Genomic DNA, 56,285 nt, shown 5'->3' with positions numbered 1-56,285 from the left:
GCCCGGCTGACCCCGCACGAAGCCCACGCGACAGCCGGGACATCGGCGCGCGCCGACAATCGCCGGCATGACTTCACCGGCCGACCGCAAGACCCACCTCGACTCCCTCGCCATCACCCTGCTCGTGGTGTGCTGCGCCTTCTGGGGTTTCCAGCAGATCCTGATCAAGGACACCGTGGCCGAGGTGCCGCCGCTGTGGCAGGCCTCGCTGCGCTTCTGGGGCGCGGCCGTGCTCATCTGGGCCTGGTGCCGGGTGCGCGGTGTGCCGCTGTTCACGCGCGACGGCACGCTCAAGGCCGGCCTGCTCGCGGGTTCGCTGTTCGCCGGCGAGTTCGCCTTCATCTACCTCGGGCTGCTGCACACCAGCGCATCGCGCCTCACGGTGTTCCTCTACACCAGCCCCTTCGTGGTGGCGCTGCTGCTGCCGCGCGTGGTGCCAGGCGAGCGGCTGCGGCGCATCCAGTGGGTGGGCCTGGTGATCGCCTTCGCCGCCGTGGCGCTGGCTTTCAGCGAAGGTTTCATGCACGGCTCACCGGTGGCCGGTGCGTGGCTGGGCGACGCGATGGCGCTGGCCGCCGGCACGCTCTGGGGCCTGACCACGCTCACCATCCGAGCCACGAAGCTCTCGGGCGCGAGCGCGGAGAAAACCCTGTTCTACCAGGTGGCGGTGACGGCGGTCGTCGCGCCTTTCATCTCGCTCGCGCTGGGCGAGGTGTGGTCACTCGACTACTCGGCGCGCGCCTGGGGTTCGCTGGGCATCCAGACCGTGGTCGGCGCCTTCGCGAGCTACCTCACCTGGATGTGGCTGCTGCGGCACTACCCTGCCACGCAGATGTCGACCTTCACCTTTCTCACCCCGGTGTTCGCGCTGGTGTTCGGCGTGGTGCTGCTCAACGAGCCGCTCACGCCGCAGCTGGTGGTGGCGCTGGTGGGCGTGGCGCTGGGCATCGTGCTGGTGAGCCGGCGCGGCTGAACGAGGCCTTTCGGCGGCCCGGGGCGCCTCCCCTGGGAAATCCCTGGGGTCGCCAGACCGAACCCCGCAGGAGATTCGGATCACTTCCCTGTTTCAGTTCTTTCACCCACGAAACTGAAACAGGGAGGACATTTTGAGCACCATCAGCGCCTGCTTGCCGGTCTATTCATTCCCTCTGCCCTTCGGCGACCAGACGGTGGACTCCGATGAGAGGACGCTCATCGAAGACGCCCACTCCCCGGCCAACGGATCGTCGCCCTCCGACTCCGCCTGGGAGGCCAGCCAGATTCCCCTCGAGCTCTTGCGGCCGTCCTTTTTGCAGGCCGAGGGGCCCTCCCTCGACGTCCAGCAGCGGGTGGCCGACATCCTCCAGAGCGTGGCCTTCACCCCCCTGAAGGACGACCTCGACCCCCTCGTTTCCGCCCAACACTATTACCCAGTGTGGTGCGTCCTGCTGTACGCCACCGTCGGCGCGGGCTTCGGGACGGGCATCGATTTCCAGACGGGCGCCGAGCACCCGAATTCGGGGCTGCACAACCTGCCGGCGCTGGTCGTCGGCCTGGGACAGGCGGGCGACACCAAGATCACCTGGGACGGCATCCGCGGCGCGCTGGCGGGCCGCGAGCAGGAACTGGAAGCCTGCCGCGTCTACCTGAGCGCGGCGTCCGGCCTCCAGGCCCTGGCAGGCCTGGAGGCGGAGTTCCTGCGACGGCCTCCAGGCGCGCAGAACCCGCGCGACCTGTCATTGCTCAAGGAAGCTCAGGCCAGACTGCGGGCGCTGGCGGACACCCACGCGGCGACGTTCAAGCAGTGCCTGGAGCCGGGCCATCTCATCCCCCGCTGCCTGCTGGCCGGGGTGCGCGACGTCGGTTTCGGCTCGCTCTCCCTGCTCAAGACCGTCCCGTCGGCCGTGGTCAGCGGCCTGTCGACCAGCGGGCCGCTGACCGGCGCGGCCAAGAACATCGCCGTCGCCCTGCCCTACCTCTCCGGCTCCATGAACATGGTGACGGGCGTCCTCCACATCCTGCAGGCCGTCTGCGAGGGCATGGATGCCCGCCGGGAGCGCAAGACGCTGCTGTTGGCCGAGCGGTTCGACAAGAACGTCTTCGAAGCCCACGGCGCGGATTGCCCCGAGTTGCTGGAGCTGATGGAGCACCGCCACCAATGGCGGGAGTTGAAACGGCTGGACGCCAACCTGCTGGACCTGCACGGCTGGATCCGCGGCATCTACGGCGGCACCAGCCTGGGGGGCGCCGTGGCAGCCACAGCGCTGACCGCGCTGGGCGGCGGCGCCTTGTTCGGCGCCGCCACCATGGGCATCCCCGGCCTGGTGGGCATCCTCCTCGCGGGCGGCTACATGCTGTGGTACGGCATTCGCGCCAAGGTCAGGGCCGCTGAGCAGAAGCGCCACGACAAGGCCTGCCGCGCGGTGGCGGCCCACCACGACCGCAAGACCGGCGCGATGCCGGGCCTGGCCGACCCTGACCAGGGTCGCCCGATCCAGGCCATCGCGCGCAGCCTGGTCGATCGGCTTCTGGCGCCAACCACACAACACCGCACCCGGCAGATGCTGATCGCCCTCGGCCTCTCGCCCTCGGTGATCGACGCGGCCATCCATGGCGACCGCGAGCCGCTCACCCGGCTCATCGTGCAGCTGGGCTCGCAGGCCAGCTCCCCGTCGGAGGCCGAGGCGCTGCGGCGCTTCCATGCGCGTTCGGACGTTTCCGCCTGGGACCAGCTGATGGCCCTGGACCGGTGGCAAGCCCTCGGCCACGCGCCGACGGACATCGCCCGCCCGGCCGAGCCGGTCCAACCGCGCTGGACCCGGCACCTCGCGCCGGGCACCGGCATGGGGGACCTTCGCCAATCGTCCCTGACCCCGCGGCTCATCCACCGGCACTGGAACGATGAGGGCTTCCAGCCCTTCCTGCGCCGCCTGTGTGTGCACACCCACGAGGTGATGAACACGCCGCAAGACGCCTGGGACCTGCTGCAGACCCGCCGCCACGAGGCGAAACAGGAGGCGCAGGCGCGCGCCACCGTCGCCGGCTGGATCGCCGGCGGCCAGTGGCGCAACATCGAAATATGCCTGCGCGACGACCACGATTTCGCCAACGTCAAGTACCAGCAGGTCCTTCAGAACGGCTACGGCATCTCGCCGCGGGACGCGGGCGGCTTTCTGACCGTCCTGCAAGGGCACGCTCGGACCGCGCCCTTGCAGACCGACACGCTGGCGTCGTTCATGTCCATCTGCCAGGCCAGCGATGCGGCCGGCAAACGGCAGCTCGTGCCGCACGTGCAGGCGCTCGTGGAAGCCACCGTCAAGGGCATGCCTTCAGAAGGCGAGGCGTTCTATGCCGCGCTGGGCATCACCTCCCTCCACGACATGGATGCACGCAACGTGGATGCCGTGCTGCGGTTGCTGCAGCAATTCCTGTCCGTGTCCGAAAAACTGCGGGGCCAGACCCTGTCCAAGGTGGTGGCCTCACTGCATGCCTACCCCACGGGTGGCGGCTTTCCCGAGGCCCTCTGCCGCCTCGCGGCCTTGCGCGAGCTCCGCCTGCGCTGCGAAACGGCGGGCCGCTCCGTGGAGGACCCGGACGTCCAGCACGCGCTGGCGATGGCCCGACAACTGTCGGGGCAGAAACTGGACACCTGGACGATCGGTGCCGGCGAAGGCGGTGGTGTGTTCGGTTTTAAGGGCTACCGCCTGAACGATGAAGGCGCGTTCATCCGGTACCTGTTCGAGCGTTGCCTGGGCAGCCCCCTCTCCCCTTTGAACCTGTCCTCCACCTCGCTTGGGAAGTTGTCGCTGGCGTCGGCGGACCCCACGCACCAGGCCGCGCTGTACAGCGCCCCTGGGGCCTTGGAGAAGGCGCTCCAGAGCCGCGACCCTCGCCAGCGCAAGACCGCCCTGGCCTGCCTCGAGGCGCAGCTGCACACCGCCAGGGAGCGCGCGGAAGCCGCGCCCGACGCATCCGGCTGCGTCACCCATCTGCAGGCGTTCTTTCGCCTGGAGAAGCTCGCCCAACAACACGGCGTGGCGACGTCGACACCGAGGCTGGGCCACCCGCTGGACCCGAACCGGCTCAATTTTTACCGCGCCGCGCTGGCGTGGCCCAACAAGACCGCCCGCGCCAAGAACATCCAGGCGATCCAGACCGAGCTCGACCAGCTGAAAAGGGGCCACGCCACGGGCAATCCCTTCTGGTCGGCCAAGTTCCTGCGGTCGCAAAAGATCGCGGGCGCCGCCGAACTGCAGAAAATGCGGGCGCTCCATCCAGAGATCGCGGCAGGCTCGTACAAGGGCCTTGTGAAGTCGCTTCAGGCCTTGAGCCGCATGGGTGTGGCCGCCCTGCGCCAGGCCATCCACCGAGACACGGAGAAAGCCCGCCAGTGGATTCAAGTCCACTTCAGGTCCCGTGGCGTGCCGCTGCCGAGCGACTGGCAGGAGGGGCTGAAGGAGGCCGCCCAAAAAGGGCCCCTCGACCTGTTGATGGCGCTGTCGGCCCTGAAGGACCGGGCGGCCCAACAGCACTCGAAAGAACTGGCGAAGCGGCTGTGGTCCCATGCCGGCAGCGGGATCCACATGGGCCTCACCCACAGCACGAAGACCCCTTCCAGCGACGCACCGCTCTGAGGCCCGTGGCGGCAAGCACCGCAGCGGACGGGTGGCCGTGCGATGTAAGTCATCCGTCAGTTTGGCGGATGAGCATCAGCCGGCCCCCATGGCCCGCGGCGCCCCAGCCGAGACCACCGCGGCAAGGAGAACCCCATGCTGTCCAAGGCTGTCGTGCTGCTGTCGCTGGTCGCGCTGATCTTTCCCATGGTGTTCTTCACCTTTGCGTCGCCGCCACTGCTCATCCTGAAACACGACACGCCGCAGGACGCGCGTTTCGTCCGGGGCTTGTTCAACTACTACTACTCGGTGGTGGTGGTCGCCGCCAGCCTCGGGGGCCTGGGCCAGCTGGCGGTGGGCCGCGTCGCGGTGGGGCTGGCCATGGGCGGTGTGGCGGCCTTTGTCTTCGCGGTGCGCCGCTGGGTCGTCCCGCGCATGGACGCGCTGCGGGAACGGATCGCGGGCGGAGACGCCTCCGCCATCCCGAGTTTCCGGCGCCTGCACATGGCGGGCATCCTGCTCAACCTGGTGCAGGTGGGCGTGGTCGCCTGGGGCATGGCGAAGCTCGCCGCGCTGTAAGAGGCGCTCAGCCCGGCCGGGCCGCGAAGTGCTGCTGCAGGGCCTGCAGCGCATGGCGCACCTTGGCCGGTTGTTCGCCGCGCCGGGGCGTGACCGCAAACACCGCCGCCGGCTCCAGCCGCCAGTCCGGCAGCACGGGCGCAAGCCGACCTTTCGGCCTGGGCCTGGCGCACGTCGTCGGCCATGCCCACGTACAGACCCCATCCCGCCAGCGCCATGGCCTGCAGCGCGGTCACCTGCGAGGCCAGCAGGCGCGCTTCGACGCGCACCTCTTCGCGCTCGCCTTGCGGGCCCTGGAAGCTCAGCGTGTCCACCGCCGTGCCGCGCGGCGGCAGGCCCAGCCAGTCGTGCCCGGCGAGTTCGCCTGGGTGGCGCGGCCAGCCGCGTTCGGCCAGGTAACGCGGCGCGGCGCAGAGCTGGCGCTGGAGTTCCCCCAGGCGGCGCGCGACCAGGGAAGAATCGGTGAAGCGGCCTACGCGCAGCGCAAGGTCCACCCGCTCGCCGATGAGGTCGATGGGCGTGTCGTCCAGCAACAGGTGCAGCCGCAGCCGGGGGTGGCGGCGCAGCGGTTCGAGCGCGCTGGCCAGCAGCTCGCCGAAGCCGATCGGCGCGGCCAGGCGCAGCTCGCCCTCGGGTTCGTCGCGCAGGCGCTCCAGCGCCTGGTCGGCACTGCGGGCCTGGGCGACCATGGCGGCGCAGGCGGGGTAATAACGCTCACCGGCCTCGGTGAGCGTGAGGCGGCGGGTGGAGCGGTGCAGCAGCACCAGTCCCAGGGCCTCTTCGAGCAGGCGCAGCTGCTGGCTCACGGCCGAGGGTGTGCTGCCCAGGCGGCGAGCGGCGGCGCTCAGCGAGCCGCTGTCCACGATCTCCGCGAACAGCGCCATGCGTTTGAGCTTGTCGGTCCAGGCGGTGGTTTCGCTGCTCATTGATTAGATTTTCTACAAGAAGAAAGCGGATTTTGCCGCCTACCGCGCTTTTCGTGTAGCCAGGACACTAGATCCATCCCAACCTTTTCAGGAGTCCCGTCATGAAGATCGCCCTCATCGGTGCCACCGGTTTCGTCGGCAGCGCCGTGCTCACCGAACTGCTTTCGCGCGGCCACAGCGTGACCGCCCTCGCCCGCCACCCCGACAAGCTGGCCGCCCAGCCCCGGCTGCAGGTGGTGAAGACCGACGTGACCGACGCCGCGCAGGTGGCCCGGGCCGTGGCCGGCCACGACGCCATCGTGAGCGCCTACAACCCGGGCTGGAGCGAGGCCGAGATCCACCGCCTGTTCGGCCTGGGCTACGACGGCATCCTGGCCGGCGCGAAGCAGGCCGGTGTGCAGCGCGTGCTGGCGGTCGGCGGCGCGGGCAGCCTGGAGGTGGCGCCCGGTCTGCAGCTGGTGGACACGCCCGAGTTTCCGGCCGAGTGGAAACAGGGTGCGCTGGCCGCGCGCGACCTGCTCACGCGCCTGCGGGGTGAGAAGGAACTGGAATGGAGCTTCATCTCTCCCCCCATCGCACTGGCGCCGGGTGAGCGCACGGGCCAGTACCGCACGGGTGGTGACCAGTTGTTGCCCGGCCAGGGCGAAGCGCCTGCCGGCATCTCGGTGGCTGATCTGGCGGTGGCGATCGTGGACGAAATCGAGACGCCCAAGCACACCCGCCAGCGCTTCACGGTGGCGAACTGAGGGTTCACGCCGACACGAACGGGGGAGGCCGCCGGGTGCCCGGCTCCGCGGCTGTCCCCCGGGGCGGCTTCGCCGCCCCTCCTCCTTTACGCCGCTGCGCCGGACACCCGGTGACCTCCCCCTCTGTGGCACGCGGACGGTCGAACACCCCCGCCCACCCTCAGCACGCTGCGGCTCGCGAGTGCCGGGCGCTCTGCGCAGCGGGGTCAAGGAGGAGGCGGCACCAGCCGCCGGGGGACACCCGCGGAGCAGAGCGCCCGGCACTCGCGGGCACCACGAGGTGCAGGCGCGAAAACCTGGCAGAGCAGCTACGCCCGCGCCCGCGAAGCCGCGAATTTCACGTACCAATCCAGGCAGCCCGGGTTGCGCGATGGCCTCGCGGTTGATGACCTTCTCCAGCGGCTGGCCGAGCAGCAGTTTCTTGATCGGCAGTTCCTGCTTCTTGCCCGAGAGCGTGCGCGGAATCTCGGCCACCTGAAACACGCCGTTGGGCACGAAGCGCGGCGACAGCGCGGTCTTGATGCTGTCGTTGATGCGCGCCTTGAGCGCATCGTCGAGCACGGTGCCTTCGCGCAACACCACGAACAGCGGCATGTAACTCTCGCGCCCGAGGTACTCGAGGTCCACCACCATGGAGTCCATCACCTCGGGCAGGGCCTCGACCGCGCTGTAGAGCTCGCTCGTGCCCATGCGCAGACCATGGCGGTTGATGGTGGCGTCCGAGCGGCCGTAGATCACGCAGGAGCCGTCCGCGCCGATGCGCAGCCAGTCGCCGTGCCGCCAGACCGCGCCGGCCTCAGGGCCGAGGTCGCCACCCCCGGGCTTGCGGCCCTGGCCCGGCGGGTAGGTGTCGAAATAACTGCCGATCAGGCGCTGGTGGTCCACGTCGCCCACGAAGTAGAGCGGCATCGACGGGATCGGTTGCGCGCACACCAGCTCGCCCACTTCGTCGATCACCGGCTGGCCCTGCTCGTTCCACGCTTCGACCGCGCAGCCCAGCAGCCGGCACTGCATGCGCCCGGGCGTCTGCGGCAGCTCGCGGTTGCCGCCGATGAAAGCGCCCGCGAAGTCGGTGCCGCCCGAAATGTTGCACCACCAGATGTCCTGCTGCGCCTCGCTCTTCGCGATGCGGCGGAACTGATCGGTGCCCCAGCGCTGCGCGTCTTCCGACAACGGTGATCCGGTGGTGCCGAGCGCGCGCACGGCGGACAGGTCGCCACACGCGGCCAGGTCGACGCCGGCCTTGATGCAGTTGGCGAAGAAGGCCGCGCCCGCGCCGAAGAAGGTCACGCCCAACTCGGCGGCGAAGCGCCAGAGCGTGGTCCAGTCGGGCTTGTCCTTGCTGCCGCCGGGGTTGCCGTCGTAGATCACGCAGGTGGTGCCGTTGAGCAGGCCGCTGGTCTGCGCGTTCCACATCACCCAGCCGGTGGAGCTGTACCAGTGGAAGCGCTCGCCCCAGCTGTTGGGGTGGTAGCTGCAGCCCACGTCGTTGTGCAGGATCTTGAGCGCCATGCCCACGATCACCGTGCCGCCATGGCCGTGCACGATGGGCTTGGGCAGGCCGGTGGTGCCGCTGGAATAGACGATCCACAGCGGGTGGTCGAACGGCAGCCACAAGGGTTCGAAGGCGGCGGTGGCGGCATCGTCGCGCGCGGTGGCGGCCGCGAAGCTGGCACAGGGCGATGCGGCCTGCAGCGCCTCGGCCTGCGCCGCCTCGCCTTCGGCCAGGTTGGTGTGCAGCACCACGTGGCGCACCGTGGGCAGGGCCGCGCGCAGCTCGGCCACCACCGCCAGGCGGTCGTGGTCGCGGCCGGCGTAGCTCACGCCGTCGCAGGCGATCAGCACCACCGGCTCGATCTGGCGGAAGCGGTCGAGCACGGCGTTGGTGCCCATGTCGGGCGCGCAGATGCTCCACACGCCGCCGATGGACACCGTGGCGAGAAAAGCCACCATGGCCTCGGGAATGTTGGGCAGGTAGGCCGCCACGCGGTCGCCCGGCTGCACGCCCTGGGCCTGCAGGTGCTGCGCGAGCGAGGCGACCTGGCGCCGCAGCTCGGGCCAGCTCAGCTCCACGTGCCGGCCCTTTTCATTGCGGCTCACCACGGCGGAAAAACCCGCCTCGTGCGCCGGCCGCACGTGGCGGAACACCTGCTGCGCGTAGTTCATGCGCGCGCCGGGAAACCAGGGTGCGCCGGGCATCACGTTCTTCGCCAGCACGGCCGTGTGCGGCGTGGGCGACTGCAGCTCGAAGTAGTCCCAGATGCTTTGCCAGAAGCCGTCGAGGTCGGTGATGGACCAGCGCCAGAGCGCGCCGTAGTCGTCGAAACGCAGGCCGCGGTGCTCGGCGAGCCATTGCTGGTAGAGGCGGATCTGGGGCACGTGGGGCGCGGTCATGCGCCGAGCTTAGACCGGGCCCGCGCCCGGTACGACTAGGGTTTGTACGGTTGTACAAGAATCGGCGCCAACCGTTCAATGCCCCCTTCGCCGGCCGCAGCCCGCGGCCCGCCTCATCGGGGAACCCACCATGCCTTCGACAAACAACCCGCTGGACGGCTTCCAGGTCGACCGCGCCGCCATCCGCACCATCGGCCAGGACCTGCAACGGCCCGAGTGCATCCTGGCCGAGCGCGACGGCACGCTGTGGGCGGCCGACGCGCGCGGCGGCGTCACGCGCATCGGCGCCGACGGGCAGCAGCGCTTCATCGGCCAGCGCGCCGACCAGCGCTTCGCCAGCGCCGCGCAGGCTTCGCTGCACGACGTGGAGGCCAAGTACACGCAGGGCACCTTGCCCAACGGCCTGGCCTTCGCGGCCAATGGCGACGTGCTGATCGCCAACTTCGGCACCGACCGGCTGGAGGTGATGGCGCGCGACGGCCAGACGCGCACGCTGCACGACACCATCGACGGCCAGGCGATCGGCAAGGTCAACTTCGTGCTGCGCGATTCGAAGAACCGCATCTGGCTCACCGTCTCCACGCGCGTGAACCCCTGGACCGTGGCGGCCAGCAGCCGCGTGCGCGACGGCTACATCGCGGTGGTGGACGAACGCGGCCTGCGCGTGGTGGCCGACGGCTTTCACTTCACCAACGAGATCCGTTTCGACGCGAACGAGGAATGGCTCTACATCGTCGAGACCACCGGGCCGCACATCAGCCGCATGCGCGTGGTGGAGTCGGCCCAGGGCGTCGCCCTGGCCGACCGCGAGGTGTTCGGGCCCTCCCACCTGGGCGGCTTCCCCGACGGCATCGCGTTCGACGCCTTCGGCAACCTCTGGTGCACGCTGGTGATGACCGACCAGCTGATCGCGCTCACGCCGCAGGGCGAGCGGCGCCTGCTGCTCGACGACGGCAACCCCGAGGCCTCGAAGGTGCTGCTGGACCACATGAACGACGGCACGCTCACCGCCGAGGACATGCTGCGCGCGCGCGGCACGCTGGCGCCCTGGATGGCCAGCGTCACCTTCGGCGGGCCCGACCTGCGCACGGTCTACATCGGTAGCCTCATGGGCACCACCATCCCCTTCTTCACCTCGCCCGTGCCCGGCCTGCCCATGGTGCACTGGTAACACACCAGCGCCCGCCTTCCGCACGACCCGGCCCAGGGTTTGTACGGGTGTACAACATTTTTGAACACATGTTCAATACCGCCATGCCGTCCCGCAAGCCTGAGCCTGCCCGTCGCCAGAAGAGTGCCGCGCCCCGCCCCGACCGCCAGCAGGCCATCCTGCTCGCGGCCGAGAAGCTGTTCGCGCAGCGCGGCTACCACGCGGTGACGATCCGCCAGATCGCCGAAGAGGCCGGCGTGCCGCTGGCGCTGGTGGCCTACTACCACGGCCCCAAGCAGGACCTGTTCCACGCGGTGTTCGCGCACTGGAGCCACACCATCGAGGAGCGGCTGGCCGCGCTGGACGCCGCCTCGCAGGACCCCGACGACCCGCAGACCCTGCCGCGCATCGTCGAGGCCTTCGTGGCGCCGGTGATCCGCATGCGCTCCAGCCCCGAGGGGCAGTTCTACGCCCAGCTGGTCGGCCGCGAACTGGCCTACCACGGCGAGGAGTCCGACCGCGTGCTGCGCGAGTTCTTCGACCCGCTGGCGCACCGCTTCATCGATGCGCTGCACCACGCCCTGCCGCGCGCCAGCCGCGCCGAGGCCGCCTGGGGCTACCAGTTCGCGCTCGGCGCCCTGCTGCACCACCTGGTGGATGTGCGCGTGGAGCGCCTCTCGCTCAACATCAACCGCGCCAACGACCCGGCCGCCGCCGAGCGGCTGGTGCGCTTCATCGTGGGGGGACTGCGCGCCGCGCTGTGCCCCCCGCCCCCGCTTTCGCCCCGCCCCCCGAGCAAAACCAACCACAGGAGACCCCAATGAAACGTCGCACCGCCCTGGCCGCCCTGGCCTCTGTTCCCGCCGCCGCCGTGAGCCTGCCGGCTTTCGCGCAGAGCCCCACCAAGATCGTGTTCGGCTACACCGCCGTGACCGACTTCGCCTCGGTGTTCGTCGCGGCCGAGAACGGCTACTTCAAGAAGCGCCTGCTCGACGTGGAGCTCAAGTTCATCCCGATCAACTCCACCATCCCGGCCGCGGTGCAGGCCGACTCGCTGCAGATCGGCGGCCCCACGCCCAGCGTGTACCTGCAGTCGGTGGACGGCGGCCTGGACCACGTGGTGGTCGCCGGTGCCGGCGTGACCTCCAAGACCATCACCGGTTTCGGCCTGGTGGCCAAGGCCGGCAGCGGCATCCGCAAGGCCCAGGACTGCGTGGGCAAGAAGATTGGCGTGCCCGGCCTGGGCGCCTTCCTGCACGTGACCTTCCGCGCCTGGCTCAAGAGCCAGGGCGTGGACTACACCAAGGTGAACTTCGTCGAAGCCTCGTTCCCGCAGCACGGCGACCTGCTGCGCGGCGGTTCGGTGGACGCCGTGGTGAGCGCCGACCCCTTCATGAGCCGCATCACCGACTCCGGCGTGGGTTACGTGGCCTCGTACTACTCGACCTTCCTGCCCGAGAACCAGCCCACCATCATCCACGTCGCGCGCCGCGACTGGGTGCGCAAGAACCCGTCGGCCGCGCGCGGCTTCCGCGAGGCCGTGCAGGAGGCCGCGGCCTTCATGAACCAGCCGAAGAACGACGCTGCCGTGCGCGCGGCCATCGGCAAGTACATCAAGCTGCCGCCCGAGGTGATCGCCAAGGTGCAGATCTCGCCCCCCATGGCGGTGGTGACCGAGAAGCAGCTCAGCTACTGGGTCGACCTCATGAAGGACCAGGGCATGCTCAAGACGGTGCCCGACGTGGCGCGCCTGATCGCCAAGTGAGGCACGCCACGCCCCACGCCAGCGCCGCTTCGACCATGACCGATACCGTTCTGCACTTCGACCGCGTCGCCATCGAACTCGGTGGCCGGCAAATCCTCTCACCCACCGAACTGACGGTGAAGCGCGGCGAGTTCGTGTGCGTGATCGGCCCCTCGGGCTGCGGCAAGACCACGCTGCTGCGCGCCGCCGCCGGCTTCGTGACGCCCAGCCAGGGCAGCGTGCGCCGCCAGGGCGCGCCCATCACCGGCCCGAGCCGCGAGGTGGCGTTCGTGTTCCAGGACTACGGGCGCGCCCTGCTGCCCTGGCGCACGGTGCAGGCCAACGTGAGCCTGGCGCTGGAGGCGGCGAACGTGCCGGCGGCCGAACGGCCCGCGCGCATCGAGCACGTGCTGAAAACCGTGGGCCTGGCCGCGCACGGGCACAAGTTCCCGGCGCAGCTCTCGGGCGGCATGCAGCAGCGCGTGCAGATCGCGCGCTGCCTGGCCCAGCGGCCCGACGTGATGCTGATGGACGAGCCCTTCGGCGCGCTCGACGCGATGACGCGCGAGACCCTGCAGGACGAGCTGGCGCGCCTGGTGCGCGAGGAAGGCCTGACGGTGATGTTCGTCACCCACGACCTGGAGGAAGCGCTGTACCTGGGCGACCGCGTGATCGCGCTGCGCAGCAACCCCACGCCCGAGCTGCCCAGCCTGGCCGCGCTGATCGACGTGCCGCTGCCACAGCCGCGCGACCAGCTCAGCACCAAGGAACACCCCGAGTTCCTGCGCCTGCGCCGCGAGCTCTACCACTACCTCGGGCACTGAACGATGAAGCTGAAGTCCCTTGCGTTCCCGGCCCTGCTGCTGGGCGCGCTGGAAATCTGGGCCCGCACCACGGGCCAGGGCAGCGATGCCATCGCCCCGCCCAGCGCCGCGCTGCGCGCCTTCGGCGGCGCGGTCACCGACGGCTCGCTGCTGGAGGCCACGGCCTTCACGCTCGGCACGGCCGCGCTCGGCCTGCTGATCGGCGCGCTCGGCGGCCTGCTGCTGGGCACCTTGTTGGGCCTGTCGCGGCGCGCCGCGCAGCTCGGTTTCCTGAGCGTGGAAGTCGCGCGCCCCATTCCGTCGGTGGCGCTGATCCCGCTGGCCATGCTGGTGTTCGGTTTCGGCCTGCGCATGGAGCTCAGCGTGGTCGCCTTCGCCTGCCTGTGGCCCATGCTGGTGCTCACGCAGGCCGCGGTGCAACAGGTCGAGCCCCGCCTGCTGGAGGTGGCGCGCGCGCTGGAACTCACGCCGCGGCAGCGCTTCGCCTGGATCATCGGCCCGGCCATCGTGCCGCGCCTGTTCGTCGCGCTGCGCCTGGGCGTGGCGATCGCCCTGGTGGTCGCCGTCACGGTGGAGATCGCGGCCAACCCGCACGGCATGGGCTACGCGATGATGATCGCGCAACAAAGCCTGGACCCGGCGCTGATGCTGGCCTGGCTGGCCTGGATCGGTGTCGTGGGCTACGTCATCAACGTCGGCGCGCTCGCGCTGCAGCGCCGCGTGGCGCGCGCCATGGGGGAGCAGGCCGCATGAGCGCCGCGCAGGGCCGCCCCAAGCAAGCTCGCACCGCGGTGCGGAGCACGAAGGATTTCGAATGAGCGCCGCACACAAAACCAACCGCACCTTGAACGCGCTCGGCAGCGCCTCGGGCTCCGTGCTCGTGCTGGCCGCCTTCATCGCCCTGTGGTGGGCCGCCAGCACCAGCGGCTGGGTCAACCGCGCCTTCCTGCCCACGCCACAGGCCACGCTGCAAAGCCTGGTGCAAGGCCTGGCCGGCGGCGACCTGGCGGCCTACACCTGGGCCACGCTCAGCCGCATGTTCAGCGGCTGGGTGCTGGCCAGCGCGCTGGGCATCGCCCTGGGCGCGCTGATCGGCAGCTCGCAGCGCGCCAGCGAATGGATCGGCCCGACCCTGGAGTTCATCCGCCCGCTGCCGGCTTCGGCCGTGATGCCGCTGGCCATCGCGCTCTTCGGCCTCTCCGGCGGCATGGTGCTGGCCGTGGTCGCCTTCGGTGCCATGTGGCCGGTGCTGCTGGCCACGCTGCACGGCCTGGCAACGTGCACAAGCAGTTGCGCGAGGTCTCGCGCTCGCTGGAACTCAGCCACCTGGCCTTCGTGCTCAAGATCGGCCTGCCCAACGCCATGCCCGACATCCTGGCCGGCATGCGGCTGTCGATGACGGTCTCGCTCATCGTCTCGGTGGTGGGCGAGATGATCGCCTCGCAACCCGGCCTGGGCCAGGCCATCCTGCTGGCCGCGCGCTCGTTCCAGGCCAGCGAACTCTTCGCCGGCATCGTGCTGCTCGGCGCCATGGGCTTTGCCAGCAACGTGGTGCTGGCCCTGGCCGAACGCTCGCTGTTGCGCTGGCAACGCCCCTGATTCCCAACATCACCGCCCCACTGGAGAACACCGCCATGCCCCGCAAATTCATCGACCTGTCCATCTACCTGGAGAACGACGTGGTGAGCGACCCGCCCGCGTTCGCCCCCAAGATCCAGTACTTCACGCACGACAACACCTTCGAGCAGATCGAGCCCTTCTTCCCAGGGCTGAAGAAGGAAGACCTGCCCGACGGCGAAGGCTGGGCGGTGGAGCTGGTGCAGCTCTCCACGCACAACGGCACGCACCTCGATGCGCCCTACCACTTCCACTCCACCATGGACAAGGCGCTGGGCGAGAAGAAGCCCGCGATCGCCATCCACGACGTGCCGCTGGAGTGGTGCTTCCAGCCCGGCGTGAAGCTGGACTTCCGCCACTTCGCCGACGGCTACGTGGTCACGGCCGCCGACGTGGAAGCCGAGTTGAAGCGCATCAACCACACCCTCAAGCCGCTGGAGATCGTGGTGGTGAACACGCGCGCCGGTTCGCGCTACGGCCACAACGACTTCGTCTCGGCCGGCTGCGGCATGGGCTATGAAGCCACCATGTATTTGCTGGAACGCGGCGTGCGCCTGACCGGCACCGACGCCTGGAGCTGGGACGCGCCCTTCGTGCACACCGCGCAGAAGTATGGCGAGACGAAAGACGCCTCGCTGATCTGGGAAGGCCACAAGGCCGGGCGCGACATCGGCTACTGCCACATCGAGAAGATGCACAACCTCGAGGCCTTGCCGGCCGACGGGTTCTTCATCTCCTGCTTCCCCCACAAGATCCGAGGCGCCTCGGCGGGTTGGACCCGTGCCGTGGCCATCTTCGACGACGCCCTCCAAGCCACCGCCGCATGACCATGGAACTCAACCACACCCACGACGCGAACACCCGCAGCTGGCTCGAATCGGCCAACGCCCCGGGCACCGATTTCCCGATCCAGAACCTGCCCTTCGGCGTCTTCCGCCGCAAGGGTTCCAGCGAGGCCTTCCGCGGTGGCGTGGCGATCGGCGACCAGGTGATCGACCTGGCCGCGATCGCGCGCGACAACGCGGTCTCGGGCCCGGCTTCGCAGGCCGTCAACGCCTGCACCGGTGACGCGCTCAACGACTTCCTGGCCCTGGGCCCGACCGCCTGGCGCGCGCTGCGCCACGCGCTGTTCGACCTGCTCAAGACCGGCGCCAACGGCCCCGGCGTGAACGCGCTGCGCGCCAGCCTGGTGCCGCAGGCCGAGGTGGAGATGCGCGTGCCCACGCGCATCGGCGACTACACCGACTTCTACACCTCCATCCACCACGCGCGCAACGTGGGCCGCGTCATGCGCCCGGACGACCCGCTCACGCCCAACTTCCAGTGGCTGCCGATCGCGTACCACGGCCGCGCCTCCAGCGTGGTGGTCAGCGGCACGGCGTTTCGCCGCCCCATGGGCCAGGCCATGGCACCGGGCGCCGCCGCGCCGGTCTACGGCCCCTGCCGCCGGCTCGACTACGAGCTGGAGATGGGCTTCTACATCGGCCCGGGCAACGCCATGGGCCAGCCGATTCCGCTGGCCGAGGCCGAGCAGCACATCTTCGGCATGTGCCTGCTCAACGACTGGTCGGCGCGCGACCACCAGTTCTGGGAAATGGCGCCGCTGGGCCCCTTCCTGGGCAAGAACTTCTGCACCACGGTCTCGCCCTGGATCGTGACCCTGGAAGCGCTCGCGCCCTACCGCGTGCCCTTCGCGCACCCGGCCGACGAGCCGCAGCCGCTGGCCTACCTGGACAGCGCGGCCAACAGCGAGCGCGGCGGCGTGGACGTGCAGCTCGAAGTGCGGCTGGAGTCGCGCGAGCATCGCGAGCGCGGCATCGCGCCCGACCGCCTCTCGGCCACGAGCTTTCGCCACCAGTACTGGACCATCGCGCAGATGGTCGCGCAGCACAGCGTGGGCGGCTGCAACCTGCAGCCCGGCGACCTGCTGGGCACCGGCACCATCTCGGGCCCCACGCACGCCGAGGCCGGCGCCATCGTGGAACTCAGCGTGGGCGGCACAAAGGACGTGCCGCTGCCGGGCATCGGCGCGCAGCGCCGCTTCCTGGAAGACGGCGACACGGTGATCCTGCGCGGCTGGTGCGAGAAGCCGGGCGCGGCGCGCATCGGCTTCGGCGAGAGCCGGGGCGAGGTGCTGCCCGCGATCGGTTGAGAGACGGGCGGGGCCAGGGCGCTGGCGCCCCCCTCAGGCCTCGGCCTTGCTCGTGGCGCGGGCCTGCATGAACTTGCCCAGCCCCACCACCAGCAGCGCCCCCGTGGCCGCCGCGACGTAGTGCAGCCAGGGGTGGGCCATGGTGTAGCCCTGCATCAGGTGGTCGTTGACGACGGTTTCGCCGCCAACCCAGCCGATCAGGGCGGCGCCCAGGGTCACGATGACCGGGAAGCGCCCCATGAGCTTGATCATCAGCGTGGAGCCGAAAACCACCAGCGGAATGCTGATCGCCAGGCCCAGGATCAGCAGCACCATGTTGCCCTGCGCCGTCGCGGCCACGGCGATCACGTTGTCCAGGCTCATCACCAGGTCGGCGATCAGGATGGTGCGGATGGCGGCCATCATCGTGCCCGTGCCCTTGTGGTGCCCGTCCTCGCCGTCTTCGTCGCCGCTGAGCAGCTGGTAGCCGATCCACAGCAGCAGCACGCCGCCGATGACCTGCAGGAACGACAGCTCCAGCAGCTTGGCCGCCACCACCGTGAGCACGATGCGCAGCACCACGGCCGCGCCCGAGCCGAACAGGATGGCCTTGCGTTGCTGCTCGGCCGGCAGCGAGCGCGCCGCCAGGGCGATGACGACGGCGTTGTCGCCCGACAGGATGATGTTGATCCAGATGATCTTCACCAGACCGACCCAGAAGTCGGCGGTGCTGAGGAATTCCATGGTGTCTCCAGCGTTTCGGGTTTGAAGGGTGAAGGCGCACTTTAGGAGCGAAAAACGGCCTCCCTCATGCGGGGTTCTGCGTAAACTTTGCGCGCCTTGGAGTCGAAACTTAAGCGTGTTAAGTCTGCTGCGGCTCAGAGGCTTTGCGGGCACAATGCCTGCGGCGCGAGGGGCGCCTTTTTTCACAACACGACAACGAGGAGACCGTGCCATGGGCATGTTCAACTGGACGGAGAAATCGGCTTCCACGCTCAACCAAGGCGGCGTGATCGCGCCCGATGAGCGCCTGCCCTGCGCACAGACGGCGGTGATGGGCGTGCAGCACTTGATCGCCATGTTCGGCGCCACGGTGCTCGCCCCCATCCTGATGGGCTTCGACCCCAACGTCGCCATCCTCATGAGCGGCATCGGCACGCTGATCTTTTTCCTCATCACCGGCGGCAAGGTGCCCAGCTACCTGGGTTCGAGCTTCGCCTTCATCGGCGTGGTGATCGCCGCCAGCGGCTACGCGGGCCCGGGCCCCAACGCCAACATCGGCGTGGCGCTGGGCGGCATCATCGCCTGCGGCCTGGTCTACACCCTCATCGGCGCCATCGTGCAGGCCGTGGGCACGGGCTGGATCGAGCGCTTCATGCCGCCGGTGGTCACCGGCGCGGTGGTCGCGGTGATCGGCCTGAACCTGGCCGGCATCCCCATCAAGAACATGGCGCCCACCGGCTTCGATGCCTGGATGCAGGGCATCACCTTCGTCTGCGTGGCGCTGGTGGCCGTGTTCACCAGCGGGATGGTCCAGCGCCTGCTGATCCTCATGGGCCTGATCATCGCCAGCATCCTCTACGCCGTGCTCACCAACGGGCTGGGCATGGGCAAGCCGCTGGATCTTTCCGGCATCGCCAACGCCTCCTGGTTCGGCATGCCCAGCTTCAGCGCGCCGGTGTTCCAGATGAACGCCATGCTGCTGATCGCGCCGGTGGCGATCATCCTGGTGGCGGAGAACCTGGGCCACATCAAGGCCGTGACCGCCATGACCGGCCGCAACCTGGACCAGTACATGGGCCGCGCCTTCATCGGCGACGGCGTTGCGCACCATGGTGGCCGGCAGCGCGGGCGGCACCGGCGTGACGACCTACGCCGAGAACATCGGCGTGATGGCCGCGACCAAGATCTACTCCACCGCGATCTTCCTGGTGGCGGGCCTGATGGCCGTGCTGCTGGGTTTCAGCCCCAAGTTCGGCGCGCTGATCCAGGCCATTCCGCTGGCCGTCATGGGCGGCGTGTCCATCGTGGTGTTCGGCCTGATCGCCATCGCCGGCGCCAAGATCTGGGTCGACAACAAGGTCGATTTCTCCGACAACAAGAACCTGCTGGTGGCCGCGATCACGCTGATCCTGGGCACGGGCGACTACACGCTGAAGTTCGGCGGCTTCGCGCTGGGGGGCATCGGAACGGCCACCTTCGGCGCGATCATCCTGTACGCCCTGCTCAACCGCGGCCGGGCCACGCCCAAGGCCTGAGCCTCCTCACCGGCGCGTGCGCTCGGGGGCGGCCTTGTCCGCCCCCACCTTCGGCGGCCCGCTGACCGCGCCGCCGATCCGGGACCCGATGGCGGTGCCGATGCCCGGCAGGATCGCCGTGCCGACCGCCGCCCCGGCCAGGGCGCCCCAGGAAATCTCCACCGCCGGCTCGCGCGTGGGCCCCTTCGCGGCGAAGGGCACGCTCACGATGCCGCCACCGATCGCCAGCTCCCCTTGCGCGTCGATCTGCTGGCGGTGCAACGTGGCCTTGCCCGTGGCGCTGTAGCTGCCCGCCACCGCCTTCACCTCGGTGAACTCCGTCCGCATGCCCTGTTCGGTGTTGCGCGTGGCCATGACGCCGCTGAGGCTGTCCAGCGGCGTCTGGCCGGCGCGGTCCTCGCCCAGGGACTTGATGGCCTTGTCCAGGTCGATGCGCAGCAGGCGGGCGCGCTCCACGTCGAGCACGCTGCGCGTGCGCAGCGAGCGGAACAGCTCGACCGCCGTGTCGCCTTCGGCGCTCAGTGCCGTTTGGCCCGAGGCAAGGCCACCGACGAACGAGCGCCGGTGAAAGGCGCCCATCAGCGCAGCCACGTCCACGCGCCGTGGCGCGAGCTCCCCTTGGAGCACCATGCGGCCGTCGGCCGAGGTGCGCCAGCCGTGCCTGGCCGTTCGCCGATCCGCCACCCGCCTGCACACGCAGCTGGTAGAGGTCCGCGCCGCCTTCGGCTCGGCCGTCGCGCGTGGCGTCCAGCGAGACCGGTGGATTCGCGTCCGGCCGGCGGATCTGCAGGCGGCCCGGCCGACGGTCCTCGTCCAGCTCGATCTCGCCCTCGTACACCAGGGGCACCTCGCTGTAGGAGATGTAGGTCACGTCGGTGAACACGATCGAGCGCAAGACCAGCGTGCCCGCCTGGCTGTCCGTGGTCTTGCCCCGGTAGGCGGCCAGCGCCTTGCGCGGCACCACGGCGCCATCCACCTCCAGGCGGTCGATGACCAGTCGCTTGCGCCACAAGGGCATGAGCTGGGGGCGGATCGCGATGCGCCGCACCTCGATGGCTTCGGCTTGTTCGGTGCGGGCGTCCAGCACCTCGACTTCCGGCACGCCGAGCACGCGCCAGCGCACCGCGCCCACCACGAGCTTCTGGCCCAGGCGGGCCTCGAATTCGGCCTCCACCCGCCGCGCCAGCTCGTCATCGCTGGGCAGCCACGCCCACACGGCCAGGCAGGCGAACACCAACAGCGCCACCAGGGCGGCTGCGGCCAGGGCCCAGCGGCGTGCGAGTGTCATGAAGGGGGTTGCTCCAACCTGGATGGTGCGGGCGCGCGCCGCCGCCGTCTGTAGGCATTCGCCGCCTTCTGCGTGGGAAACCGGCCGTCTCCTATAGTGACCCCACCATCACAGGAGCCCGACCTTGCCCATCTGGAAAAAACCCATCTCCGTCGCCGAACTCACCGCCATCCACAAGGACACCGCCGTGCAACACCTCGGCGTGGAGTTCCTGGAGGTCGGCGACGACTTCATCCGCGCCCGCGTGCCGGTGGACACCCGCACCAAACAACCGTATGGCCTGCTGCACGGCGGCGTGAGCGTGGTGCTGGCGGAGACGCTGGGCTCGTGCGGTGCGGCCTACAGCTGCCCCGAAGGCCACCGCGCGGTGGGCCTGGACATCAATGCCAACCACCTCAAGGGCGCCACCAGCGGCTGGGTGACCGGCGTCACGCGGCCGGTGCACATCGGCCGCACCACGCAGGTCTGGCAGATCGACCTGACGAACGAGGCGGGTGAACTCACCTGCGTCTCGCGCATCACGATGGCGGTGCTGGGGCCGCGCTGACCGGTCGGCGGCTCAGCCGCGTTCGCAGCGCCCCTGCGCCGTGGCCTGGCTCCGGAAGTCGCTGGTCCAGGTCTGGGCGGCGGTGTCGATCTGGATGCGCTCGTTGTCGACCGCAGTGAGGATCACGGTCTCCCGCACCGTGAAGGTGTAGACCGGCACGCCGTCGATGTGCACCGAGCGCACGCGCTTCTTGTCGTAGCCGATGCGCACGGTGCGCGTCCACGTGGTGCGCGCGGGCTGGTAGGCCGCCTCGCACACCAGCGTCACCTCACTCGCCGTGTCGGCCTTCTTGCCCTTGCCTTGCGCGGCGGCAGGCCCCACCACCCCGGTGGCCAGGCCCAGCACCAGCCAGGCGGCGACGGCGACCCTCATGGTGCGTCGGCCTTGGCCAGACGCTCGCTCTTCCAGTAGACGTCGTCACCGCCGTTCATGCGGTTGAGCACACGCGCGAGCACGAACATCAGGTCGCTCAGGCGGTTGAGGTACTGGCGCGGCGTTTCCTTCAGCTCTTCGGCTTGACCCAACGCAACCACGGCGCGTTCGGCGCGGCGCGCCACCGTGCGGCACACATGGGCCTGGCTGGCCGCGCGGTTGCCGGCAGGCAGGATGAACTCCTGCAGGCGCGGCAGGGCCTCGTTGTGCGTGGCCAGCGCCTCGTCGAGCGCGAGCACGGCCTCGGGCTTGAGCAGTTCAAACCCCGGGATGGACAGTTCACCGCCCAGGTTGAACAACTGGTGCTGGATCTCCACCAGCAGCTGGCGCACGCCCTCGGGCATCTCCTCGCACAGCAACACGCCGATGTGCGAGTTGAGCTCGTCCACGTCGCCCATGGCGTGCACGCGCAGACTGTCCTTGGAAACGCGGGTGTTGTCGCCCAGCCCGGTGGTGCCGGCGTCGCCGGTGCGGGTGGCGATCTGGGTGAGTCGGTTGCCCATGAAATGCCTCTTGTTGGCCGATGGTGAGACAGCGATTGTCCCCGAGGTCGGGCATCCGGCCGGAACCCGTAACCGGATGAGGGGAAATGTGTCTGAGGCAAAGGTGTTTGGCAGAGCGCAACGGCAGGCAAAAGCGCTTGGCCCGGGCCGATGATGCGGGCGTAATGCGGCTTCGTTCCCCGTTTCAAAGGAGTCACACCGATGTCCCGCTTTCGTCTCCAGTCCCCGCTCTCCATCTCGGATTTCGAGAAACGCAGCGTGCAGCTGATGGCCGCCTGCGCCCTGGGGCTGGCCGGTCTCTCCAGCGTGCAGGTCGCACCGCCCACGCGCCACGCCCTCTCCGCCTTCACCCCGTCCTCGCGCCAGGCCGACACACCGCGTCCCGTGCGCCTGAACCCCCACACCGCCCTCCTGCCCGCCCGCCGCTGAGGGCGGGGCGCCCGGGCCGCACACGGCGGCCCCCAAGGCTTAAACTGACCGACTGCACACCCCACTGCTGCCGGAGACAAGCCCCATGAACGCCCCCACCGCCCTGAGCCACCTCACCCCCGAAGTCCACCAGCGCGCCGTCCCGGCCGAGTTCCTCACGGCCCTGCAGGCGCGATTCGGCGCGCAATGCTCCACCGCCCTGGTGGTGCGCGAGCAGCACGGCCGCGACGAGTCGGTGTACGAGGTGCCGCCGCCGGTGGCCGTGGTGTTCGCCGAGAGCACGCAGGACGTGGCCGATGCCGTGAAGCTGGCCGCCCAGCACCGCGTGCCGGTGATCCCCTTCGGTGTGGGCTCCTCGCTCGAAGGCCACCTGCTGGCCGTGCAGGGTGGCATCAGCATCGACGTGAGCCGCATGAACAGCGTGCTGTCCATCAACGCTGAAGACCTGACCGTGACCGTGCAGCCCGGCGTGACGCGCAAGGCGCTCAACGAAGCGGTCAAAAGCGAAGGCCTGTTCTTCCCGATCGACCCGGGCGCCGACGCCTCCATCGGTGGCATGTCGGCCACGCGCGCCTCGGGCACGAACGCGGTGCGCTACGGCACCATGCGCGAGAACGTGCTGGCGCTCGAAGTCGTCACCGCGCGCGGCGAGGTCATCCGCACCGGCACACGCGCCAGAAAGAGCAGCGCCGGCTACGACCTCACGCGCCTGATGGTGGGCAGCGAAGGCACGCTGGGCGTGATGACCGAGATCACGCTCAAGCTCTACCCGCTGCCCGAAGCCATCTCGGCCGCGACCTGCTCCTTCCCCACCATCGAAGCCGCGGTGCACACCGTGATCCAGGTGATCCAGCTCGGCGTGCCGATCGCGCGCTGCGAACTCATCGACCACAACACCGTGCGCATGGTCAACACGCACAGCAAGCTCGGCCTGCGCGAAGAGAACATGCTGCTGATGGAATTCCACGGCTCGCCCGCGAGCGTGAAGGAACAGGCCGAGACGGTGCAGGAGATCGCCAGCGAGTTCGGTGGCAACGCCTTCGAATGGGCCGACACGCCCGAGGAGCGCACGCGCCTGTGGACGGCGCGGCACAACGCCTACTTCGCCGCGATCCAGAGCAAGCCGGGCTGCCGCGCGATCTCCACCGACACCTGCGTGCCCATCAGCCGCCTGGCCGACTGCCTGCTGGACTCGGTGAGCGAAGCCGACGCTGCCGGCCTGCCCTACTTCCTCGTCGGCCACGTGGGCGACGGCAACTTCCACTTCGGCTACCTGATCGACCCCAACAAGCCCGAAGAGCACACGCTGGCCGAGGAACTCAACCACAAGCTGGTGGCGCGCGCGCTGAGCCTGGAAGGCACCTGCACCGGCGAACACGGCGTGGGCCTGCACAAGATGGACTTCCTGGTGACCGAGGCCGGCACCGGCGCGGTCGACATGATGCGCACCATCAAGCGCGCGCTCGACCCGGACAACATCATGAACCCGGGGAAGATCTTCGCGCTTTGAGGTCCTCCAGCTGCATGCCTCTCACATGGAGGCGCATTCCGTCACGGACACGCCCACCGAAGTTCCTTTGCCGCGCACGCTAGCGAGCTTGGTCGACTGCCCCAGCAAGGTCGCCATGCGCTTGACGCTGTACAAGCCAATTCCCATGCCCTCGGGCACGCGCTCCAGCTCGCCGCCGCGCTGGAATGCCTCGAAGCACCGGGCCGCATCGGCCTCGCTCATGCCGATGCCGGTGTCGATCACCATAAGCCACAGACGCCCCTGCCGGCGGCGGCAGCCGATGAGGATGCGGCCGCCTTCGTCCGTGTAGCGCAAGGCGTTGGACAACAGGTTGCGGGCGATGCGCTGCAGCATCAAAACGTCGGTGCGGACAAGCCGGTGCACCGGCAGGTAGCGCAGGGTGATGTGGTGCGCCCGCGTCCACTGGCGAAACTCCTGCACCACGGGTTCGAGCACGGCGTGCAGGCTGACCACCTTGAGGTCCAGCACGGGTTGCTCGTTCGTGCTCATCTGGCGCATGCTGACCATGAAGTCGTTGACGGTTCTCATGGCTTCGTCAATGCCTTGCAGAAGCCCCTCCTGTTTGCGCAGGGGTGCATCCCGCAAAGCTTGCACGTACAGGTTCACGCTCTGCAGTGGCTGCAGAAGGTCGTGCTGCGCGGCGGCGTAAAGCAGGCTGCGGTCTTGCGCCCGCGAGACGCTGGCGCGCAGCAGGTTGCGCCTGCGCAGAATCTGCGCACTGACCGCACAACCCAGCAAGGCCGCCACCAGGGCGCCCTGCACGAAGTTGGAGATCAGGGTGACATGGATGGGCAGTTCCATCAGCCGATAGAGCACATACAGCAGGCCCGAGAACGCATAGACCCCCCACACGGCCAGAAACAGCAAGCGGTGCATCTCCGCGCGCCGGATAGCGTGGCGCAAGGCCAGGACCATCATGGCGAAGGCGTAGACAGTTCCGCCCATCACCAGCATCCGGCGGGAGGTGTAGGGCCAGAGGCCTGCCACCAGCGGCACGACCATCAGCCAGAGCCATGCGCCCAGGCTCAGCAAACGGTCCGCCATGGGGTCCTCGGCGCGCGTGTCCAGAAACACCCGGGCGTGCAAGGCGCTCAGTCCGAGCAGGCCGACGTAGCCGGCCCAGCCCAGCCACCCGGTCTGCCAGCGATCCAGCCACGGCAGCAAATGGTGCATCGCGCCGGAGACCCACATGGCTCCCAGCATCTCGCAGGCTGCCATGGCCAGGAACAGAGGCAGTGAGCGGTCCGCCGCCACCGGGATCAGCGTCAGCACGTACAGCACCACCACCAGGGGCACGGCCAGCATCATGCCGATGCCCAGATGCAGCTTCCCCTGCGTCAGCACGAAGGCGTCGTCCTGCATCGCAAACAGAGGAAAGCGCATGAGGTTGTAGCCATCGAGCCGCAGCATCAGGCGCACCTCCTGCCGGCCCTGCAAGTGAAGCCGCCAGGCTGGGTAGAGCAGACCGGAGGAGATGGCGAGTGGACGAAGACGCTCCAGTTGCGCATGCTCCACCCACTGCCCGCGGTCGTCCTGCAGCCACAGTCGCACCTCATCCTGGGTTGGCAACTCGTAGGTGAGCACCCAGGATCGGGGCTTGGCATCGGGGTTGTTCAGGGTGAGCTGCGCCCAGTAGGGGTAAGGCAGGCCCTGGCGAAAGGCGTGGTTGGCGTGCGGCAGGCGGGCCGCCTGACCCGATGCGACCCGTGCAGCGATCTGTTCGGGACCGTATTCGCCCTGGGGGTCGGCCACGGCCTGCAGCGCCGACCACAGCGGCACTCGGTCCGTGACGGGGTCCAGCGCCATCGCGGCCGCACCGGCCCAAGTCCCGAACAGCAGGGCCGCCGTGAGCAGCGGTCTAACCCAGCAAGCCATGCGCTTTGACCCATGCCATGTATTGCATGGAGGCCTGAGTCCGGTTCTGCACGCCCAGACGTTGAAAGATGGTGTTCAGATGGGTGCTGACAGTCTGCTCACCAATCTTGAGGCGCAACGCGATCTCCCGGTTGCGATAGCCACTGGCCACCTCGGCCAGCACCGCACGTTGGCGCTCCGTGAGCAGGTCGACGGGGTGATGTGGTGCCTCCCCCTCGCTGGCCGGCACCGACAGACCCAAAGCGCACGGCGTTGCCGATCCTGGCAGGAAAGGCTGGAGCTTCTGGACGAAGTTCTGAGGCAGCGCCGACTTGGAGATGAAGGCCTGCGCACCCAGGTCGAGCGCGGCCTGCTCGGTGGATTTGTCGTCGCTGGCGCTGAAGACGACGATGGCGATGCCCGGCGCCACCTCCCGCAGGGCGCGCAAGGTCGCCAACCCCCGGGAATCCGGCAGATTGAGATCGGCAATGACCAAGCTGGGCGGCTCGCGCCGCCGCAGCAGGCGCTTCTTCGCCTGCATCAGCGAGCCCACGATCACGACGCCACAGTCCGCGTGGGCCTGAGGGTGCAGCACCGCCAGGCTGGCCGTGATCGAACGGATCATCATCGGGTGATCTTCGACGATGAGGATGTCGAAATGGCTCATCGCGCGGGAGATGAACTCAGGAATAACGAACCCATGTTGGATGTCCTCCCTCGGTTCTTGAATTGTTCGTATGGGCCCTTCTGAAAGAGGGCCTGGGCTCAAGAACGCTCAGCCGCGCAATCTATTTCGGCGCGCGCACCACAACGCACATGACGCACGAGTTCGCGTCATGAGTCATTGAAGGACTCTGTTCAGGGAACGAATCGACGCACCGGCACCCCGATGCGTGTACCCCGGGAGGTTCGATCGGTGGGCGTCAGGGCGCCGGGCGCGCCTCCAGCACCGCCACCTGTGCGCCCAGCCGGTCCAGCAGGCGCAGGCGCGGGCCCTGCATGGCCCACTGTTCGGTGGTGCGCAGCGCGAACATGAAGGCGCGTTCGCGCTCCATGTCGGCCGCACAGGTCTGCAGTTCGCGGCGTGGGCCGCGCAGCATCTGCAGGGCCTGGCCGTTCAGGGTGTAGGTGCCGATGAGTTCGTTGCAGCCACCCGAGCCGGTCACGCGGCGGCCGTCGCTGTTCAAGACGAAGTGCGGCGCCTTGGCCGGGTCCTGCGTGGGCAGGGGCTGGCCGTCGAGCGACACCAGCACCCAGCGCACGTTCTCGATCCTGGGCGCGGCGGGCTGCGCGCGGGTGTCGACGGGGCGCAGCAGCACGTCGGCATGGGTCGTGCCCGAGTGGCCGAGCACGAGGTAGGCGCTGTCGGTGACGTACAAGGCCTTGCCGTCCACCAGGATCTCGGCGCGCACCGAGTAGCTGCCTTTCTCCTGCACCCGCCGCTGCTCCACCGGCAGGCTGAAGCGCAGCGGCTGCGGGCCGCTGGCGGGGCCGGCGAAGTGGGCCAGCGTGACGGAGCCGCCATCGGCGCGGGACACGTCGGCCACCGACACGTCAAGCACCGCGTTGGGCGGCAGGGCGATCGTCCCTTCGAAGCGGGCCGTGCCGGTCACGGTGTAGGACGGCGGGTTGGTGATGGGCGTGCCGCAGGCCGTGAGCAGCAGGCCGGTGGCCAGGGCGCCCAGCAGGGGACGGCGGGACACGCGTGGGCTGGAGAGGTTCGACATCGTCATCGGGAGGCTCCTGAAAAATGGGATGGTGTGCGGGACAGCCACCCCATTGTGCTCAGAAGTGCCCGCTCCGCCTGTGAAAGCCTGCAACCGGGCTCAGGCCGCCGCGCCCAGGCGGAACACCGCCACCGCCCGGACCAGGTCTTCGGCCTGCTGCCGCAGGCTGGTGGCCGAGGCGGACATCTGCTCGACCAGCGCGGCGTTCTGCTGGGTGGTCTGGTCCATCTGCAGAACAGCCTCGCCCACCTGGGACACCCCGGCGCTCTGCTCGGCGCTGGCGCTGGTGATCTCGCCCACCAGGTCGGAGACGCGGCGGATGCTGCCCACCACCTCCTGCATGGTGGTGCCGGCCTTGTCGGCCAGGGTGACGCCGCGTTCCACGCGCTCCACACTCTCACCGATCAGGTCCTTGATTTCCTTCGCGGCCTGCCCCGAGCGCTGCGCGAGGTTGCGCACCTCGCCGGCCACCACCGCGAAGCCCCGGCCCTGCTCCCCGGCGCGCGCGGCTTCCACCGCCGCGTTGAGCGCCAGGATGTTGGTCTGGAAGGCAATGCCGTCGATCACCGCGATGATGTCGGCGATCTTGCGCGAGCTGTTCTCGATGCCCTTCATGGTGTCGACCACCTGGTTCACCACCTCGCCACCCTGCTGGGCCACGCTGGAGGCGCCCTGCGCGAGCTGGTTGGCGGTGCGCGCGTGTTCCGCGTTCTGGGTCACGGTGCTGCCCAGCTGCTCCATCGATGCCGAGGTCTGCTCGAGCGCGCTGGCCTGGCTTTCGGTGCGGCGCGAGAGGTCGCTGTTGCCCGAGGCGATTTCCGCGCTGCCGTTGGAGACGGCCTCGGCCCCCTGCCGCACGGCGTGCACGGACGTGCGCCAGCCGTTCGGTCATGGTGCGCAGCTTGGCCAGGGCGCTGTGCGTGTCGCCCTCGCGCACCCGCATGGACACACCGAGGTCGCCAGACGCCACCGCGTCGGCGATGCGCTTGAGTTCATCGGGGTCGGCACCGAGGGAGCGCACCACCTTGCGCAGGTAGATCGCCAGCCCGGCCAACCCCAGGGCAACGACCACCACGGAGACCACCACGATGTTGCGGTCGAGCTTCGAGAGGCTCTCGATCTCGTCGATGCGGTAGGCCAGGCGCTCGCCCTGGCGCTTCTTCTCCTGGGCCAAGGGCTTCAACAGGGCATTGCGCGCGGGGATGGTGTGGTCCACCAGGTAGGCGAAGGCTTCGTCCTTCTTGCCTTCCTGGATGAGCTTCACGTTGGCCTCGCCGATGCGCCAGAACTCGGTCATGAGGGCCGGCAGGGGCGCGAAGGCCTGTCGCCCGGCGTCGTCGATCATGCCCTCGCCGAACACCTTGAGCGCGTCGAGCAGCAGGCGTTTCTTCTCGCCGATGTCCGCCAGCGTGGCGTCGAGTTCCTGGGGGTTGCGCGAGAGGATCGCGTGGCGCACCTGCAGCGAGGTGCGGGTGACGTTGAGCTCCAGCTCGGCAATGATCTGCAGCTGGGGCACGTTGGTTTCGTTGATGCGTTCGGCGGCATCCACCACCCGGCCCATCATGATCCAGACCGTGGCCGCGACGGCCAGCAGCAGCACGACGAGCGTGGCATTGATGAGCAGCAGCCGCTGCCCCAGATTCAAGCGTTGCGACATGGGTACCTCCTCAGGTGGCCCAAGTCGAGTGGCAACTTTCAGAGCAAGGCACAACGCCGCAAGACCGGGCCAGCTCAGGTTATGCGGCTGTCAAGTGGTGCAATGCGGGGAAAAAGCCGGGAGAAACAGGCCTGTTTCTCCCGGCGCAGGCGGGGCCGTCAGTGGGCAGCGGTGCCGCGCAGCCGGTCGATGATGCCGTTGAGGGCCTCCAGCGAGCCGAACTGGATCACCACCTCGCCCATGTCCTCGAAGCGGCCGTGGCGCTTCACGCGCTTCTTGACCCGGACCTCGACGTCCGCCGTCAGCAGGTCGGCCAGCTCTTCTTCCACCCGGCGGATGTCGCGCGATTTCTCCTTCTTGAGCTTCTGCGGCGCCAGCGCGAATTCGGCGCCCAGCTTCTTCACCAGGCCCTCGGCCTCGCGCACCGACATCTTCCTGGCCGCGATCTGGTTGCCGGCGGTGATCTGGTGGGCCTTGTCCAGGGCCAGCAGCGCGCGCGCATGGCCCATGTCGAGGTCGCCCGCCATCAACATGGTCTGCACCGGCTCGGCCAGCTGCAGCAGGCGCAGCAGGTTGCTCGCGGCGCTGCGCGAGCGCCCCACGGCCTGGGCCGCTTGCTCGTGAGTGAGTCCAAACTCTTTCACCAGGCGTTGCAGGCCATGGGCCTCTTCCAGCGGGTTGAGGTCTTCGCGCTGGATGTTCTCGATCAGCGCCATGGCGGCGGCGGACTCGTTGGGCACGTCGCGCACCAGCACCGGCACGCTGTCCAGGCCGGCCAGCTTGGAGGCGCGGAAGCGCCGTTCGCCCGCGATGATCTCGTACTTGCCGGCGTTCGGGCCATCGGCCAGCTGCCGCACCAGGATGGGCTGCATCACGCCCTGCACCTTGATCGACTCGGCCAGCTCGTACAGCGCGCCCTCGTCCATGCGGGTGCGCGGCTGGTACATGCCCGCCACCAGCTCGGTCACGGGCAGGCTGCTGGGCGCGCCCTCGGCGGCGGCCGGCGCGGCGGCGCCCTCTTCCACCTTGGGGCCCAACAGGGCTTCGAGTCCGCGGCCGAGGCCCTTGGGTTTCTTGGTGACCATGGGTCTTCTTCTTTCGATTGTCAGAGGTTCATGAGTTCGGCCAGCACGGCATGGCCGGTCGGCCAGTCGCCCAGGCCGGACTCGGCGTTGATGTGGCCGGCTTCGCCCAGGTCGACGAAGCGCGAGCCCCAGGCCATGGCGAACGCCTGGGCCCGCTCGAAGCTGCAGTACGGGTCGTTGCGGCTGCCCACCAGCACGCTGGGGAACGGCAGGCGCTGCAGGGAGATGGGCGACCAGCTCGGCAACACCGGGCGCATCTCTTCCCGCTCGGCATCCCCTGGCGCCACCAGCAGCGCGGCTTTCACACGATCGGTGTTCTTCGAGTGCGAGGCCCAGGCCGCCGTGTGCAGGCAGCCCAGGCTGTGCGCCACCAGCACGGCGGGTTCGTCGCAGCCCAGCAGCACCTCTTCCAGGCGGGCGATCCAGTCGCCGCGCTTGGGGCGCATCCAGTCGTGCTGGTCCACCCGGCGGTAGCCGTGGCTGGCCTCCCAGCGGCTCTGCCAATGGTCGGGGCCACTGTTCTGCCAGCCGGGGAGGATGAGGATGTTCTGAGGTTTCACGTGAAACACCCTCCGCTCAGAGCTTGCCGATGCGCGCGACCATCTCCTGCGCGAAGGCCACAAAGGCCTGGCTGCCGCGGGCCGCCGGGTCGAACACCACGCCGGGCAGGCCGTAGCTCGGGGCTTCGGCCAAGCGGACGTTGCGCGGGATCACGGTGTCGAACACCTTGTCGCCGAAGTGGGCCTTGAGCTGGTCGCTCACCTGCTGCTGCAAGGTGATGCGGGGATCGAACATCACGCGCAGCAGGCCGATGATGGCCAGGTCCTTGTTCAGGTTGGCGTGCACCTGCTTGATGGTGTTCACCAGATCGGTCAGGCCTTCGAGCGCGAAGTACTCGCACTGCATGGGCACGATCACGCCGTGCGCCGCGCACAGGCCGTTGAGGGTGAGCATGGACAGGCTGGGCGGGCAGTCGATCAGCACGAAGTCGTAGGCATCGCCCACCTCGGCCAAGGCGGTCTTCAGGCGCTTCTCGCGCCGCTCCACCTCCACCAGCTCGACCTCGGCCCCGGCCAGCTCCCGGTTGGCGCCGAGCACGTGGTAACCGCACTTCTCCGAATACACCGCCGCCTCGGCCACCGAGGCCGACTCCAGCAGCACGTCGTACACCGACAGCGCCATCTGCCGCTTGTCCACGCCCGAGCCCATGGTGGCGTTGCCCTGGGGGTCCAGGTCCACCATCAGCACCCGCTGGCCCACCTTGGCCAGGCCGGCAGCCAGGTTGACGGTGGTGGTGGTCTTGCCCACCCCGCCCTTCTGGTTCGCCACACAAAATATTTTCGCCATGGTGCTGCTTCTTATTTGGAGAGGGCCAGCTTGATGCCGAAGCCGATGAGGAAGACCCCCGCCAGCTTCTCCAGCGTGCGGCCGATGACCGGGTTGGCGCGCAGGCGCGCGGCCAGGAAGTGGGTGAGCAGCACGGCCACCAGGCCATAGAGGAAGGTGAGAACGGCCACGGTGACGGCCATGGCGCCGAAGGTGATCAGGCCCTGGTGGCGGGCCGGGTCCACGAACAGCGGGAAGAAGGCCATGTAGAACACGATGGCCTTGGGGTTGAGCAGGGTGATGACCGCCGCCTGCTGGAAATACTGGCGCGGGCGGATGTTGAGCACCGGGGCGTCGCCGGGTTTGGCGGTCAGCATCTTCCAGCCCAGCCAGGCCAGGTAGGCCGCGCCCAGCCACTGCACCGCGCTGAAGGCCGCCGGGTAGGCCGCGAGCAAGGCCGCCACACCGGCCACGGCCAGCCACATCAGCACCTGGTCCGCCGCGATCACGCCGAAGGTGGCGGCCAGGCCGCCGCTCACCCCACCCTTGCTGGTGGAAGTGATCAGCGCCAGGTTCCCGGGTCCGGGAATGAGCAAAAAGAGGACGATGGCGGCCACGAAAGCGCCGTAATCTGCGATGCCGAACATGGAGGAACCCCGAGAAGTGGAGGGTCGAGTTTAAGCGCCCGCCACGCGCCGGCTGTGATGTTCAGGCAACAGCGGCGGGGCCCGGGCGCATCCAGACGATGCAGCGCTCGGCCTCCAGGGCGGGCACCTGCAGCTGTTCCACGTGAAACACATCCACCCCGGGGGTGGCGGCGTTCAGGGCATCGAGTTCATCCGCCGGGTGTTTGCCTTTCATGGCCATCCAGATGCCGCCCTCGACCAGGGCGCCGCGCGACCAGTTCGTGAAGTCAACCAAGGACGCGAACGCCCGCGAGCACACCACGTCATAGCCTTGACCGGAGAGGGCGTTGAGACTCTCCACCCGGGCATGCAGGCCCCGCAGGTTGGGCAGCTTGAGCGTGGCCGCCGCCTGCTGGATGAAGGCCGCCTTCTTGGCACCGTGTCCACGCAGGTCACCTGGATCTGCGGACACGCGATGGCGATGACCACGCCAGGCAGCCCGCCGCCCGAACCCACGTCCAGCAGCTGCAGCGCCCTGCCCTGCGTCTGTCGTTGCAGCGGGCCGATGGCGGCCAGGCTGTCGAGCAGGTGGTGCGTCATCATCTCGGCCGGGTCGCGCACGGCCGTGAGGTTGTAGACCTTGTTCCATTTCTGAAGCAGGCCGAGGTAGTCCAGCAGCAGGTCCACTTGACGGGCATCGAGGTCGAGCCGAAGCGACTGCAGCCCGGCCTGCAGGGTGGTGCGCAGATCGCTCATGCGGCGGCGTCGGCAGGCAAGGTGGCAAAGCCCTTGAAGCCACCCTTTTTCAGGTGGATCAACAACAGGGAAATGCTGGCCGGCGTGATGCCCGAAATGCGGGACGCCTGGCCCAGGGTCTCGGGCCGGTGCTTGGCCAGCTTCTGCCGCGCCTCGAACGACAGCGCCGTCACCTGCAGGTAGTCCAGGTCGGCCGGCAGCTTCAGGCCTTCGTAGTGGGCGGCGCGCTCCACCTCGTTCTTCTGGCGGTCGATGTAACCCGAGTACTTGGCGGCGATCTCCAGCTGCTCCACCACCGGCTCGAGCAACTCGGCCAGTGTTTCACGTGAAACCTCGGGCGCCGCGTGCTTGCCGCCGTCCATGCCCACGAGGTCCGCGTAGGCCACACCGGGCCGGCGCAACAGATCGAACAGGTTGTGCTCGTGTTCGATCGCCTTGCCCAGCACACGCTCGCCCTCTTCCGCCGGCAGGTTGCGCGGGTTCACCCAGGTCGCCTTCAGGCGCTCTGTTTCACGTGAAACCGCGTCGCGCTTGCGGCAGAAAGCGTCCCATTGCGCGTCGCCCACCAGGCCCAGGCGGCGGCCGGCTTCGGTCAGGCGCATGTCGGCGTTGTCCTCGCGCAGCTGCAGGCGGAACTCGGCGCGGCTGGTGAACATGCGGTAGGGCTCGGTCACGCCCTGGGTGACGAGGTCGTCCACCAGCACGCCCAGGTAGGCTTCGTCGCGGCGCGGCAGCCAGGCCGCTTCGCCGCGGCACTGCAGCGCGGCATTCAGCCCGGCGAACAGGCCTTGCGCCGCCGCCTCTTCGTAGCCCGTGGTGCCGTTGATCTGGCCGGCGAAGAACAGGCCCTGGATCTGCCTGGTCTCGAAGCTGTTCTTGAGCGAGCGCGGGTCGAAGTAGTCGTACTCGATGGCGTAGCCCGGGCGCAGGATGTGCGCGTTCTCCAGCCCCGGCATGCTGCGCACCAGCGCGTACTGGATGTCGAACGGCAGGCTGGTCGAGATGCCGTTGGGGTAGACCTCGTGCGTGGTCAGGCCCTCGGGCTCCAGGAAGATCTGGTGGCTGTCCTTGTCGGCGAAGCGGTTGATCTTGTCTTCCACGCTCGGGCAGTAGCGCGGGCCCACGCCCTCGATCTTGCCGGTGAACATGGGGCTGCGGTCGAAGCCCGAGCGAATGATGTCGTGCGTGCGCTGATTGGTGTGCGTGATCCAGCACGGCACCTGCTGCGGGTGCATCGCCGTGCTGCCCATGAAGCTGAACACCGGCACTGGCCGGTCCGGATTCATGCCGCCGGGCACGCCATCGCCCGGCTGCTCGGTGCACTTGGAATAGTCGATGCTGCGGCCGTCCAGGCGCGGCGGCGTGCCGGTTTTCAGGCGGCCCTGCGGCAGCTGCAGCTCCTTCAGGCGGGCCGAGAGCGACACCGCCGGTGGGTCGCCCGCGCGGCCGGCCGCGTAGTTGTTCAGGCCCACATGGATCTTGCCGTCCAGAAAAGTGCCCGCCGTCAGCACCACGGTGCGGCCGCGGAAGCGGATGCCCACTTGCGTTACAGCCCCCACCACCCGGTCACCTTCGACCATCAGGTCGTCCACCGCCTGCTGGAACAGCCAGAGGTTGGGCTGGTTTTCCAGCGTGCGGCGGATCGCGGCCTTGTAGAGCACGCGGTCGGCCTGGGCGCGCGTGGCGCGCACGGCCGGGCCCTTGGAGCTGTTGAGAATGCGAAACTGGATGCCGCCCTCGTCGGTGGCCAGCGCCATCGCGCCCCCCAGCGCATCCACCTCTTTCACAAGGTGCCCCTTGCCGATGCCACCGATCGACGGGTTGCAACTCATCTGGCCCAGGGTCTCGATGTTGTGCGTGAGCAGCAGCGTGGCGCAGCCCATGCGCGCGGCGGCCAGCGCGGCCTCGGTGCCGGCGTGCCCGCCGCCAACGACGATGACATCGAATTCCTGTGGGTACAACATGGTGCTTCTTCCGGGGAAATGCAGGCCCGGTGCGCCCGGGCAACCTGCGATTGTCCCACCGTTGGGGATTTCCTGCCCCTTCCACCCTCTCACGGAACGCAGGAATGCTGCGCGGCGGCGGTGCCAGAATCCCGGCCATGAGCACCTTTCCACCCCTCCTCGTCTTCGCGGGCAGCACCCGCGCCCAGTCCCACAACCGCCGTCTGGCGCAAGTCGCCGCCGACCTCGCGCGCGCCGCCGGCGCCCCGGTGACCCACCTCGAACTGGCCGACTTCGACCTGCCGATGTACAACGCCGACCTGGAAGCGCGCGGCACGCCGGCCGCCGCGATCCGCCTCAAGGAAATCTTTTGCGCCCACCCGGCGTGGGTGATCTGCTCACCCGAGTACAACGGCAGCTACACCGGCCTGCTCAAGAACACCATCGACTGGGTCTCCAGCCCCGTCAAGGGCGACCCCGAGTGGGGCGACGGACTCAAGCCCTTCGCCGGCAAGGTGGTGGGCCTGCTGAGCGCCTCGCCTGGCGGTCTGGGTGGCCTGAGAAGCCTGTCCCACCTGTCTCCACTGCTATTGAATTTGCAGTGCTGGTTGACCCCGCGCCAGTTCGCGCTGGCGCGGGCGGGCGAGGCCTTCGATGCCAGCGGGCAACTGGCCGAGCCCGCGCGCCTGGGCGTGCAGGGCGTGGTCGACCAGGCGCTCTGGGCCGCGCAGCGCTTCAACAGCTGACCACCGCATGCGCTCAGCGCGTGCGCCGCAGGATCTCGTCGGCCAGCTTCTGGTACTCGCCGTTGAAATGGTGGTCCCCCGGCAGCGGCACCGGCGTCACCTGTGTGGTGGGCACGCGCGGGCAGACCGTGTCGCGGTCGTTGGTGCCGTAGACGCACAGCGTGTCGGCTGCCGCGAGCTTCTGCAGTTCGGGCTTGAGCGGCAGGCCGCCGCTGTCGCGCTTGACCCAGTTGCTCAGACGGAACTCGAACGACGCTTTCTCGCCCGGCCCGATCAGCACCGTGTGCGCCACCAGCCCACGCGAGCTCGCGGGCAGGCGCGGCACCGCGAAGGGCAGCACGTCCGCACCCTGCGAATAGCCGATCAGCAGCGCCCGGCTCTTCTTCCATTGCACGGCGAAGCTGCGCAGCACGCGGTCCAGGTCCTTGGCCAGACCCTCGGGCGTGCGCGCCGACCAGAAGTAGCGCAGCGAGTCCAGCCCCACCACCGGCACGCCCGCCGCCGCGAACTTCGCGGCCAGCTCCTTGTCGATGCCGGCCCAGCCGCCGTCGCCGGAAAGCAGCACGGCAAAGGTGTCGGAGGTGCCAGCGGAGGGCACGGGCACCAGGGGCAGGTCGGCCACACCGGTGTCGGGCGGGAGCGCCGCGACAGCGGGCGCGCGGCTGAGCTGTCGCTGCGCATCGAGCAGCGAGGACGTGGCATCCGGGCCGGCCACGTTCATCAGCTGGGCACCGCGCACCTGGGCCACAAAATCCTGTGCCGTCGCCAGCGCGCAGGCCTTGTCTTCACTGTCGCGCAGCACCGTCCAGGGCGCGTGCAGTTGCGGTGACGGCAGCAGCGTCAAGGCCGAGCTGTCGGCCCGGCGCGTGAAGTGCACGCCCTCACCCTTGCACAGCGGCCGCTTCACCGACAGCGTGGGACAAAAACCCATCGAGACCGCGCCGCCGAAGGTCTGGTCCGGTGCCTGCGCGAGCATCGCGTAGGCCAGCGTACCGCCCTGCCCCTCGCCCACCAGCAGCGGCGGGAAGTAGGCCGGCAGGCGCGCATACCCCTGCAAAAAGTGCGAGAGGTTTTCCAGGTCGCCATCGGGCAGCAGGCAGTCGCCGCCGTCCTTGGTCAGCGCGGCCAGCAGGCGCGGCGTGTGGATGCCGGCCACCAGCGCGCCCTGCCCGGCCAGGGCCTGCGCCTGGGCGGCCAGCGCGGGCGTCCAGCCGCCTTCACCCGAGAGGAACAGCACGAAGGACTTGGCCTCACCCAGCGGCCGGTACAGCGACAGGTTCTTGAAGTTGCCGTGCGAAAGTGTTTCGGTGGTGGCAGCGGCCTTCGCCTGCGCGAGCGCCACCCCGGGCAACGCCAGGGCCGCCAGCAGACAGGCCGCGATGAGCGAGGTCCTGGTCTTCATTTGGAGATCACCTTGCGCAGGCCACCCGCGATCAGCGCGGCCACGTCGGCCAGGATGAAAAACGGCGCGAACCCACCCGGCGAGGCCAGGTAGCGCGGCTCCCAGACCGGGTCGAATTTTTCCTTGAACGCGCGCAGGCCCTGGAAGTTGTAGAAGTTCTCGCCGTGGTTGAACAGCAGCCGGCCCAGGCGGTGCCAGTTGGGCGCCAGCGGGTGCTGCGCCATGCCCGAGAGCGGCACCATGCCCAGGTTGAAGCGTTGGTAACCCTGCGCCTGGAAATGCAGGATGGTCTGCGCGAAAAGAAAATCCATCGCGCTGCGTGGCGCGTCGGGCAGTTGGCGCATCAGGTCCACGCTGGCCTCCAGCTTCTGGTCGGTGCGCAGCAGCGTGGCGAAGGCCACGATGCGTTCGCCCTGTCGCACCACCGCCACCGGCTGGCGCAGCACGTAGTCGCGCCGGAACGCGCCCAGCGAAAAGGCTTTCTCCGCCGTCTGATGCTCGCTCAACCAGGCGTCCGAAATCAACTGCAGCTGGCTGAACACGGCCACCGCCTGCTCCGGCATCAGCACCTCGAAGCTCAGGCCATCGCGCTGCGCACGCGCCACGCCGTGGCGCAGGTTCGCGCGCGCCTTGCCCTGCAAGGTGAACGTGGGCAGGTCCACCAGCGCGCATTCGCCGAGCTTGTGCACGCGCAGGCCCGCGTCCAGGTACACCGGCAGGCCCTCGGGGCGCACCTGGTAGAAGGCCGCGCGCCCACCCGATTCGCGCGCCTGCTCCACGAAGCGCCACACAAGTTCGGCCCATTCATTCACCGGCCCCACCGGGTCGTACAGCGCCACCCACGAGCGGCCGCGCCGCCCGAACATGATGAAGGCGCGCTGCGTGTCCGACACCATCAAGCTCTTGTCGCCCATCATCACCAACCCGGCACCGGCCGAAGGCTGGGCGCGCACGATGCGCGCGGCCTGCTCCAGCGCGCCGCTGTCGGGCTTGACCAGCACCGCCTGCGGCCGGCGCAGCAGCCGGCTCAGCGCCACCGCGAGCGTGATCAGGCACACGGCCACCAGGGCGCGCAGCGAACGCGGCGCGTAACCGTCGAACTCGAACTGCCACCAGACCTGGTTCACGTAGTCCACGTCGCGGTACACGAAGAACAGCAACGCCGTGACCGCCATCACCACCGCCGCCACCGCGGCCAGCCAACCCCAGGTGAAGGCCTGCGAGAACAGCGCCGCGCGCCGATTGAACTGCTTGCGCGAGAGCGCCAGCGCGCCCGCCAGCACCAGCAGCAGCACCGCTTCCGACACCGCGATGCCCTTGGGCAGGCACAGCACCAGGCTCACCAGCGCCAGGCCCAGCCCGGCCCACCACGACGCGTCCAGCCGCAGGAACATGCCGCGCGCCACGAACAGCAGCGCCAGCCCCGCGATGCTGCCCAGGAAGTGCGCCGCCTCCACCACCGGCAGCGGCATGTGGCGCGAGAGCAGTTCGGTGGCGCCCTCGGTGGCCGGCGTCACGCCCGAGACCAGCAGCACCACGCCCACCACCCAGGTGAAGGCCGACAACAACAAGGGCGAGAGGCTCGCCGCCGCCTTCACCACCGGCGTGGCCGCGCCGCGCTGCCATTCGGCGCCCGCCAGCATCGCCACGGCCAGCGCCAGCGGCAGCAGGTGGTAGACCACGCGGAACATCACCAACGCCGCGGCCAGCTGCTCGGCCGGCACATGGTGGCCCAGCGCCAACAGCATCACCGCCTCGAACACCCCCAGGCCGGCCGGCACGTGGCTGATCACGCCCAGCGCGATCGCCAGCGCGAAGAAACCCACGAAGGCCGGAAAGGCAATGGCCCCGGCTGGCAGCAGAAACCACAAAGCGGCCGCGGCGGCCACCACGTCCACGGCCGAAATCAACAACTGCTGCAGCGCCAGCGACGCGCTCGGCAGGCGCAGCACCACGCCCCGGAACACCGTCTCGCCGCCGCGCCGGCAGAAACCAATGAACGCGCCCGCCGCCAGCAGCACCGCCACGGCCAGCCCACGCAACAGGCCCGGCGGCGTGCCGAACACCGACTGCACCGTGCCCGCGCCCCACACCAGCGCGCCCGCACCCACCACCACGATGCCGATGCCGAACCCGAAGGCGTTGAACACGATGGCGCGCGAGACCAGGCCCGCTTCCAGCCCCGCCGCCCCGTACAGCCGCATGCGCACCGCGCCGCCCGTGAGCACGCCCAGGCCGATGGTGTTGGACAGCGCATAGGCGATGAACGCGGTCTTCGCCACCACGCGCTGCGGCAGCTGCGCGCCCGCATAGGCCAGGGCCGTGCGGTCGTAGAACGTGAGCGCGAAGTAACTCGCCGCGGTGGCAAGCACCGACAACGCGAGCGCCGTGGCCGGTGTGGCGCGCACCGCGTCCACGATCTCGCCGTAGCTCAGCTCGGTCATGAGCTTGTGGCCGGCCTGCAGCAGCAGCGCACCCAGCAGCACGGCCAGCGCCGCATACACCCACAGGCGCCACTGGCTCAGACGGGACACCAGCGTCTCGGGGGTGGCGGTGGTCACGGGCATGAAGGGATGAACGTGTTCCGGTGAAAGGCAAGGGCACCCAGGGGCACCAGCGATGGACCAGTGTAAGCCCCTGCCCGCGCGCGACAATGCCACCCATGCTCCCCCCTGCTTCCGCCATGGCCTGCCGGCCCGGCTGCGCCGCCTGCTGCACCGCGCCGTCGATCAGCAGCCCCCTGCCCGGCCTGCCCCATGGCAAGCCTGCCGGCGTGCCTTGCCCGCACCTCGATGCCGCCTTGCGCTGCCGCCTGTTCGGCCGGCCCGAGCGCCCGGCCGTGTGCGGCTCGCTGCAGCCGCAGGCCGCCATGTGCGGCAACAGCCGGGAGCACGCGATGCATTGGCTCGGCGAACTCGAACGGTTGACGCAGCCCGCGCGCTGAAGCGCGCTTCGCGCTCCCTGCGCTGGACGCGCAAAAAACGGCCCGCATCGCGAACCACCGGGATAGCCCCCGCACTCAAGCCTTCGTGCCCGGCCGTGGCACGCTGAGTGCGCACCCAGGCCACCCCCCGTGCGCAAGCCCGCTGCGCACCCGCAGCTTCGACAGACCCCCCGTCGCGATGAAACTCGAATCTCCTCCTGCAACCCCACAAGGCCCCGATGCCTTCGGCCCCCTCATCAACGCCACTTGCGAACTGGTGGGCGTGGCGCCCGCCACCGCGTGGCTGGATCTGCCCATGAAAGACTACCGATGCGCCACATTCCAGGTGGACGGCGTCGAGTGCCTCGTGAGCCACCGCTCGATCGACCCCGAGGCCTTGTTCATCCACTGTGTGTTCGGCCCGGTGCCCGAGGTGCGCAGCGCCGACGTTCTGCTGGCGCTGCTCCAGTTGAACCTGACCCTGTACGGCGGCGGTTCGCCCACCTTTGGCGCGGACACGGAGCGCAACCTGCTGCTGTGCATGGAAGAGCGCCTGCAAGACATGCGTGCCGAAGATCTTGCCCAACGCCTGGAAAACCTGGCGACACAGGCCATGGGCTGGAGAAAGGTCTGGTTGGCGCATGGGTAACAAGGTCTCTGCCCCCCTCACACATCCGATCTACGGGCCGATCTATCCACTCACCGTCTCCCCCCACAGTGCCATTGAGATCGGCGACATCTTGGCGATGGCGCTCTGGACGGGCTTGCGCGACATGTCCGCCAGCATCATCTCGTCTGGGGTGGGGTTTGCCGTCACCTTGAGTGCCCGCATCCTGTGTCACGGCGTGCCGCAAGCGCAGCAGGAGTCCACCGCCCAGAGACTGGCCCAGATCCTGGGGACGGAGGAAAACCAAGACCGCTTTGAGGGAGTGCCGGGGGCGCATCACGGAATCGCGGCCATCAGCGTTGTAGCGGTGGCTTTCGCGGGTTTTTTCTTCGGCTCGGCCGGCACCTGGGAACGGCGCTCGGCAAGAACCTGGATCGGCGTCGGGACCGCCGCCGTGGGCGTCGCCCTCACCCTTGCCTCCGTCTACAGGCAGGAAAGCGACCTGTCGAGGACGGACACCGCGACCAACTACCTCGGCATCGCCATCGCCGCACTGACGCGCGACTTCATTCAGGCTCAGGCCGGCCGCATTTTTCCTGAAGTTCGTCTGCATCCAGAGCGCGCTCTGCGTTGGGCATTGAATGCAAACACCAGAACCCACCTCCTGCGATTGGGCACCCACATGGTGTTGTATGCGGGGATGAGCATCACGTTGAGCCGTTGGGTGGCCCTGCGCAACCTCCTGCACCCCGACTACAGTGGCATGAACCGGGAGCTTGGGATGTTTTCGAGCGACTCATGGAGGACCTTCGCGTTTCGCGGCCTCAACGAGGGAATCGACGGGGTCTTCGGCGTCATCCTGCTTGCCTGCTTCTTCCATGGGCATCTTCGGCGAGGACACGGCTGGCTCACCGGACCCGGCATCACCGTGAAAGAAGTGGCGCGTCGGGGTGGCTCGCGCGTCGCCATGAACCAGCCCGTCAGCGCCATCCAATCACTGATACCTTCCAAAGACTGGTACCTCGCGGCGTTGCAGGGCGTCACGGTGCTTCGCGGCGCCGTGCTCAACCTGGAAGCGAAGTGGCCCCGCACAGCCGGCGGCGGCGACTGTCTTCTGCACGCCGCTGCCGACGTCCTCGATGGCGGCGAGTGGAGGTGCGACGCCGCTCGCATCAGGGCAGCCCTGTGCAACCAGATCCGCCGATTGGCGCAGAACAGCGCCGATTCTGCGGAAAGTCTCAACTTGGTGGAGCACCACCTGGAACAGGCCGTCTCTCAGATGCGTGCGGATGCCGGAGAGCCGGCATATGCGGTTCTGGACGGCAACCGCCTGCTTGAAACCCTGCCGGAGACACTGCGAAGTGAACTCGAAGCATCCAGGCCCGAACAACACCCCTTGGTGGCAAACAGATGGCTGAACGAGGAGAGTCAAAGAGCTGCCTTGCTGCACTCCGTTGCCCGCTACTACGAACAAGACGGGTGCTATCTGCCCACGCGGGTGCTTCCGTGCCTGGCCCGGGTGCTGAATCGCCCCCTCGCACTGCATGGGGAAAGCACCACCGTCATGTACGACGCCGAGGGGAATGCCCTCAACGACCCTGCCGAAAACATGGTTCACATCCGGCACCGACTTTCGATTCACGGTGAGGCGGGCGATCACTTTGAACGCATCGAGGCGTCCTCCGCTCGACGTCGGGAGAACGGAGAACTGCAGAGTCCGCAGGAGACAGATTCGCTAACCCAGTCCGGGAATACGGCCGGCACGAAAAGCTCCATGAAGGCCTCGCACCAGCACATCGAGCTAGCCATTGAGTCGGAAACCCAGCTCCACGTCGGCCACGGCAATGAGTCCAACAACAACGCACGTCAACGGACAACGCCGAGAAGCGGACAAGGGCAACACAATCAGCGGACGGATTCCATGAACGGGGAAAGTCGGGAGCAGCACGAGAAGACGGACTAGCGTGGCAAGCCCGCCACGCACAGGTGACAGCGGCCCCGCAGGGCGCGCGATAGCATGGCCGTCCTGCCCCACGGAGCGCTTCGCATGCACATCCCTTCCCTGAAAGAAGTCGTCAGCGCCGAAGAATGGGCGCTGCGCTGCGACCTCGCCGCCTGCTACCGCCTCGTCGCCGCCTACGGCTGGAGCGACCTGGTCTTCACCCACATCAGCGCCAAGCTGCCCGACAGCGTGAGCGGGGGCGAACACCAGTTCCTCATCAACCCCTACGGCCTGATGTTCGACGAGATCACGGCCAGCAGCCTGGTCAAGGTCGACATGGCCTGCAACAAGCTGCACGACTCGCCCTTCCCGGTGAACCCGGCCGGCTTCGTGATCCACAGCGCCGTGCACGAAGCGCGGCCCGAGGCCGGCTGCGTGCTGCACACCCACACGCGCGCGGGCGTGGGCGTGAGCGCGCAGAAGGCCGGCATCCTGCCCATCAGCCAGCAGAGCACCTTCGTGCTGGCCTCGCTGGCGTACCACGGCTACGAGGGCGTGGCCTTCCGCCCCGAGGAGAAGCCGCGCCTGCAAGCCGACCTGGGCCAGGCCAACTACCTCGTGCTGCGCAACCACGGCCTGCTCACCGTGGGCCGCACCATCGCCGACGCCTTCCTGTCCATGTACACCTTCGAGAACACCTGCCGCATCCAGATCGACGCGCTGGCCGGCGGCGGTGAACTCACGCAGGTCGATCCCCGCATCCTCGCCGGCATGGCCGACGTGATGCGCATCGCCACCGCCGGCCAGGGCGCGCAGCTCGCGTGGCCGGCGCTGCTGCGCAAGGTGGACAAACTCGATCCGGGTTACAAGACCTGAGGCCCAGAAGCGGCGCGCAGATCAGGTAGGCGACGCCACAAACGCCGCCATGCCTTCGAGCACGGTGCGCAAACGCATCAGCTCCCGCGAGCCGTCCAGCCGCTTCGACCACGCCGCGATGCGCGAGACGCGCTGCAAGCGCGGCAGCAGGTGGGCGATGAAGGCGCGCAGCGCCGGTCCGCCCGTGCCGCCCTGCTCATAGGCCTGCAGCACGGCGAGCACCGCGCCGGGCCCCAGCGGTTGCAGGTAGCGCGCCAGCGAGAGCAGCATCTGCAGCACGTCGTAGACCTGCACGGTCTCCAGCGCCATGCCCGGGCGCAGGCGCTCCTCGAAGTCCAGCCGCGCGAAGCGCCGGCCGTCCCAGGTGGTGTTGCGCAACTGGGCCCCACCGTGCCACTGGCCGCGCGCGTGGAAGGCCGCGAGGTCGGCGCTGGCCGCCACCATCAACGGCAGGCGCTCGCCCTCGGGCAGGCGGTGCAGCTGCAGGTCCACCGTCTCGCCGATGTCGCCGGTGGTGAGCGTGAACCCGTCGAAGGCCAGCACCGGGGGCACGTGCTCCCCAGCGGCCGCCAGGGCCACGAGGCGCTCGTGTTCATACGCCAGCAAGGCCCGGGCATCGGTCTGGCGCACAGCGCGCCAGGGCACGGGCACGTCCACGAAATGCGCGAACACCCAGATGCCCAGCGACTTGGACCAGCTGCGCAGCGGCCGGTCGGCGGTCTTGGTCCAGGTCTTGGCGGGGGGGGTGGTCGGTTCGGGCAGGCTCACAAGGGCGCGATTATCCCGAAACCGGCCGCGCCGGCTAGGGCGCGTCGGCGTAGCGCCGCAGTTCCCACTCGCTCACCTGCTGGCTCCAGGCCGCCCATTCGTCGTGCTTGAGCGCCAGGAACTGCGCGCAGAGGGCGGGGCCGACGGCCTCGCGCAAGGCCGCGTCCGCCGCCAGGGCGTCGAGCGCGGCGAGCAGGTCGCGCGGCAGGCGCGCGGGCAGGGCATCGCCCATGGCGTGGCGCTCGTACAGGTCATCCTCGCAGGGCGCCACCGGTGGCAGCGCCTGGTCGATGCCCGAGAGGCCCGCGGCCAGCGTGGCGGCGATGGCCACGTAGACGTTGCACGCCGGGTCTGGCAGGCGCCATTCCATGCGCCCGGCCACGCCACGCACGAGGCAGGTGCGGTTGTTGTCGCCCAGGGCCTTCCACACAGGCGACCAGGTGGTGCCCGAGGCGCTGCGGCTCGCGGCCAGGCGCTTGTAGCTGTTGACCGTGGGCGCGCACAGCGCGGCCAGCGCGTCGGCGTGGTGCAGCAGGCCGGCGGCGAAGCGCTGGCCGGTCTCGCTCAGGCCCAGCACGCCGGCCGGATCGGCCATCACGGGCCGGCCTTGCTCGTCCGTCAGGCTCAGGTGGAAATGCAGGCCGCTGCCCGGCGCGTGCGCCAGCGGCTTGGGCATGGTGGAGAACACCAGACCGTGCTGCCGCGCCACCGCCTGCGCGGCGAGCTTGAAGAGCTGGTAGCGGTCGGCGGCGGCGAGCGCGTCGTCGTGCCGGTAGTTGATCTCGTACTGCCCGCTCGCGTCCTCGTGGTCGATCTGCTCCAGCTGGAAGCCCAGCGCCTCCAGCGTGCGGCGCATCTCGTCGAGAAAACCGAAGTTGCGGCCCATGGCCTGCAGGTCGTAGGACGGTTTGGCGAGCCTGTCTTCCCCATCGGCCAAGCGCCACTGGCCTTGCGCGTCGCGCTGCAGCAGAAAGAACTCGGGCTCGATGCCGACCCACAGCGTCCAGCCCCGTTCGGCTTTCAGGCGCGCCACCTGGCGCTGCAGCACCTGGCGCGGGCAGGTGTCCAGCGGCTCGCCGCCGGCGTAACCGTCGCACACCGCGTGCGCCACGCCCGGCATGAAGGGCATGGGCCGCAGGCTCTCGGGCCGCACCCGGCCCATGTACTCGCTGCGCGCGCCCATGCGCGGCAGGCCGGTGCCCGCGATGCTGGGACCGGAGAAACCGGCGCCCTGCTCCACCGCCTGCTGCAGGCGCTCCAGCGGCACGAGCTTGCCCTTGGGCGCACCCAGCAGGTCGGTGAAGGTGCGCCAGCACCGAATGGATGCCCTGCGCGCGCAGGACCGCGACGCGTTCCTCCAGCGTGCGCCACCAGGCTCAAGCGAGCACCTCGGCCAGCGCGGCATCGAACGCGGCCAGGCCTTCGGCGAACACGTTGTCCTCGATGGTGAGCGGGAACAGGAAGCGGATCACGTTGCCGTACACACCGCAGGTGAGCAACAGCAGGCCGCGCTTCAAAGCGGCCATCTGCACACGCTTGGTGGTGTCGGCATCGGGCGCGCCGGTGGCCGGGTCGATGAACTCGCAGGCCACCATGGCGCCCAGGCCGCGCACGTCGCCCATGCGGGACTTGTACAGGGCGCGCTGCGAGATCAGGTGGGCGATGAGCTGGTCGCCCAGCTTCTGCGCGCGCGCGGGCAGCTGCTCTTCTTCCATCACATCGAGCACCGCGAGCGAGGCCGCGATGGCCAGCGGGTTGCCCGCGTAGGTACCACCCAGGCCGCCGGGCGCGGGGCCGTCCATGACGGCGGCCTTGCCGCTCACCGCCGACAAGGTGGTGCCCCCGGCCATGCTCTTGGCCATGGTCATGAGGTCGGGGCTCACGCCGAAGTGCTCCATGGCGAACATCTTGCCGGTGCGCGCGAAGCCGGTCTGCACTTCGTCGGCCACCAGCAGGATGCCGTGCTGGTCGCACAGCGCGCGCAGCCACTGCACGGCCTCTTTCTGGATCACGTTGAAACCGCCCTCGCCCTGCACCGGCTCGAACACGATGGCCGCCACGCGCGAGGGCTCGATGTCGCACTTGAAGAGCTGCTCCATGGCGTGCTTCGTCTCATCCAGCGAGGCGCCCTGGGCCGGAAAGGGCACGTGGTAGATCTCGGGCGGGAACGGGCCGAAACCGGCCTTGTACGGCTGCACCTTGCCGGTGAGCGCGACCGAGAACATGGTGCGGCCATGGAACGCACCGCCGAAAGCGATGACACCGGTGCGCCCGGTGGCCGAGCGCGCGATCTTCATCGCGTTTTCGATCGCCTCGGCACCGGTGGAGAAGAAGGCCGTCTTCACCGGCCCGTCGATCGGCACCAGCGCGTTGATGCGCTCGGCCAGCGCCACGTACTCGGTGTAGGGCACCACCTGGTAGCAACTGTGCGTGAAGCGCTGCAGCTGCGCGGCGATCGCCGCCTGCACCTTGGGATGCACGTGACCCGTGTTGAGCACGGCGATGCCGCCGGCGAAATCGATGAAGCGGCGCCCCTCGATGTCCCAGAACTCGGCGTTCTTCGCGCGCTCGATGAAGAAGTCGCCGAACACGCCCACGCCGCGCGGCGTGGCGGCCTGGCGGCGCGCGTGCCAGCTGGCGTTGGTGTGCGGGGCGTTCAGGTTGGCGGCTTTCTGCGGTGCGTTCATGTCAGGTCTCCTCAGAGGGGGCTGTCGATCCGGATCCAGGTGGTTTTCGTCTCGGTGTACTTGTCGAAGGCGTGCAGCGACTTGTCGCGGCCCACGCCGCTCTGCTTGAAGCCACCGAAAGGCACGGTGATGTCGTCCTCGTCGTAGGAGTTCACGTGCACCGTGCCCGCGCGCAGCGCGCGCGCCACGCCGTGCGCCTTGTTGATGTCGCGCGTCCACACCGCGGCCTGCAGGCCGTAGATGTTGCTGTTGGCCTGCTTGACCACGTCGGCCGCGTCGGTGAACGAGAGCACCGAAAGCACCGGGCCGAAGATTTCCTCGCGCGCGATGGTCATGGTGTTCGTCACGCCGTCGAAGATGGTGGGTTGCACATACAGACCGCCCTTCACGGGCTCGACCGCCGCGCCACCGGCGAGCAGCTTCGCGCCCTCCTGCTGGCCGCTGTCGATGTAGCGCAGCACGGTGTCGAGCTGCGTGCGGTCCACGATCGCGCCCATCACGGTGCTTTTCTCCAACGGGTTGCCCGGCTGGTACTGCGGCACCAGCTTCAGGGCCTTCTCCAGGAAGGCCTCCTTGATCGAGGCCTCGACGAAGAGCCGAGACGGCGCGTTGCAACTCTCGCCCTGGTTGAAGAAGATGCTGCCCACCGCGGCCTCCACCGCCTTATCGAGGTCGGGGCAGTCGGCGAACACGATGTTGGGCGACTTGCCACCCAGCTCCGTCCAGGCGCGCTTGAGGTTGCTCTGCCCGGCCATCACGTGGATCTGCTTGCCCACGCGCGTGCTGCCGGTGAAAGCGATGCAGTCCACGTCCATGTGCAGCGCGAGTGGGCTGCCGGCCTCGGCGCCATAGCCCGGCACCACGTTGAACACGCCGGGTGGAATGCCGGCGGCCAGCGCGAGTTCGGCCAGGCGCAGCGCGGTGAGGGGCGATTTTTCGCTCGGCTTGAGCACCACCGAGTTGCCGGCCGCGAGCGCGGGCGCGATCTTCCAGGCCGCCATGATCATGGGGTAGTTCCAGGGCACGATCACCCCCACCACACCTACCGGCTCGCGCGTGATCAGCGCCAGCGCGGTGCTGGGCGTGGGCGCGATCTCGTCGTACACCTTGTCCACCGCCTCGCCGTACCAGCGAATGCAATTGGCCGCGCTGTTCACGTCCACGCTGCGCGCGTACTTCACGGGCTTGCCCATGTCCAGGGTTTCGGTCAGCGCCAGTTCGTCGGCGTGGGCGATCAGCTGCTCGGCGAACTTGATCATCACGCGCTTGCGCTGCGCGGGCGCCATGCCGCTCCAGCGGCGGTCCTCGAAGGCCGCGCGGGCGGCGGCCACGGCCGCGTCGATGTCGGCCTCGCCGCAGCGCGCCACGGCGGTGAGCAAACGGCCGTCCACCGGCGAAATGCAGTCAAAGGTCTGGCCGTCGCGCGCGGCGATGCGCTCGCCGTTGATGAAGGCGCGGCCGTCGAAGGAGAGGTCGGTCATGAAGCGGGTTCCGGGGTTGCTGGGCCAAGGATTGGCCCCATGCTACGCCCGAAACGCGACGAACTGCGTATCCACTTTTTCGAGCTGGCAACGATCCAGTGCGTCACCCGAAAAAAGACCACCCGAAGGTGGCCGAACCCGGCATCTTCAACCGATCAGCAGCTCGGAAGACAGCTCTTCGAGAAGGTCTTGGGCAAGCACGGATTTTTCCCGCCGCCCTGGTTTCCTCCACTGAGACAGAAAAGCGCACAGCAATAAACCACGCCGAGCCCCACGGCGTACACGCCGCCGCTGGCCACGGTCAGTCCCAGGGATGTGCCGTGAAACGTCAAACAGCGCGCTCTTTGAACGCATCGATCGTCCGTTTCCACGCACTGCCAGTACTCGCGGCAGCTGTTCTTAAGATCCTCGTAGGAATCGTCATTGCGCGCCCGCGGGCGCTCCGACAATTGGTTGTTCGTGAGGACTGGCATGCCAAGCGGCTGATCGCTGCGCGCTTGGGCGATGACCACAGGAAGTCCGCTCGACCCACCAGGCGGGTTGACCTGGGTTTCATGGCGGACGATCCCCGCACCGCTCGACAGGCCAATCCCCGACCGCGGCGGGTTGTCGACCGGCAAGTGGCTCAGTTGAGACACCACCTCCTCCCGAGAGACCTCTCTATGGGGCTCCGTGAGATTCCGGGGCACCTCCAAGGCCACCTCATTGAGATCGATGGCATGGGGAATGTGAGCGGCGGACCGATCGATGTGGAAGCTGCTGTTCATGGGATTTTTCAGGGTTGTGAGAGGTTGCGGTGGAGGTCTTCGACGGTGTTGGACCAATGCCTGAACAAGACACCCAGCGCATCGAATGCGTGGCGCAGCTCGGGCGCGGCCATGGAGGGATGGACCGCTAACCGGGAGGTCAGCACGGCTTCCTCCGAATCCGGCGGCACGCTGAATGTGGTCCCGCCCAGTCCCCACCGATGGTTGGCTGTGAGCATGGACCGATGGCACTGAGGCCGGAGGAAGGCCGGGATCTCGCCCAGCTCGGCCCGGACCAGAATGTGATCGGCGCTGATGCCGGGCTCGAAATGGATGGCCACGCGCCGCCCGTCCACGGTGAGCAGGCCATCGCGCAAGAGATCGTCGGGGTCGAGCCGCTCCTGCTCACAGAAGCGCCGGATGAGGTTCTGGTAGTCCTCGGTGTTCATGGTTTCCTCTGGGATGAAGACGGACCAGAGGCAAGTGAGGGGCACCCCATGAAAGTTCAGCCGGCCGGCCAACAAAAAGGCCACCCGAAGGTGGCCTTGGACATCGGCAGCGGGGCCGCGTCAGCTCTTGAGCGCCGCCGCGATCTCCCGCTCGCGCCGCCGCGTGGCGCGCGCCACCCAGATCGCATAGCTCACGATCACGATGGTCACCGTCACGATCAGCAGCGTGGCCGCCGCGTAGATGGTCGGGTTGATGCCGCGCCGCGCGTAACCGAAGATCACCTGCGGCAGCGTGTTCACGCCCGGGCCGGAGAGGAACTCGGAAATCACCACGTCGTCGAACGACAGCGTGAAGGCCAACAGGAAGGCCGCGAGCAGGGCCTGGAAGATGTTGGGCAGCGTGATCAGGAAGAACACCTGGTGCGGCCGGGCGCCCAGGTCCATGGCGGCGTCCTCGATCGAGCGGTCCATCTCCAGCAGGCGCGACTGGATCACCACCACGCCATAGGCCATGCCCAGCAGGGTGTGGCCCAGGATGATGGTGAGCATGCCGCGCTGCGGCCAGCCGAACAGGTTCTGCGCGCCCACGGCCAGCAGCAGCAGCGACAGGCCGATGATCACCTCGGGCATCACCAGCGGCGCGTTCACCATGCCGCTGAAGACGGTGCGGCCCAGGAAGCGCCGGTAGCGCACCAGCACGAACGCCGCGAAGGTGCGCCAGCACCGCCGAGAGCACGCCGGTGATGGCCGCCACCTTGAGCGAGAGCCAGAAACCTTCGACGATCTTGGTGTCGCGCGTGAGCGCCTCGTACCAGCGCAGCGAGAAGCCGGTGAAGCGCGCGTCCTGCCGCGTGCTGTTGAACGAGAACACGATCATGAAGACCAGCGGCAGGTAGAGAAAGGCGAACACCAGCGCCAGCCAGAACTTGCCGAAGTGTTTTTCAAGGACTTGTTTCATGGTCCGACTCCTCAGCGCTTCTCGGCGGGATCGCTGCTGTAGTGGTAGTACAGCGCCAGCGGGATCACGATCAGCGCGATCATCACCACGGCCAGCGCGGTCGCGCGCGGCCAGTCGTTGGCGGTGAACATCTCGTCCCACACCACGCGCCCGATCATGAGGTTCTCCGGACCGCCCAGCAGCGAGGGGATCACGAACTCACCCACGCAGGGGATGAAGACCAGCATGAAGCCGGCCACGATGCCGGCCTTGGACAGCGGCACCGTGATCAGCCAGAAGGCCTTGAACGGTGAGGTGCCCAGGTCGTAGGCGGCCTCCAGCAGGCGGAAGTCCATCTTCACCAGGTTGGCGTAGAGCGGCAGGATCATGAACGGCAGGTACACGTAGGTCATGCCGATCAGCATCGAGACGTTGGTGTACAGCATGGGGATGGGCTCGCTGGTCAGACCGATCGACATCAGGAGGCGGTTGAGCACGCCCTGGTCGGCCAGGATGCCCTTCCAGGCGTAGACGCGCAGCAGGAACGAGGTCCAGAACGGCAGCATCACCATCAGCAGCAGCGCCGGGCGCACGCTGGCGGGCGAGCGCGCGATGAAGTACGCGAAGGGGTAGCCGATGATCAGGCACAGGATGGCGGTGCACAGCGCGTACCAGATCGAGCGCAGGTAGGCGTCGATGTAGAGCGTGCGGAACAGCGGCGCGCCCTCTTCGGTGCGGAAGATCGAGAGGTAGTTCTCGTACTTCAGGCTCAGGATGCCGCTCACCGGGTCCCAGATGGGCTTGAACGGGCTGATGTCGCCGCTCATGTCCACGAAGCTGATGTACAGCAGGATCAGGAAGGGCAGGAAGAAGAACAGGATCAGCCAGCCGTACGGCACGCCGATCACGAAGCGCTTGCCGGGAAGGGGTATTGAGGCCATACGAAGTTCCTGCAAAAGTAAGCGAACCAAACACGCTGTCCAGGGGTGCGGAGGAACCGGCTTCGCCGGGCCTCTCGCGCCATCCCCCTCTCAGGGGGAAGCCGCGAAGCGGCGCAGGGGGTCAATCGCGCAAGACCACGCCGGCGCGGTCGTCCCACCAGAAGTACACGTCGTCTTCCCAGGTGATGTCGGAGAGGTCGTGGCGCGAGGTGTTGGCCTCGGTGATCTTGACCTTGCTGCCGTCGGTGGCCAGCACGATGTAGGTGTTGTAGGAGCCGAAGTAGGCGATCTCCTTGACCTTGCCGGTGAACAGGTTGGGGCCGGCGCCGTCCGGTCGGCGCTTGCCGATCTCGATCTTCTCGGGCCGCACCGCGATCGCCACCGGCATGTTGAGCGTGCCGCTCACGCCATGGCCGACGTGGATTTCCCCGATGCCGGTGGTGGCCGCGCAGCGGTCGGTCTCGTCCACGCTGAGCCGGCCCTCGAACAGGTTGACGTTGCCGATGAAGTCGGCCACGAAGCGGTTGCTCGGGTGCTCGTAGATCTCTTCGGGCGTGCCCACCTGCAGCACGCGGCCCTTGCTCATGATGGCGATGCGGCTGGCCATGGTCATGGCCTCTTCCTGGTCGTGCGTGACCATCACCACCGTCACGCCCACCTTCTCGATGATGTTGACCAGCTCGAACTGCGTCTGCTCGCGCAGCTTCTTGTCCAGCGCGCCCAGCGGTTCGTCGAGCAGCAGCATCTTGGGCCGCTTGGCCAGGCTGCGCGCCAGCGCGACGCGCTGCTGCTGGCCGCCCGAGAGCTGGTGCGGCTTGCGCTTGGCATACGGCGTGAGCTGCACCAGGGCCAGCATCTCGTCGGTGCGCTGCTGGATCTCGGCCTTGGGCAGGCCTTCGCGCTTGAGGCCGAAGGCCACGTTCTCCCAGATGTCCAGGTGCGGGAACAGCGCGTAGGACTGGAACATCATGTTGACCGGGCGGTCGTAGGGCGGCATGGCCGCCACATCCTGGCCGCCGAGCAGGATGCGCCCGGAGGTGGGCTTCTCGAAGCCCGCGAGCATGCGCAGCAGGGTGGACTTGCCACAGCCCGAGCTGCCCAGCAGCGCGAAGATCTCGCCCTTGCCGATCGATAGCGACACCTCGTCGACCGCGACCGCTTCATCGAAGCGTTTGACCAGTTTCTCGGTCACCAGAAAACCCGTTGTGTCTGCCATGTGGATGTCCGTTTCTTCTTCGCTGGACCAACAAAAAAAAGCCGCTCAACCGGGGAGGATGAGCGGCCCTTCTACCTGAGTAAGGGAACGGTGGTGCTTACTTGCCGCGTTTGAAGGCGTTGTAGGTTTCGTTGACCACGCCCAGGGAGTCGTTGGAGAAGCCACCGGTGGGGATCAGGCGCGCCGTGTCTTCCGGACCCAGGAAGATGGTGTTGTTGTTCTTCACCTCGTCCTTGATGTCGGCCAGCGCGGCCTTGTTGCCGGTGGGGTAGTTCATCTCGTTGGCCATGGCCGCGGCGTTGGTCGCGCGCAGGTAGAAGTCGATGAAGGCGTGCGCGTTGTTCACGTGCTTGGCGTCCTTGGGGATGGCCGATGGTGTCGATGAACACGCGGCCGCCGCCGGTGGGCAGCAGCGGCACGATCTCGTCCTTGCCACCGGTTTCCTTCACGCGGCCGGCGGCGATGTTGATGTCGCCGGACCAGCCGATGAAGGCGCAGGCCTTGCCGCCGGCGATGTCGTCGATCATGGTGCTGGAGAACAGGCGCACGTCCTTGCGCACCTTCTTGAGCATCTCACCCGCGAGCTTGAAGTCTTCCGGGTTCTCGCTGTAGGCCGGCTTGCCGACGTAGTGCAGCGCGACCGGCAGGATCTCGCTGGGCGAGTCCAGGTAGGCGATGCCGCAGGACTTGAGCTTGCTGGAGTACTCGGGCTTGAAGACCAGGTCCCAGGCGTTCTCGGGCATGGGCATGCCGCCCAGCGCCTTCTCGACCTTCTGCTTGTTGATGCCCACGGTGGTGAAGCCCCAGGCCCAGGGCACCAGGTACTTGTTCTCGGGGTCCACGCCGGCGATCTTGCTCATGAAGTCGGGGTCGAGGTTGCCGTAGTTCTTGAGCTTGCTCTTGTCGATGGGCTGGTACAGCCCGCCCTCGATCTGGCGCTTGCCGAAGTCGGCGGTGGGCACCACGATGTCGTAGCCCGAGTTGCCGGCCACCAGCTTGGCGTGCAGCGCTTCGTTGTTCTCGAAGGTGTCGTAGTTCACCTTGACGCCGTATTCCTTCTCGAAGTCGGCGATCAGGGACTCGGTGATGTAGTCGGGCCAGTTGTAGACGTTGACGACCTTTTCATCGTCCAGCACCGGGCCGGCCGGTGCGGCGGGGGCGGCCGCCACAGGCGCCGGTGCCGCGGGCGCGGCGACGGGCTCCTCTTTCTTGCCACAGGCGGCCAGCAGGATCGCCGACATCGCCAGAACCAGGACTTGCTTTTTCATGGTGTTGCTCACTCCAGGGAGGTAATTGACCGAAAGAACTCAACCGGGCGGGGCCGACATGGCTGAACGTGCTAGCAATATTCAGACCCAGCGCCGGACAGCGCCACCAGGCACAGGGCTGGTGGAATATCCGGAAAACATTCTAGGGCCTGTTCACGCGACTTTTCCAGGTGCGGACGGGCCCTGGTCAGGCCAGCAGGCCCTCGGCGCGCAACTCTTCCAGGGTCGCATCCAGGCAGCGGTGGATGAGCTCCATCATCTCGTCGACCTGGGCGCGCGTCATCACCAGCGGCGGCGCGATGATCATGCGGTCGCCCACGGCGCGCATGATCAGGCCGTTCCTGAAGCAGTGCGCGCGGCAGCGCATGCCCACGCCCAGGGCCTCGTCGAACATCTGCTTCTTGGCCTTGTCCTTCACCAGCACCAGACCGGCGACGAAGCCACAGGTCTGGGCCGCACCCACCAGCGGGTGGTCTTCCAGCGCCTCGAAGCGCTCGGCCAGGTAGGGGCCGGTGTCGTCCCTCACGCGCTCGACCAGCTTCTCGCGCTCCATCAGCTCGATGTTGGCCAGCGCCACCGCGCAGGCCACGGGGTGGCCGCTGTAGGTGTAGCCGTGGTTGAACTCGCCACCCTTCTCGATCAGCACCTTGGCCACGCGGTCGCCCACCATCACGCCGCCCAGCGGGATGTAGCCGCTGGTCACGCCCTTGGCGAAGGTCACCAGGTCGGGCCGGATGCCGAACTTCTCGTAGGCGAACCAGTGGCCCAGGCGGCCGAAGGCGCAGATCACCTCGTCGGAGATCAGCAGGATGCCGTGCTTGTCCACGATGCGCTGGATCTCCGGCCAGTAGGTCTCCGGCGGAATGATCACCCCCCCGGCGCCCTGCACCGGCTCGGCGATGAAGGCCGCCACCTTGTCGGCACCGATGGAGAGGATCTTCTCCTCCAGCCAGCGCGCCGCGCGCAGGCCAAAGTCGGCCTCGTTCTCGCCGGGGTTGGCGTTCTCGAAGAAATGCGGCTGCTCGATGTGCACGATGTCGGGGATGGGCAGGTCGCCCTGGGCGTGCATGCCGCTCATGCCCCCGAGCGAGGCGCCCGCCATGGTGCTGCCGTGGTACGCGTTGTGGCGGCTGATGATGACCTTGCGCTGCGGCTGGCCCAGCAGGTCCCAGTAGCGGCGCACCATGCGCACGTTGGTGTCGTTGCTCTCGCTGCCGCTGGAGCTGAAGAACACATGCTCGAACTTGCGCCCGCCCACCTGCGGCGCGAGCTGCGCCAGCTTGGTCGCCAGCTGCACCGCCGGCACGTTGGTGGTCTGGAAGAAGGCGTTGTAGAACGGCAGCGTCATGGTCTGCTGGTAACCGGCGTCGGCCAGCTCCTTGCGGCCGTAGCCGGCGTTGACGCACCACAGGCCGCTCATGGCGTCGAGGATCTTCGCGCCCTCGGAATCCCAGATGTAGATGTTGTCGGCGCGCGTGATCACGCGCGAGCCGCGCGTGGCCAGGTCACCGTGGTCGGTGAAGGGGTGGATGAAGTGCGCGCTGTCCAGCGCCTGGATGGCCTTGGTGTCCTGCTGCTCGGCGCGGCGAACCAGCGCGGGTGGGGCGATGAGGGAGGAGGTGTTCATGCGGGGCTCTTCTTTCAAACTCAGACGTGCAGCAACAGGTGTTCGCGTTCCCAGGGCGAGATCACCTTCATGAACTCGTCGAACTCCAGCTCCTTGATCTCGGTGTAGATGGTGATGAACTCCTTGCCCAGCACGTCGTGCAGGTCGGTCTCGCGGCGCAGCCAGTCCAGCGCCTCGCCCAGGCTGCGCGGCAGCGAGTAGGGCGAGAGGTAGGCGTCGCCCTTCATCTCGGGCTTGGGCTTGATCTTGTTCTTCAGGCCCAGGTAGCCGCAGGCCAGCGTCATGGCCATTGCCACGTACGGGTTGGCGTCGGCGCCGATCACGCGGTTCTCCACGCGCCGCGCCTCGGGGCTGGAGATCGGCGAGCGGATGCCCACCGTGCGGTTGTCGTGGCCCCACTCGATGTTGATCGGCGCGGCCGTGTGGCGCGAGAGGCGGCGGTAGCTGTTCACGTAGGGCGCCACCAGCACCATGGCCGCCGGGATGTAGCGCTGCAGGCCGCCGATGTAGTGGTAGAAGGCCTCGGAGGGCGTGCCGTCGTCGTTGCTGAAGATGTTCTTGCCGGTGGCCTTGTTCAGGATGCTCTGGTGCACGTGCATGGCCGAGCCGGGCTCGCCCGCGATCGGCTTGGCCATGAAGGTGGCGTACATGTCGTGCCGCAGCGCCGACTCGCGCACCGTGCGCTTGAAGAAGAACACCTCGTCGGCCAGGCCCAGCGGGTGGGCGTGGAAGAAGTTGATCTCCATCTGCCCCGCGCCGGCCTCGTGGATCAGCGTGTCCACGTTGAGCTTCATCTTGTCGCAGTAGTCGTAGATCTCCTCGAACAGCGGGTCGAACTCGTTGACCGCGTCGATGCTGTACGACTGGCGCGAGGTCTCGGCGCGGCCGCTGCGCCCGATGGGGGCCTTGAGCAGCGTGTTCGGGTCGGTGTTGCGCGCGGTCAGGTAGAACTCCAGCTCGGGCGCGACCACCGGGTCCAGGCCCTCGGCGTCGAACAGGTCGCA

The 56,285-nt window shown here is 68.4% G+C and carries 48 protein-coding genes and 5 pseudogenes (2 of these 53 only partly in view); 23 read left to right on the top strand and 30 right to left on the bottom strand.

The features are described from left to right. From ACFJI0_RS24465 to ACFJI0_RS24455, 3 genes are all read left to right on the top strand, one after another. Positions 1–10: the 3' portion of a MarR family winged helix-turn-helix transcriptional regulator gene (locus tag ACFJI0_RS24465; RefSeq protein WP_382322696.1), read on the top strand. The gene continues 419 nt to the left of window position 1, outside the view; 10 of the gene's 429 nt are visible here — the last part of the coding sequence; its start codon lies beyond the left edge, outside the window; its stop codon occupies positions 8–10. A gap of 57 nt (positions 11–67) precedes the next feature. After that, positions 68–973, top strand: a complete 906-nt coding sequence (locus tag ACFJI0_RS24460; RefSeq protein WP_382322695.1) for a DMT family transporter — start codon at positions 68–70, stop codon at positions 971–973. A gap of 133 nt (positions 974–1,106) precedes the next feature. Continuing rightward, positions 1,107–4,613, top strand: a complete 3,507-nt coding sequence (locus tag ACFJI0_RS24455) for a hypothetical protein (protein ID WP_382322694.1) — start codon at positions 1,107–1,109, stop codon at positions 4,611–4,613. A gap of 281 nt (positions 4,614–4,894) precedes the next feature. Here the strand turns inward: ACFJI0_RS24455 and ACFJI0_RS24450 are convergent, their stop codons facing one another. Continuing rightward, positions 4,895–6,097 carry a LysR family transcriptional regulator gene (locus ACFJI0_RS24450; RefSeq protein ID WP_382322693.1) on the bottom strand — a complete coding sequence of 401 codons (1,203 nt, stop codon included), beginning with the start codon at positions 6,095–6,097 and terminating at the stop codon, positions 4,895–4,897. 101 nt (positions 6,098–6,198) lie between these two features. Here ACFJI0_RS24450 and ACFJI0_RS24445 point away from each other — a divergent pair, with 101 nt between their 5' ends. After that, a complete protein-coding gene (locus ACFJI0_RS24445) occupies positions 6,199–6,843 on the top strand; it encodes an NAD(P)-dependent oxidoreductase (protein ID WP_382322692.1) in 645 nt (214 codons plus the stop codon). 308 nt (positions 6,844–7,151) lie between these two features. Here the strand turns inward: ACFJI0_RS24445 and ACFJI0_RS24440 are convergent. Next, positions 7,152–9,237 (bottom strand): annotated as a pseudogene (locus tag ACFJI0_RS24440) (acetoacetate--CoA ligase). A gap of 130 nt (positions 9,238–9,367) precedes the next feature. Between ACFJI0_RS24440 and ACFJI0_RS24435 the strand changes: the two are divergent. The 9 genes from ACFJI0_RS24435 (at position 9,368) to fahA (ending at position 16,724) form a co-directional block, all read left to right on the top strand. Beyond that, on the top strand, positions 9,368–10,408 hold the full coding sequence (locus ACFJI0_RS24435; RefSeq protein ID WP_382322691.1) for an SMP-30/gluconolactonase/LRE family protein: 1,041 nt from the start codon (positions 9,368–9,370) through the stop codon (positions 10,406–10,408). 83 nt (positions 10,409–10,491) lie between these two features. Then, positions 10,492–11,211, top strand: coding sequence for a TetR/AcrR family transcriptional regulator (locus tag ACFJI0_RS24430; RefSeq protein ID WP_382322690.1), 720 nt, complete (start codon positions 10,492–10,494; stop codon positions 11,209–11,211). Then, the gene (locus ACFJI0_RS24425) at positions 11,208–12,152 is read left to right on the top strand and encodes an ABC transporter substrate-binding protein (RefSeq protein WP_382322689.1); all 945 of its coding nucleotides are present in this window, start codon (positions 11,208–11,210) and stop codon (positions 12,150–12,152) included. The genes ACFJI0_RS24430 and ACFJI0_RS24425 overlap by 4 nt, the downstream gene beginning before the upstream one ends. Positions 12,153–12,187: 35 nt before the next feature. Further along, on the top strand, positions 12,188–12,955 hold the full coding sequence (locus tag ACFJI0_RS24420) for an ABC transporter ATP-binding protein (RefSeq protein ID WP_382163500.1): 768 nt from the start codon (positions 12,188–12,190) through the stop codon (positions 12,953–12,955). A gap of 3 nt (positions 12,956–12,958) precedes the next feature. Beyond that, positions 12,959–13,708, top strand: coding sequence for an ABC transporter permease (locus tag ACFJI0_RS24415; RefSeq protein WP_382322688.1), 750 nt, complete (start codon positions 12,959–12,961; stop codon positions 13,706–13,708). 61 nt (positions 13,709–13,769) lie between these two features. Beyond that, on the top strand, positions 13,770–14,354 hold the full coding sequence (locus ACFJI0_RS24410; protein ID WP_382322687.1) for an ABC transporter permease: 585 nt from the start codon (positions 13,770–13,772) through the stop codon (positions 14,352–14,354). Continuing rightward, positions 14,291–14,554, top strand: coding sequence for an ABC transporter permease (locus tag ACFJI0_RS24405; RefSeq protein ID WP_382322686.1), 264 nt, complete (start codon positions 14,291–14,293; stop codon positions 14,552–14,554). The genes ACFJI0_RS24410 and ACFJI0_RS24405 overlap by 64 nt, the downstream gene beginning before the upstream one ends. Before the next feature lie 35 nt (positions 14,555–14,589). After that, entirely contained in the window at positions 14,590–15,399 is an 810-nt protein-coding gene (locus ACFJI0_RS24400; protein ID WP_382163506.1) for a cyclase family protein, read from the top strand. Positions 15,400–15,401: 2 nt separating this feature from the next. Further along, positions 15,402–16,724 carry a fumarylacetoacetase gene (gene fahA, locus ACFJI0_RS24395; protein WP_382325814.1) on the top strand — a complete coding sequence of 441 codons (1,323 nt, stop codon included), beginning with the start codon at positions 15,402–15,404 and terminating at the stop codon, positions 16,722–16,724. A 33-nt stretch (positions 16,725–16,757) separates the two neighbouring features. On the opposite strand, the gene ACFJI0_RS24390 is transcribed toward fahA, so the two are convergent. Next, positions 16,758–17,447, bottom strand: coding sequence for a TerC family protein (locus tag ACFJI0_RS24390; protein ID WP_382322685.1), 690 nt, complete (start codon positions 17,445–17,447; stop codon positions 16,758–16,760). Positions 17,448–17,658: 211 nt separating this feature from the next. Between ACFJI0_RS24390 and ACFJI0_RS24385 the strand changes: the two are divergent. Continuing rightward, positions 17,659–18,961, top strand: a pseudogene (locus ACFJI0_RS24385) (solute carrier family 23 protein). 6 nt (positions 18,962–18,967) lie between these two features. On the opposite strand, the gene ACFJI0_RS24380 reads toward ACFJI0_RS24385, so the two are convergent. Then, positions 18,968–19,591, bottom strand: coding sequence for a hypothetical protein (locus ACFJI0_RS24380; protein WP_382322684.1), 624 nt, complete (start codon positions 19,589–19,591; stop codon positions 18,968–18,970). Between ACFJI0_RS24380 and ACFJI0_RS24375 the strand changes: the two genes are divergently transcribed. After that, positions 19,590–20,303, top strand: coding sequence for a hypothetical protein (locus tag ACFJI0_RS24375; protein ID WP_382322683.1), 714 nt, complete (start codon positions 19,590–19,592; stop codon positions 20,301–20,303). The genes ACFJI0_RS24380 and ACFJI0_RS24375 overlap by 2 nt on opposite strands. A gap of 70 nt (positions 20,304–20,373) precedes the next feature. Further along, positions 20,374–20,796 (top strand): hotdog fold thioesterase, encoded by a 423-nt coding sequence (locus ACFJI0_RS24370; protein ID WP_382163513.1) that lies wholly within the window; start codon positions 20,374–20,376, stop codon positions 20,794–20,796. A 12-nt stretch (positions 20,797–20,808) separates the two neighbouring features. Here ACFJI0_RS24370 and ACFJI0_RS24365 read toward each other — a convergent pair whose 3' ends face one another. Together ACFJI0_RS24365 and ACFJI0_RS24360 are read right to left on the bottom strand one after the other, a co-directional pair. After that, positions 20,809–21,168 (bottom strand): hypothetical protein, encoded by a 360-nt coding sequence (locus tag ACFJI0_RS24365; protein ID WP_382322682.1) that lies wholly within the window; start codon positions 21,166–21,168, stop codon positions 20,809–20,811. Next, positions 21,165–21,731, bottom strand: a complete 567-nt coding sequence (locus tag ACFJI0_RS24360; protein WP_291119221.1) for a cob(I)yrinic acid a,c-diamide adenosyltransferase — start codon at positions 21,729–21,731, stop codon at positions 21,165–21,167. The genes ACFJI0_RS24365 and ACFJI0_RS24360 overlap by 4 nt, the downstream gene beginning before the upstream one ends. Positions 21,732–21,932: 201 nt before the next feature. On the opposite strand from ACFJI0_RS24360, the gene ACFJI0_RS24355 reads away from it, so the two are divergent. Next, positions 21,933–22,160, top strand: a complete 228-nt coding sequence (locus tag ACFJI0_RS24355) for a hypothetical protein (RefSeq protein ID WP_382163517.1) — start codon at positions 21,933–21,935, stop codon at positions 22,158–22,160. A gap of 85 nt (positions 22,161–22,245) precedes the next feature. Then, positions 22,246–23,670 (top strand): FAD-binding oxidoreductase, encoded by a 1,425-nt coding sequence (locus ACFJI0_RS24350; protein ID WP_382322681.1) that lies wholly within the window; start codon positions 22,246–22,248, stop codon positions 23,668–23,670. A gap of 21 nt (positions 23,671–23,691) precedes the next feature. Here ACFJI0_RS24350 and ACFJI0_RS24345 read toward each other — a convergent pair whose 3' ends face one another. The 10 genes and pseudogenes from ACFJI0_RS24345 to mnmG form a co-directional block, all read right to left on the bottom strand. After that, entirely contained in the window at positions 23,692–25,566 is a 1,875-nt protein-coding gene (locus tag ACFJI0_RS24345) for an ATP-binding protein (RefSeq protein ID WP_382322680.1), read from the bottom strand. Next, positions 25,550–26,212: a response regulator gene (locus ACFJI0_RS24340; protein ID WP_382322679.1), complete on the bottom strand. Its 663-nt coding sequence runs from the start codon at positions 26,210–26,212 to the stop codon at positions 25,550–25,552. Before ACFJI0_RS24340 ends, ACFJI0_RS24345 begins: the two co-directional genes overlap by 17 nt. Before the next feature lie 256 nt (positions 26,213–26,468). Beyond that, positions 26,469–27,278 (bottom strand): YbaY family lipoprotein, encoded by an 810-nt coding sequence (locus ACFJI0_RS24335; protein WP_382322678.1) that lies wholly within the window; start codon positions 27,276–27,278, stop codon positions 26,469–26,471. A 93-nt stretch (positions 27,279–27,371) separates the two neighbouring features. Next, a pseudogene (locus ACFJI0_RS24330) lies at positions 27,372–28,929 on the bottom strand (methyl-accepting chemotaxis protein). A gap of 158 nt (positions 28,930–29,087) precedes the next feature. Beyond that, on the bottom strand, positions 29,088–30,014 hold the full coding sequence (locus tag ACFJI0_RS24325) for a ParB/RepB/Spo0J family partition protein (protein ID WP_382322677.1): 927 nt from the start codon (positions 30,012–30,014) through the stop codon (positions 29,088–29,090). Positions 30,015–30,034: 20 nt separating this feature from the next. Continuing rightward, on the bottom strand, positions 30,035–30,574 hold the full coding sequence (locus tag ACFJI0_RS24320) for an RBBP9/YdeN family alpha/beta hydrolase (RefSeq protein ID WP_382322676.1): 540 nt from the start codon (positions 30,572–30,574) through the stop codon (positions 30,035–30,037). A 16-nt stretch (positions 30,575–30,590) separates the two neighbouring features. Continuing rightward, on the bottom strand, positions 30,591–31,361 hold the full coding sequence (locus ACFJI0_RS24315; RefSeq protein ID WP_297399002.1) for a ParA family protein: 771 nt from the start codon (positions 31,359–31,361) through the stop codon (positions 30,591–30,593). 11 nt (positions 31,362–31,372) lie between these two features. Further along, positions 31,373–31,987, bottom strand: a complete 615-nt coding sequence (locus ACFJI0_RS24310; RefSeq protein ID WP_382322675.1) for a LysE family transporter — start codon at positions 31,985–31,987, stop codon at positions 31,373–31,375. A 61-nt stretch (positions 31,988–32,048) separates the two neighbouring features. Further along, a pseudogene (gene rsmG / locus ACFJI0_RS24305) lies at positions 32,049–32,722 on the bottom strand (16S rRNA (guanine(527)-N(7))-methyltransferase RsmG). Beyond that, positions 32,719–34,686 carry a tRNA uridine-5-carboxymethylaminomethyl(34) synthesis enzyme MnmG gene (mnmG, locus tag ACFJI0_RS24300; RefSeq protein WP_382163535.1) on the bottom strand — a complete coding sequence of 656 codons (1,968 nt, stop codon included), beginning with the start codon at positions 34,684–34,686 and terminating at the stop codon, positions 32,719–32,721. The pseudogene rsmG and the gene mnmG overlap by 4 nt, the downstream one beginning before the upstream one ends. Positions 34,687–34,823: 137 nt before the next feature. Between mnmG and ACFJI0_RS24295 the strand changes: the two genes are divergently transcribed. Further along, positions 34,824–35,411 (top strand): NADPH-dependent FMN reductase, encoded by a 588-nt coding sequence (locus ACFJI0_RS24295; RefSeq protein ID WP_382322674.1) that lies wholly within the window; start codon positions 34,824–34,826, stop codon positions 35,409–35,411. Positions 35,412–35,424: 13 nt separating this feature from the next. Here the strand turns inward: ACFJI0_RS24295 and ACFJI0_RS24290 are convergent, their stop codons facing one another. Then, positions 35,425–36,813: a virulence factor family protein gene (locus ACFJI0_RS24290; RefSeq protein WP_382322673.1), complete on the bottom strand. Its 1,389-nt coding sequence runs from the start codon at positions 36,811–36,813 to the stop codon at positions 35,425–35,427. Then, positions 36,810–39,380, bottom strand: a complete 2,571-nt coding sequence (gene mprF / locus ACFJI0_RS24285) for a bifunctional lysylphosphatidylglycerol flippase/synthetase MprF (protein ID WP_382322672.1) — start codon at positions 39,378–39,380, stop codon at positions 36,810–36,812. Before mprF ends, ACFJI0_RS24290 begins: the two co-directional genes overlap by 4 nt. Before the next feature lie 116 nt (positions 39,381–39,496). Between mprF and ACFJI0_RS24280 the strand changes: the two genes are divergently transcribed. From ACFJI0_RS24280 to ACFJI0_RS24265, 4 genes are all read left to right on the top strand, one after another. Beyond that, positions 39,497–39,757 (top strand): YkgJ family cysteine cluster protein, encoded by a 261-nt coding sequence (locus ACFJI0_RS24280; protein WP_382325812.1) that lies wholly within the window; start codon positions 39,497–39,499, stop codon positions 39,755–39,757. Between the two features lie 178 nt (positions 39,758–39,935). Next, positions 39,936–40,385, top strand: a complete 450-nt coding sequence (locus ACFJI0_RS24275) for a CesT family type III secretion system chaperone (RefSeq protein WP_382322671.1) — start codon at positions 39,936–39,938, stop codon at positions 40,383–40,385. Next, entirely contained in the window at positions 40,378–42,306 is a 1,929-nt protein-coding gene (locus ACFJI0_RS24270; RefSeq protein ID WP_382322670.1) for a hypothetical protein, read from the top strand. Before ACFJI0_RS24275 ends, ACFJI0_RS24270 begins: the two co-directional genes overlap by 8 nt. Positions 42,307–42,390: 84 nt before the next feature. Further along, positions 42,391–43,161 carry a class II aldolase/adducin family protein gene (locus ACFJI0_RS24265; protein ID WP_382322669.1) on the top strand — a complete coding sequence of 257 codons (771 nt, stop codon included), beginning with the start codon at positions 42,391–42,393 and terminating at the stop codon, positions 43,159–43,161. 21 nt (positions 43,162–43,182) lie between these two features. Here the strand turns inward: ACFJI0_RS24265 and ACFJI0_RS24260 are convergent, their stop codons facing one another. The 12 genes and pseudogenes from ACFJI0_RS24260 to ACFJI0_RS24205 form a co-directional block, all read right to left on the bottom strand. Then, a complete protein-coding gene (locus tag ACFJI0_RS24260; protein WP_382322668.1) occupies positions 43,183–43,929 on the bottom strand; it encodes a hypothetical protein in 747 nt (248 codons plus the stop codon). A gap of 34 nt (positions 43,930–43,963) precedes the next feature. Continuing rightward, positions 43,964–45,196 (bottom strand): type III glutamate--ammonia ligase, encoded by a 1,233-nt coding sequence (locus ACFJI0_RS24255; RefSeq protein WP_382322667.1) that lies wholly within the window; start codon positions 45,194–45,196, stop codon positions 43,964–43,966. Between the two features lie 109 nt (positions 45,197–45,305). Further along, positions 45,306–46,616 carry a 4-aminobutyrate--2-oxoglutarate transaminase gene (gene gabT / locus ACFJI0_RS24250; RefSeq protein WP_382322666.1) on the bottom strand — a complete coding sequence of 437 codons (1,311 nt, stop codon included), beginning with the start codon at positions 46,614–46,616 and terminating at the stop codon, positions 45,306–45,308. Positions 46,617–46,627: 11 nt separating this feature from the next. Further along, a complete protein-coding gene (locus ACFJI0_RS24245; RefSeq protein ID WP_382322665.1) occupies positions 46,628–48,097 on the bottom strand; it encodes an aldehyde dehydrogenase in 1,470 nt (489 codons plus the stop codon). Positions 48,098–48,252: 155 nt separating this feature from the next. Next, complete coding sequence (locus ACFJI0_RS24240; RefSeq protein WP_382322664.1) at positions 48,253–48,864, bottom strand: hypothetical protein; 612 nt, start codon at positions 48,862–48,864, stop codon at positions 48,253–48,255. A gap of 8 nt (positions 48,865–48,872) precedes the next feature. Continuing rightward, complete coding sequence (locus tag ACFJI0_RS24235; protein WP_382322663.1) at positions 48,873–49,292, bottom strand: hypothetical protein; 420 nt, start codon at positions 49,290–49,292, stop codon at positions 48,873–48,875. A gap of 120 nt (positions 49,293–49,412) precedes the next feature. Then, positions 49,413–50,250: pseudogene (locus ACFJI0_RS24230) on the bottom strand (ABC transporter permease). 11 nt (positions 50,251–50,261) lie between these two features. Further along, positions 50,262–51,170: an ABC transporter permease gene (locus tag ACFJI0_RS24225; protein ID WP_382322662.1), complete on the bottom strand. Its 909-nt coding sequence runs from the start codon at positions 51,168–51,170 to the stop codon at positions 50,262–50,264. A 121-nt stretch (positions 51,171–51,291) separates the two neighbouring features. Then, on the bottom strand, positions 51,292–52,386 hold the full coding sequence (locus tag ACFJI0_RS24220; RefSeq protein ID WP_382322661.1) for an ABC transporter ATP-binding protein: 1,095 nt from the start codon (positions 52,384–52,386) through the stop codon (positions 51,292–51,294). A 71-nt stretch (positions 52,387–52,457) separates the two neighbouring features. Further along, positions 52,458–53,654, bottom strand: coding sequence for an extracellular solute-binding protein (locus ACFJI0_RS24215; RefSeq protein ID WP_382322660.1), 1,197 nt, complete (start codon positions 53,652–53,654; stop codon positions 52,458–52,460). Between the two features lie 187 nt (positions 53,655–53,841). Then, entirely contained in the window at positions 53,842–55,281 is a 1,440-nt protein-coding gene (locus ACFJI0_RS24210) for an aspartate aminotransferase family protein (RefSeq protein WP_382322659.1), read from the bottom strand. Positions 55,282–55,301: 20 nt separating this feature from the next. Continuing rightward, on the bottom strand, positions 55,302–56,285 hold the 3' portion of the coding sequence (locus ACFJI0_RS24205; RefSeq protein WP_382163578.1) for a glutamine synthetase family protein. The gene runs 384 nt beyond the window's last position; 984 of the gene's 1,368 nt are visible here — the last part of the coding sequence; the start codon falls outside the window, past its right edge — the gene reads right to left on this strand; its stop codon occupies positions 55,302–55,304.

This window comes from Hydrogenophaga sp. UC242_53, from assembly GCF_042696965.1.
Taxonomy (GTDB): Bacteria; Pseudomonadota; Gammaproteobacteria; order Burkholderiales; family Burkholderiaceae_C; genus Hydrogenophaga.
Note: the sequence above shows the minus strand (reverse complement) of the source record. Positions and strands in the feature narration are given on the sequence as shown.

What these genes read in the sequence shown, in the direction of transcription:
- ACFJI0_RS24335 (WP_382322678.1), bottom strand. Translation starts at nt 27,278, where the DNA reads ATGACGATGTCGAACCTCTCCAGCCCACGCGTGTCCCGCCGTCCCCTG.
- ACFJI0_RS24215 (WP_382322660.1), bottom strand. Translation starts at nt 53,654, where the DNA reads ATGAAAAAGCAAGTCCTGGTTCTGGCGATGTCGGCGATCCTGCTGGCC.
- ACFJI0_RS24460 (WP_382322695.1), top strand. Translation starts at nt 68, where the DNA reads ATGACTTCACCGGCCGACCGCAAGACCCACCTCGACTCCCTCGCCATC.
- ACFJI0_RS24445 (WP_382322692.1), top strand. Translation starts at nt 6,199, where the DNA reads ATGAAGATCGCCCTCATCGGTGCCACCGGTTTCGTCGGCAGCGCCGTG.
- ACFJI0_RS24355 (WP_382163517.1), top strand. Translation starts at nt 21,933, where the DNA reads ATGTCCCGCTTTCGTCTCCAGTCCCCGCTCTCCATCTCGGATTTCGAG.
- ACFJI0_RS24410 (WP_382322687.1), top strand. Translation starts at nt 13,770, where the DNA reads ATGAGCGCCGCACACAAAACCAACCGCACCTTGAACGCGCTCGGCAGC.
- ACFJI0_RS24345 (WP_382322680.1), bottom strand. Translation starts at nt 25,566, where the DNA reads ATGGCTTGCTGGGTTAGACCGCTGCTCACGGCGGCCCTGCTGTTCGGG.
- mnmG (WP_382163535.1), bottom strand. Translation starts at nt 34,686, where the DNA reads ATGTTGTACCCACAGGAATTCGATGTCATCGTCGTTGGCGGCGGGCAC.
- ACFJI0_RS24235 (WP_382322663.1), bottom strand. Translation starts at nt 49,292, where the DNA reads ATGAACACCGAGGACTACCAGAACCTCATCCGGCGCTTCTGTGAGCAG.
- fahA (WP_382325814.1), top strand. Translation starts at nt 15,402, where the DNA reads ATGGAACTCAACCACACCCACGACGCGAACACCCGCAGCTGGCTCGAA.
- ACFJI0_RS24295 (WP_382322674.1), top strand. Translation starts at nt 34,824, where the DNA reads ATGAGCACCTTTCCACCCCTCCTCGTCTTCGCGGGCAGCACCCGCGCC.
- ACFJI0_RS24245 (WP_382322665.1), bottom strand. Translation starts at nt 48,097, where the DNA reads ATGACCGACCTCTCCTTCGACGGCCGCGCCTTCATCAACGGCGAGCGC.
- ACFJI0_RS24415 (WP_382322688.1), top strand. Translation starts at nt 12,959, where the DNA reads ATGAAGCTGAAGTCCCTTGCGTTCCCGGCCCTGCTGCTGGGCGCGCTG.
- ACFJI0_RS24280 (WP_382325812.1), top strand. Translation starts at nt 39,497, where the DNA reads ATGGCCTGCCGGCCCGGCTGCGCCGCCTGCTGCACCGCGCCGTCGATC.
- ACFJI0_RS24380 (WP_382322684.1), bottom strand. Translation starts at nt 19,591, where the DNA reads ATGGTGCTCCAAGGGGAGCTCGCGCCACGGCGCGTGGACGTGGCTGCG.
- ACFJI0_RS24265 (WP_382322669.1), top strand. Translation starts at nt 42,391, where the DNA reads ATGCACATCCCTTCCCTGAAAGAAGTCGTCAGCGCCGAAGAATGGGCG.
- ACFJI0_RS24365 (WP_382322682.1), bottom strand. Translation starts at nt 21,168, where the DNA reads ATGAGGGTCGCCGTCGCCGCCTGGCTGGTGCTGGGCCTGGCCACCGGG.
- ACFJI0_RS24220 (WP_382322661.1), bottom strand. Translation starts at nt 52,386, where the DNA reads ATGGCAGACACAACGGGTTTTCTGGTGACCGAGAAACTGGTCAAACGC.
- ACFJI0_RS24400 (WP_382163506.1), top strand. Translation starts at nt 14,590, where the DNA reads ATGCCCCGCAAATTCATCGACCTGTCCATCTACCTGGAGAACGACGTG.
- ACFJI0_RS24375 (WP_382322683.1), top strand. Translation starts at nt 19,590, where the DNA reads ATGCGGCCGTCGGCCGAGGTGCGCCAGCCGTGCCTGGCCGTTCGCCGA.
- ACFJI0_RS24360 (WP_291119221.1), bottom strand. Translation starts at nt 21,731, where the DNA reads ATGGGCAACCGACTCACCCAGATCGCCACCCGCACCGGCGACGCCGGC.
- ACFJI0_RS24430 (WP_382322690.1), top strand. Translation starts at nt 10,492, where the DNA reads ATGCCGTCCCGCAAGCCTGAGCCTGCCCGTCGCCAGAAGAGTGCCGCG.
- ACFJI0_RS24225 (WP_382322662.1), bottom strand. Translation starts at nt 51,170, where the DNA reads ATGGCCTCAATACCCCTTCCCGGCAAGCGCTTCGTGATCGGCGTGCCG.
- ACFJI0_RS24275 (WP_382322671.1), top strand. Translation starts at nt 39,936, where the DNA reads ATGAAACTCGAATCTCCTCCTGCAACCCCACAAGGCCCCGATGCCTTC.
- ACFJI0_RS24240 (WP_382322664.1), bottom strand. Translation starts at nt 48,864, where the DNA reads ATGAACAGCAGCTTCCACATCGATCGGTCCGCCGCTCACATTCCCCAT.
- ACFJI0_RS24315 (WP_297399002.1), bottom strand. Translation starts at nt 31,361, where the DNA reads ATGGCGAAAATATTTTGTGTGGCGAACCAGAAGGGCGGGGTGGGCAAG.
- ACFJI0_RS24450 (WP_382322693.1), bottom strand. Translation starts at nt 6,097, where the DNA reads ATGAGCAGCGAAACCACCGCCTGGACCGACAAGCTCAAACGCATGGCG.
- ACFJI0_RS24435 (WP_382322691.1), top strand. Translation starts at nt 9,368, where the DNA reads ATGCCTTCGACAAACAACCCGCTGGACGGCTTCCAGGTCGACCGCGCC.
- mprF (WP_382322672.1), bottom strand. Translation starts at nt 39,380, where the DNA reads ATGCCCGTGACCACCGCCACCCCCGAGACGCTGGTGTCCCGTCTGAGC.
- ACFJI0_RS24270 (WP_382322670.1), top strand. Translation starts at nt 40,378, where the DNA reads ATGGGTAACAAGGTCTCTGCCCCCCTCACACATCCGATCTACGGGCCG.
- ACFJI0_RS24210 (WP_382322659.1), bottom strand. Translation starts at nt 55,281, where the DNA reads ATGAACACCTCCTCCCTCATCGCCCCACCCGCGCTGGTTCGCCGCGCC.
- ACFJI0_RS24350 (WP_382322681.1), top strand. Translation starts at nt 22,246, where the DNA reads ATGAACGCCCCCACCGCCCTGAGCCACCTCACCCCCGAAGTCCACCAG.
- ACFJI0_RS24340 (WP_382322679.1), bottom strand. Translation starts at nt 26,212, where the DNA reads ATGAGCCATTTCGACATCCTCATCGTCGAAGATCACCCGATGATGATC.
- ACFJI0_RS24310 (WP_382322675.1), bottom strand. Translation starts at nt 31,987, where the DNA reads ATGTTCGGCATCGCAGATTACGGCGCTTTCGTGGCCGCCATCGTCCTC.
- ACFJI0_RS24325 (WP_382322677.1), bottom strand. Translation starts at nt 30,014, where the DNA reads ATGGTCACCAAGAAACCCAAGGGCCTCGGCCGCGGACTCGAAGCCCTG.
- ACFJI0_RS24420 (WP_382163500.1), top strand. Translation starts at nt 12,188, where the DNA reads ATGACCGATACCGTTCTGCACTTCGACCGCGTCGCCATCGAACTCGGT.
- gabT (WP_382322666.1), bottom strand. Translation starts at nt 46,616, where the DNA reads ATGAACGCACCGCAGAAAGCCGCCAACCTGAACGCCCCGCACACCAAC.
- ACFJI0_RS24290 (WP_382322673.1), bottom strand. Translation starts at nt 36,813, where the DNA reads ATGAAGACCAGGACCTCGCTCATCGCGGCCTGTCTGCTGGCGGCCCTG.
- ACFJI0_RS24390 (WP_382322685.1), bottom strand. Translation starts at nt 17,447, where the DNA reads ATGGAATTCCTCAGCACCGCCGACTTCTGGGTCGGTCTGGTGAAGATC.
- ACFJI0_RS24425 (WP_382322689.1), top strand. Translation starts at nt 11,208, where the DNA reads ATGAAACGTCGCACCGCCCTGGCCGCCCTGGCCTCTGTTCCCGCCGCC.